Annotated in this window: 53 protein-coding genes and 1 pseudogene (2 of these 54 cut by a window edge); 23 read left to right on the top strand and 31 right to left on the bottom strand. The window is 31.4% G+C overall.

Annotated features, from left to right (window positions below):
• The 3 genes from J3477_RS13460 to J3477_RS13470 all read right to left on the bottom strand — a co-directional run.
• Positions 1-323, bottom strand: partial view of a tocopherol cyclase family protein gene (locus J3477_RS13460; protein ID WP_206870457.1) — the 5' end (the start) only. The gene continues 661 nt to the left of window position 1, outside the view; 323 of the gene's 984 nt are visible here — the first part of the coding sequence; its start codon is at positions 321-323; the stop codon falls past the left edge of the window.
• A gap of 164 nt (positions 324-487) precedes the next feature.
• The gene (locus tag J3477_RS13465; RefSeq protein ID WP_206870458.1) at positions 488-1,897 is read right to left on the bottom strand and encodes a L,D-transpeptidase family protein; all 1,410 of its coding nucleotides are present in this window, start codon (positions 1,895-1,897) and stop codon (positions 488-490) included.
• Positions 1,898-2,150: 253 nt separating this feature from the next.
• Positions 2,151-2,723, bottom strand: a complete 573-nt coding sequence (locus J3477_RS13470) for a TetR/AcrR family transcriptional regulator (protein WP_206870459.1) — start codon at positions 2,721-2,723, stop codon at positions 2,151-2,153.
• A gap of 180 nt (positions 2,724-2,903) precedes the next feature.
• On the opposite strand from J3477_RS13470, the gene J3477_RS13475 reads away from it, so the two are divergent.
• The 10 genes and pseudogenes from J3477_RS13475 to J3477_RS13520 all read left to right on the top strand — a co-directional run bounded on the left by J3477_RS13475 (position 2,904) and on the right by J3477_RS13520 (position 14,596).
• The gene (locus J3477_RS13475) at positions 2,904-3,539 is read left to right on the top strand and encodes a flavodoxin family protein (protein WP_206870460.1); all 636 of its coding nucleotides are present in this window, start codon (positions 2,904-2,906) and stop codon (positions 3,537-3,539) included.
• An 89-nt stretch (positions 3,540-3,628) separates the two neighbouring features.
• Positions 3,629-4,846: an MFS transporter gene (locus J3477_RS13480; RefSeq protein ID WP_206870461.1), complete on the top strand. Its 1,218-nt coding sequence runs from the start codon at positions 3,629-3,631 to the stop codon at positions 4,844-4,846.
• 336 nt (positions 4,847-5,182) lie between these two features.
• Positions 5,183-7,114 carry a U32 family peptidase gene (locus J3477_RS13485; protein ID WP_206870462.1) on the top strand — a complete coding sequence of 644 codons (1,932 nt, stop codon included), beginning with the start codon at positions 5,183-5,185 and terminating at the stop codon, positions 7,112-7,114.
• Between the two features lie 503 nt (positions 7,115-7,617).
• Complete coding sequence (locus J3477_RS13490; protein ID WP_206870463.1) at positions 7,618-8,901, top strand: aspartate aminotransferase family protein; 1,284 nt, start codon at positions 7,618-7,620, stop codon at positions 8,899-8,901.
• A gap of 46 nt (positions 8,902-8,947) precedes the next feature.
• Positions 8,948-10,396 (top strand): menaquinone biosynthesis decarboxylase, encoded by a 1,449-nt coding sequence (locus tag J3477_RS13495; protein WP_206870464.1) that lies wholly within the window; start codon positions 8,948-8,950, stop codon positions 10,394-10,396.
• Positions 10,383-11,252 carry a UbiA-like polyprenyltransferase gene (locus J3477_RS13500; RefSeq protein ID WP_206870465.1) on the top strand — a complete coding sequence of 290 codons (870 nt, stop codon included), beginning with the start codon at positions 10,383-10,385 and terminating at the stop codon, positions 11,250-11,252. The genes J3477_RS13495 and J3477_RS13500 overlap by 14 nt, the downstream gene beginning before the upstream one ends.
• A gap of 294 nt (positions 11,253-11,546) precedes the next feature.
• Positions 11,547-12,137: pseudogene (locus J3477_RS13505) on the top strand (UbiX family flavin prenyltransferase); the annotation flags it as partial.
• The gene (locus tag J3477_RS13510) at positions 12,130-13,083 is read left to right on the top strand and encodes an ABC transporter substrate-binding protein (RefSeq protein ID WP_206870467.1); all 954 of its coding nucleotides are present in this window, start codon (positions 12,130-12,132) and stop codon (positions 13,081-13,083) included. The pseudogene J3477_RS13505 and the gene J3477_RS13510, both read left to right, overlap by 8 nt.
• Positions 13,084-13,100: 17 nt before the next feature.
• Entirely contained in the window at positions 13,101-13,856 is a 756-nt protein-coding gene (locus tag J3477_RS13515) for an ABC transporter ATP-binding protein (protein ID WP_206870468.1), read from the top strand.
• A complete protein-coding gene (locus tag J3477_RS13520) occupies positions 13,853-14,596 on the top strand; it encodes an ABC transporter permease (protein WP_206870469.1) in 744 nt (247 codons plus the stop codon). Before J3477_RS13515 ends, J3477_RS13520 begins: the two co-directional genes overlap by 4 nt.
• 82 nt (positions 14,597-14,678) lie before the next feature.
• Here J3477_RS13520 and J3477_RS13525 read toward each other — a convergent pair whose 3' ends face one another.
• The 9 genes from J3477_RS13525 to J3477_RS13565 all read right to left on the bottom strand — a co-directional run bounded on the left by J3477_RS13525 (position 14,679) and on the right by J3477_RS13565 (position 21,470).
• On the bottom strand, positions 14,679-15,263 hold the full coding sequence (locus J3477_RS13525; protein ID WP_206870470.1) for an undecaprenyl-diphosphatase: 585 nt from the start codon (positions 15,261-15,263) through the stop codon (positions 14,679-14,681).
• Between the two features lie 16 nt (positions 15,264-15,279).
• On the bottom strand, positions 15,280-15,855 hold the full coding sequence (locus J3477_RS13530) for a phosphatase PAP2 family protein (protein ID WP_206870471.1): 576 nt from the start codon (positions 15,853-15,855) through the stop codon (positions 15,280-15,282).
• 296 nt (positions 15,856-16,151) lie between these two features.
• A complete protein-coding gene (locus J3477_RS13535) occupies positions 16,152-16,775 on the bottom strand; it encodes a DedA family protein (protein WP_206870472.1) in 624 nt (207 codons plus the stop codon).
• Positions 16,776-16,794: 19 nt separating this feature from the next.
• Positions 16,795-17,541 carry an ABC transporter permease gene (locus tag J3477_RS13540; RefSeq protein WP_206870473.1) on the bottom strand — a complete coding sequence of 249 codons (747 nt, stop codon included), beginning with the start codon at positions 17,539-17,541 and terminating at the stop codon, positions 16,795-16,797.
• Positions 17,534-18,265 (bottom strand): ABC transporter ATP-binding protein, encoded by a 732-nt coding sequence (locus J3477_RS13545; protein WP_206870474.1) that lies wholly within the window; start codon positions 18,263-18,265, stop codon positions 17,534-17,536. The genes J3477_RS13540 and J3477_RS13545 overlap by 8 nt, the downstream gene beginning before the upstream one ends.
• A 79-nt stretch (positions 18,266-18,344) precedes the next feature.
• The gene (locus J3477_RS13550; RefSeq protein ID WP_206870475.1) at positions 18,345-19,220 is read right to left on the bottom strand and encodes a hypothetical protein; all 876 of its coding nucleotides are present in this window, start codon (positions 19,218-19,220) and stop codon (positions 18,345-18,347) included.
• Between the two features lie 223 nt (positions 19,221-19,443).
• Positions 19,444-19,935 carry a 2'-5' RNA ligase family protein gene (locus J3477_RS13555; protein WP_206870476.1) on the bottom strand — a complete coding sequence of 164 codons (492 nt, stop codon included), beginning with the start codon at positions 19,933-19,935 and terminating at the stop codon, positions 19,444-19,446.
• A 117-nt stretch (positions 19,936-20,052) separates the two neighbouring features.
• Positions 20,053-20,700, bottom strand: a complete 648-nt coding sequence (locus J3477_RS13560) for a lactate utilization protein (protein WP_206870477.1) — start codon at positions 20,698-20,700, stop codon at positions 20,053-20,055.
• Between the two features lie 176 nt (positions 20,701-20,876).
• The gene (locus J3477_RS13565; RefSeq protein WP_206870478.1) at positions 20,877-21,470 is read right to left on the bottom strand and encodes a TetR/AcrR family transcriptional regulator; all 594 of its coding nucleotides are present in this window, start codon (positions 21,468-21,470) and stop codon (positions 20,877-20,879) included.
• Positions 21,471-21,737: 267 nt separating this feature from the next.
• Between J3477_RS13565 and J3477_RS13570 the strand changes: the two genes are divergently transcribed.
• Entirely contained in the window at positions 21,738-22,925 is a 1,188-nt protein-coding gene (locus tag J3477_RS13570; RefSeq protein ID WP_206870479.1) for a MerR family transcriptional regulator, read from the top strand.
• A gap of 94 nt (positions 22,926-23,019) precedes the next feature.
• Entirely contained in the window at positions 23,020-24,075 is a 1,056-nt protein-coding gene (gene rfbB, locus J3477_RS13575; protein WP_206870480.1) for a dTDP-glucose 4,6-dehydratase, read from the top strand.
• Between the two features lie 96 nt (positions 24,076-24,171).
• On the opposite strand, the gene J3477_RS13580 is transcribed toward rfbB, so the two are convergent.
• From J3477_RS13580 to J3477_RS13600, 6 genes are all read right to left on the bottom strand, one after another.
• Positions 24,172-25,080 carry a GNAT family N-acetyltransferase gene (locus tag J3477_RS13580; RefSeq protein WP_206870481.1) on the bottom strand — a complete coding sequence of 303 codons (909 nt, stop codon included), beginning with the start codon at positions 25,078-25,080 and terminating at the stop codon, positions 24,172-24,174.
• A gap of 122 nt (positions 25,081-25,202) precedes the next feature.
• The gene (locus tag J3477_RS13585) at positions 25,203-25,355 is read right to left on the bottom strand and encodes a PIN domain-containing protein (RefSeq protein WP_206870482.1); all 153 of its coding nucleotides are present in this window, start codon (positions 25,353-25,355) and stop codon (positions 25,203-25,205) included.
• 28 nt (positions 25,356-25,383) lie between these two features.
• A complete protein-coding gene (locus J3477_RS13590) occupies positions 25,384-26,259 on the bottom strand; it encodes an AraC family transcriptional regulator (protein ID WP_206870483.1) in 876 nt (291 codons plus the stop codon).
• Between the two features lie 279 nt (positions 26,260-26,538).
• Positions 26,539-27,387 carry a D-amino acid aminotransferase gene (locus J3477_RS13595; RefSeq protein WP_206870484.1) on the bottom strand — a complete coding sequence of 283 codons (849 nt, stop codon included), beginning with the start codon at positions 27,385-27,387 and terminating at the stop codon, positions 26,539-26,541.
• A 14-nt stretch (positions 27,388-27,401) separates the two neighbouring features.
• Positions 27,402-27,530: a hypothetical protein gene (locus J3477_RS26305; protein WP_284691996.1), complete on the bottom strand. Its 129-nt coding sequence runs from the start codon at positions 27,528-27,530 to the stop codon at positions 27,402-27,404.
• A gap of 37 nt (positions 27,531-27,567) precedes the next feature.
• Positions 27,568-28,383 carry a helix-turn-helix transcriptional regulator gene (locus J3477_RS13600; protein WP_228731277.1) on the bottom strand — a complete coding sequence of 272 codons (816 nt, stop codon included), beginning with the start codon at positions 28,381-28,383 and terminating at the stop codon, positions 27,568-27,570.
• Positions 28,384-28,532: 149 nt separating this feature from the next.
• Here J3477_RS13600 and J3477_RS13605 point away from each other — a divergent pair, with 149 nt between their 5' ends.
• Both J3477_RS13605 and J3477_RS13610 read left to right on the top strand, forming a co-directional pair.
• A complete protein-coding gene (locus J3477_RS13605; protein ID WP_206870486.1) occupies positions 28,533-29,723 on the top strand; it encodes an MFS transporter in 1,191 nt (396 codons plus the stop codon).
• 160 nt (positions 29,724-29,883) lie between these two features.
• On the top strand, positions 29,884-30,681 hold the full coding sequence (locus J3477_RS13610; protein WP_206870487.1) for a nitroreductase family protein: 798 nt from the start codon (positions 29,884-29,886) through the stop codon (positions 30,679-30,681).
• 128 nt (positions 30,682-30,809) lie between these two features.
• On the opposite strand, the gene J3477_RS13615 is transcribed toward J3477_RS13610, so the two are convergent.
• Both J3477_RS13615 and J3477_RS13620 read right to left on the bottom strand, forming a co-directional pair.
• Positions 30,810-31,304: a GNAT family N-acetyltransferase gene (locus J3477_RS13615; protein ID WP_206870488.1), complete on the bottom strand. Its 495-nt coding sequence runs from the start codon at positions 31,302-31,304 to the stop codon at positions 30,810-30,812.
• The gene (locus tag J3477_RS13620; protein ID WP_206870489.1) at positions 31,297-31,767 is read right to left on the bottom strand and encodes a MarR family winged helix-turn-helix transcriptional regulator; all 471 of its coding nucleotides are present in this window, start codon (positions 31,765-31,767) and stop codon (positions 31,297-31,299) included. Before J3477_RS13620 ends, J3477_RS13615 begins: the two co-directional genes overlap by 8 nt.
• A gap of 384 nt (positions 31,768-32,151) precedes the next feature.
• Between J3477_RS13620 and J3477_RS13625 the strand changes: the two genes are divergently transcribed.
• The gene (locus J3477_RS13625; protein ID WP_206870490.1) at positions 32,152-32,631 is read left to right on the top strand and encodes an S-ribosylhomocysteine lyase; all 480 of its coding nucleotides are present in this window, start codon (positions 32,152-32,154) and stop codon (positions 32,629-32,631) included.
• Between the two features lie 82 nt (positions 32,632-32,713).
• Here J3477_RS13625 and J3477_RS13630 read toward each other — a convergent pair whose 3' ends face one another.
• Positions 32,714-33,262: a hypothetical protein gene (locus tag J3477_RS13630; RefSeq protein ID WP_206870491.1), complete on the bottom strand. Its 549-nt coding sequence runs from the start codon at positions 33,260-33,262 to the stop codon at positions 32,714-32,716.
• Between the two features lie 447 nt (positions 33,263-33,709).
• Here J3477_RS13630 and J3477_RS13635 point away from each other — a divergent pair, with 447 nt between their 5' ends.
• The 3 genes from J3477_RS13635 (at position 33,710) to J3477_RS13645 (ending at position 37,436) form a co-directional block, all read left to right on the top strand.
• A complete protein-coding gene (locus J3477_RS13635; RefSeq protein ID WP_206870492.1) occupies positions 33,710-34,087 on the top strand; it encodes a BlaI/MecI/CopY family transcriptional regulator in 378 nt (125 codons plus the stop codon).
• Between the two features lie 8 nt (positions 34,088-34,095).
• The gene (locus tag J3477_RS13640) at positions 34,096-35,847 is read left to right on the top strand and encodes a M56 family metallopeptidase (RefSeq protein WP_206870493.1); all 1,752 of its coding nucleotides are present in this window, start codon (positions 34,096-34,098) and stop codon (positions 35,845-35,847) included.
• Positions 35,848-36,044: 197 nt separating this feature from the next.
• Positions 36,045-37,436 carry an aldehyde dehydrogenase gene (locus J3477_RS13645; protein WP_206870494.1) on the top strand — a complete coding sequence of 464 codons (1,392 nt, stop codon included), beginning with the start codon at positions 36,045-36,047 and terminating at the stop codon, positions 37,434-37,436.
• Positions 37,437-37,623: 187 nt separating this feature from the next.
• Here the strand turns inward: J3477_RS13645 and J3477_RS13650 are convergent, their stop codons facing one another.
• The 3 genes from J3477_RS13650 to J3477_RS13660 all read right to left on the bottom strand — a co-directional run bounded on the left by J3477_RS13650 (position 37,624) and on the right by J3477_RS13660 (position 41,864).
• Positions 37,624-39,258 carry a cellulase family glycosylhydrolase gene (locus J3477_RS13650; RefSeq protein ID WP_206870495.1) on the bottom strand — a complete coding sequence of 545 codons (1,635 nt, stop codon included), beginning with the start codon at positions 39,256-39,258 and terminating at the stop codon, positions 37,624-37,626.
• Between the two features lie 549 nt (positions 39,259-39,807).
• Positions 39,808-41,292: a DUF4179 domain-containing protein gene (locus J3477_RS13655; RefSeq protein ID WP_206870496.1), complete on the bottom strand. Its 1,485-nt coding sequence runs from the start codon at positions 41,290-41,292 to the stop codon at positions 39,808-39,810.
• Positions 41,292-41,864 carry an RNA polymerase sigma factor gene (locus tag J3477_RS13660; protein ID WP_206870497.1) on the bottom strand — a complete coding sequence of 191 codons (573 nt, stop codon included), beginning with the start codon at positions 41,862-41,864 and terminating at the stop codon, positions 41,292-41,294. The genes J3477_RS13655 and J3477_RS13660 overlap by 1 nt, the downstream gene beginning before the upstream one ends.
• 369 nt (positions 41,865-42,233) lie before the next feature.
• On the opposite strand from J3477_RS13660, the gene J3477_RS13665 reads away from it, so the two are divergent.
• On the top strand, positions 42,234-43,046 hold the full coding sequence (locus J3477_RS13665) for an alpha/beta fold hydrolase (RefSeq protein ID WP_206870498.1): 813 nt from the start codon (positions 42,234-42,236) through the stop codon (positions 43,044-43,046).
• An 88-nt stretch (positions 43,047-43,134) separates the two neighbouring features.
• On the opposite strand, the gene J3477_RS13670 is transcribed toward J3477_RS13665, so the two are convergent.
• From J3477_RS13670 to J3477_RS13680, 3 genes are all read right to left on the bottom strand, one after another.
• Positions 43,135-45,012 (bottom strand): beta-glucoside-specific PTS transporter subunit IIABC, encoded by a 1,878-nt coding sequence (locus tag J3477_RS13670; protein WP_206870499.1) that lies wholly within the window; start codon positions 45,010-45,012, stop codon positions 43,135-43,137.
• Positions 45,013-45,128: 116 nt separating this feature from the next.
• Entirely contained in the window at positions 45,129-45,971 is an 843-nt protein-coding gene (gene licT, locus J3477_RS13675; protein WP_206870500.1) for a BglG family transcription antiterminator LicT, read from the bottom strand.
• Between the two features lie 372 nt (positions 45,972-46,343).
• Positions 46,344-46,946 (bottom strand): TetR/AcrR family transcriptional regulator, encoded by a 603-nt coding sequence (locus tag J3477_RS13680; RefSeq protein ID WP_206870501.1) that lies wholly within the window; start codon positions 46,944-46,946, stop codon positions 46,344-46,346.
• A gap of 210 nt (positions 46,947-47,156) precedes the next feature.
• Between J3477_RS13680 and J3477_RS13685 the strand changes: the two genes are divergently transcribed.
• The 3 genes from J3477_RS13685 to J3477_RS13695 all read left to right on the top strand — a co-directional run bounded on the left by J3477_RS13685 (position 47,157) and on the right by J3477_RS13695 (position 49,855).
• A complete protein-coding gene (locus tag J3477_RS13685; protein ID WP_206870502.1) occupies positions 47,157-48,047 on the top strand; it encodes a multicopper oxidase family protein in 891 nt (296 codons plus the stop codon).
• A 225-nt stretch (positions 48,048-48,272) separates the two neighbouring features.
• Positions 48,273-49,439 (top strand): serine hydrolase domain-containing protein, encoded by a 1,167-nt coding sequence (locus J3477_RS13690; protein ID WP_206870503.1) that lies wholly within the window; start codon positions 48,273-48,275, stop codon positions 49,437-49,439.
• A gap of 146 nt (positions 49,440-49,585) precedes the next feature.
• Positions 49,586-49,855 carry a SemiSWEET transporter gene (locus J3477_RS13695; RefSeq protein ID WP_206870504.1) on the top strand — a complete coding sequence of 90 codons (270 nt, stop codon included), beginning with the start codon at positions 49,586-49,588 and terminating at the stop codon, positions 49,853-49,855.
• Between the two features lie 172 nt (positions 49,856-50,027).
• On the opposite strand, the gene J3477_RS13700 is transcribed toward J3477_RS13695, so the two are convergent.
• Positions 50,028-51,380: an MATE family efflux transporter gene (locus J3477_RS13700; protein ID WP_206870505.1), complete on the bottom strand. Its 1,353-nt coding sequence runs from the start codon at positions 51,378-51,380 to the stop codon at positions 50,028-50,030.
• A 374-nt stretch (positions 51,381-51,754) separates the two neighbouring features.
• Complete coding sequence (locus J3477_RS13705) at positions 51,755-54,307, bottom strand: galactose-binding domain-containing protein (RefSeq protein ID WP_206870506.1); 2,553 nt, start codon at positions 54,305-54,307, stop codon at positions 51,755-51,757.
• A 551-nt stretch (positions 54,308-54,858) separates the two neighbouring features.
• Here J3477_RS13705 and J3477_RS13710 point away from each other — a divergent pair.
• Positions 54,859-55,935: a GGDEF domain-containing protein gene (locus J3477_RS13710; protein ID WP_206870507.1), complete on the top strand. Its 1,077-nt coding sequence runs from the start codon at positions 54,859-54,861 to the stop codon at positions 55,933-55,935.
• 147 nt (positions 55,936-56,082) lie between these two features.
• Here J3477_RS13710 and J3477_RS13715 read toward each other — a convergent pair whose 3' ends face one another.
• Together J3477_RS13715 and J3477_RS13720 are read right to left on the bottom strand one after the other, a co-directional pair.
• Entirely contained in the window at positions 56,083-56,862 is a 780-nt protein-coding gene (locus J3477_RS13715) for a YhfC family intramembrane metalloprotease (RefSeq protein WP_206870508.1), read from the bottom strand.
• 27 nt (positions 56,863-56,889) lie between these two features.
• A protein-coding gene (locus tag J3477_RS13720) for a DUF1648 domain-containing protein (RefSeq protein WP_206870509.1) crosses the window boundary here: on the bottom strand, positions 56,890-57,671 show its 3' portion. 349 nt of this gene lie beyond the right edge of the window; only the last 782 of its 1,131 coding nucleotides appear in the window; the start codon falls outside the window, past its right edge — the gene reads right to left on this strand; the stop codon is at positions 56,890-56,892.

Below are 57,671 nucleotides of genomic sequence, written 5' to 3' on the forward strand. Positions count from 1 at the left end.
AATATCCTTTCATACTGCTGATTTATATTTAGATTAATCCCATTAAGTGAAAAAGAACTCTCCCCCACCTGAAAATTGAACTGTGATGTACTAGCATTAAATTGATTTTCACTAAATCTTAAATATTTAAAATTTTTCTCATTTCCTTTAAGCACCTGGATAAAGCTATGTGATTTCCCTTCCTTACCTAAGAATACCCCTGGTATGAAGCAATATGTATCCCCCGTACGTGGCTGTACAAGTTTAAAATACCAGCCTTCAAAAAAATTATACCTTTCATTCTTTCCATGATATATATCTGGATTTCTAATTAGCTTAATCAAAAAAACACCTCTTTTTATATTCATAGCAATACACATAGTTTTGCCTATCAGACCTTAAAGCCTTAATAATAGCCATGTTGTAATTCTAATGCTATATAATATTATTTAATAAAAGAGGTGTTATTATGTGTGTTTTTATATTTTATATACAGTAAAGAAAATCACTATTCCTCATAACAAATTATAGGAGTCCCTGGTTCTATATTTTCAAATATGGTTTTAGCTAAATATAGTGGACAATTAACGCATCCGTGAGTTCCATTACTCTTATATATATCACCACCAAAGGAATATCTCCAGCTAGCATCATGCAGTCCTATATTTCCGTTAAAAGGCATCCAATATGTCACATCGGATTCATAATCTTCTCCTCTTAAAGTTGAACCTTTTTGTTTATAGTTAAGCATATAGATTCCAAGCTTAGTGGAGTTTCCCCTATTTGGATTGCCTGTTACTACATCACCTTGAGTTACAAGCTTTCCATCTTTATAAAACCATAGATGTTGCTGTGTTATATTAATCTCTACATAAGTATTACCTATATCGTTTTCCCCTCTAGTTACACCCTTCTGAGCATATATAGGTTCTCTTTCAAGTGTTCTTCCAAGCTTTAGAGTTTCTAATAATTTTTTAACTTCATCATCTCTATTAATCTTCCAGCCATAGAATCCGCCACTAACCTCTAAAGTCTTTCCAACAGATGTTTTAAACTTTCTTGCAATGCCTATAGTATCGTATTTTTTGCTTAATGCATTCACATATTCTTTAACTGCGTTTTCGTTTACTACTACCTCAAGCTTATCATCAACACTAAGCCACTTATTAATTGTGTCGCTATCTAATACTTCGTTTTTATCTCCAAACAAATAAATAATTTTTGATAATATATATTTATTCAGCAATTTTTGGGTCTTAGGGGTTATATCTGAATTTAAAGTATACTTTGGATTGTCGTAGCAAAGATTTTCATTCAAGTCCAATGTCGTTTGTCCTCTTAATATACTCTGCTCTATGGCCTTTTCTAAATTAGCCTTATTAATCTTATTTCCATATACTTCTTTTACAACCTCATATGAACTATTTGTATATACAAAGCTTACATTTTTAGGTTCAATAATTTCTTTATTTAAACAACCTAATTGATTAATTTTATTCTGTAAATTAATCTTGTTGTAAGCAAACAGATCCTCTACATAACAGCTTTGCTTTTTAAATAATGAAAGTCCCCACTTAAATGTATTTATATCTTTACATACCTCAAAATAGCTATTTTTATCATTATACTTAAGCTCTATAGCCTGTCCAGCAATTTCTTCCTTTACTCCATCTCTCTCAATTAATATTAGGTTATATCCATTAACACCATTCTTTATTATCTCTTGTACTTCTTTATGAGATTTTAATGATACATCAATTCCATTAATTTCTGTATTAAAAAAGAAATGACTAGCAAAGTATATTGCTCCCACTAAATATACCAATACAAATGCTGATATTACAATAATAAGATTTCCTACAACCTTACTTTCAAATAGCTTTTTTATATTTAAATTTTTAAAATCAATTTTATTCATACCATTTTATACCCTTCATAAAATACATTTTAAACATTAATAATTTATAATATGTTTGTCCCTAAGTAGTTATGACCTTTATAAGCATAAGCTCTATATAATTATTTCCCAATTTTACTCATCTGATTGATACTTACTTAACATAGCATTTAAATATGCTAAAAAAAGCTGCTACGCTAATTTATTAGCGCACCAGCCTCATCAACTATTTTCTTAACCGCAAATATCCCCTTTATAGAAGGATATTAAAGCTTTATTTTATTCCTTGAAACACATAATTTATAACCTGCTTTATGAACTCCTCGTCCACCGGATCCCCAGTTATCAATAATCTATAGAATAAAGGTCCAAAAATCAAATCCATAGTTAATTCTATATCCAAATCTTTTTTTAATTCTCCTCTTAAAATTCCACGTTCTAATATAAATCGTGAATCAAGTCTACGAGGCTTAAAATATACTTTGCGATAAGTATCAGCAAGCTTATGATCATATTGCCCTTCTGCTATTATCTCATTAATCACTTTTCCTTCTTTACTGGTTAAAAACTTAGCTAAATTATTTAATTGAATTATCATATCTTCAATAGTTGATCCAGTATCAGGTATCTGAAGTCTCACAACAGCAGCATCAAAAAAAGCATCCATAACAACAGCCGCCTTGTTAGCCCACCATTTGTAAATAGTAGCTTTACTAACCCCTGCTCTTTCAGCGATTTTTTCAATTGTAACCGATCCAAATCCATTCTCTAGCAATAAATCATATGCAGCAGAAAGGATTGCTTCCTTAGTTTTTTCACTACGTGGACGTCCTAACTTTTTCTCCATGTATAATTCCCTCCATTATATCTAAAAGTATAACAATACATTTTATAAACTATACGTATATTATACTATATATTTTTTTTAATTAAACATAAAAAAGTATTTACAATACTGAACGTTTAGTATATTATATATTTATAAACTAAACGTTCAGTATATTAAATATATGAGGAGGAATATTAAATGAAAGTTATAATGTTCAATGGAAGTCCAAATAAAGAAGGTAATACTTATCATGCTTTAAAGATAGTTACTAATGAATTAGAAAGAGAAGGAATAGAAACAGAAATAATTCATGTAGGTAATAAGACAATCAGAGGTTGTATTGCTTGCGGATATTGCACAAAAAATAAGAATGGAAAATGTGTTATCGCTAACGATCCTGTTAATGAATGGATTGAGAAGATGAAGGATGCAGATGGCGTAATATTAGGATCACCTGTACACTATTCAGCAATAGCTGGTACAATGAAGTCATTTTTAGATAGAGCTTTTCGTGTAGCTGAAGCAAATGATAGTATGTTAAGATTAAAAGTTGGAGCTGCAGTTGTGGCAGTAAGACGTGCAGGAGGCATTCCAACCTTTGATCAATTAAATAATTATATCAATCATTCAGAAATGGTTATTCCTACTTCAAACTATTGGAATGTTATCAATGGAAGATTACCTGGTGAGGTATTGCAGGATGAAGAAGGAACTCAAATTATGAGAGTATTAGGAAAAAACATGGCTTGGCTTATTAAACTTATTGAGCATGGAAAAGAAGCTATCCAAAAGCCAGATCTAGAAGAAAAGATTTTTACCAATTTCATCAAATAAACAAATACTAATAATGAGAGGCTTTTATCGCTTTTAATTTAAAGAATTTATTGCAAGTTATTATTATAATATAAGGAAGTGATTTATAAATGTATCAATCAAATAACTCTCTTATAAAAACAAGTTCATCAATAGATAACCTTAATGTTAAACCTATATTAACTAATACACTAATCATAGTTATGTCAATAGCATGCGGACTTACTGTAGCAAATTTATATTATATCCAGCCTCTATTAGCGGATATAGCTAAAACTTTTCATGTGAATCAATTAAGCATAGGATATGCAGCTACACTAACACAAATAGGCTATGCAATCGGAATGATATTTATATTGCCCTTAGGGGATATAAAAGAAAAAAGAAATTTAATAGTTATAATGCTTTTATTCTCAATTATATCTCTTATGAGTATGTTCTTCTCTGGAAATATATATTTTCTTATAATTTCTTCTTTCGCAGTAGGATTTACTTCTATTATTCCTCAACTTATTATCCCTTTAGCAGCTCAGTTATCAAATCCTGAGCATAGAGGGCAAAACATCGGAAAAATAATGAGTGGTTTATTAATCGGAATCCTACTTTCTCGTACTGTTAGCGGTATCTTAGGAGGATACTTAGGATGGAGAATGGTTTATTTAATAGCCTCTATTATGATGTTTCTCCTAATGCTTATTCTTAGAAGGTTAATCCCATTATGCAAACCTACTTCAGATATTAAATATCTTGAGCTTTTAAAATCAATGGTCCACTTAATAAAAACAGAGCCAGTTTTAAGAGAATCCTCTATCAATGGTGCCTTAATGTTTGCAGCTTTTAGTGCTTTTTGGACCTCTCTTATATTTCTGCTTGAAAGTTCTCACTACAATTTGGGAGCTGAAGCTGCAGGTATTTTGGGCTTAGTTGGTATTAGCGGTGCTCTCGCTGCCCCTATAGTTGGAAAAATAGCTGATAAAAGAGGTTCAAGATTTGCAATCGGAATATGTATAGTCATAGTTATACTTTCTTACGGATTATTCTATTTATTTGGATTTAAAATGTGGGGACTCATTTTAGGAATTATTCTTCTAGATTTAGGAGTACAGTCCTGTAATGTTTCTAATCAAGCTAGAGTACATGCTTTAAATGAAGAAACTCGTAACAGACTTAACACTATTTACATGGTTAGCTTTTTTCTCGGAGGCGCACTGGGGTCTTTTCTAGGTTCCTATAGCTATTCTCATTTTGGCTGGTATGGAGTGTGTACTTTTGGGATGATAACTCAAATACTAGCACTTGTTATTCATAATATGAAAAAAAACAAATAATCTATGTTTGCGCTGAAATTCAACAGAATCAAACTGATAGAAATCCTTTAGAAGTGTCTTATTATTAATTAAATATATTCTGTGCTAAAATTAGTCATATCATTAATATAAAATAAAAGTGCGGGACTTACATTTGATAATGTAAGTTCTGCATTTTTTATTCCCGACACCCTATAATTACCTAAATTTATGCAACCGAAAGTTTCTTTTTGATAAAACCTTTCAACTAGACTTGTAGTTTCCTACAATTTTAATGTACTATAATATATGTATTAATATTCATATAGGATTTATAATAAAACTCTGTCTTATATGTAACGCATTTCAGGAGGAAATATGGCAAGATATTTTAATAATAAAAAAATAGAACTACTAGCCCCTTCAGGAACTATGGAAACTTTTAAAAAGATGGTACAAGCAAATTGCGATGCAATTTATCTTGGAGGCAAATCTTTAAATATGAGAATGATGAGAAAAGGTTTTAATTTTTCTGATGAAGAAATAATAGAAGCCTTAAAAATGGCACATGCTGTTAATAAGAAAGTTTATATTACAGTAAATAATATGATTAATGATAGTGAAATTGATGAAGCAATTGAGTATCTACGTTTCTTAAACGATGTTCCTGTTGATGGAATTATAGTTCAAGACCTTGGAATTCTGCAAATTTGCACGGAACATAACTTTAATAACTTCGAGATTCATTCTTCTGTAATGATGAATGTGCACAATATTGATTTTGTAAAAGCATTGCAAGAATTTGGAGTAACAAGAGTTGTATTATCCAGAGAAATGGATTTGAAAACCGCTAAGCATTTGCAGAATCAAACTAATATCGAAACTGAATACTTTGTTCATGGAGATATGTGTGCTGCAAACGGTGGAAACTGCTACTACAGTTCTATAGTTTTTGGCAACAGTTCTAACCGTGGTAGATGCTTTAAGCCTTGCAGATGGCCTTATGTTATAAAAAAGGATGGTTCTTTGTTTAACACTGAATTCCCTCTTGCTGCAAAGGATATGTATATGTATGAACATATTCCTGAGCTTATTGAAGCCTCAATTACATCCTTTAAAATCGAAGGACGTATGAGAGATACTGATTTTATAGTTGATTTAGTAAATGCATATGGAGATGCAATTGATAGATACATAGAAAATCCCTTAAGCTTTAATCGTAAAGAACAAGCTGCTGAATTATTTGAAGGAAGAAAGCGTGATTTTACCACTGCTTATGCTTTTGGCAGACCAGGTTTAGACTTTATAAACACACGTTATGAAGGAACAGGTAAATTCTATTCCACAGGTAAAGTTTTTTCTGTACCAACTGAAGAACCAGAAATTACTGAGAAATCTATAAGTGAACTTCAAGAAGATTTAAATAATTACAATAACAAAGTAGCTTATAAAAACAAGTTATCTGTTAAGGTAAATAATTATGCTCAAGCAAAGCTTTCTATTGAGCTAGGAGTAGATAGAATCTATTTGCCATGCGAGGTTTTACTACCTGATCAATTTATAAGCTTAACTCAACTACAGGACTTAGTTGATATAAAAAACAAAACTGAAATTTATCTAGATTTACCACAAATGATGAATGAACTTCAATTTGATATGCTAGATCATTATTTAGAAAAAAATGGGCATTTATTCGATGGATTGCTCGTATCGAATTTAGGAGCTATCAATAAATATGGACATAAGTATCCTTTAATCACAAACTATAACTTAAATATTTATAATGAAAAAGCATCAAAATTCTATAGAAATCTTGGTGTTAATGAAACTACTGTATCTTTAGAGATAAAAAATAATGAACTTGCGAAGTTTATAAGTTTGTCAGAGTCACCACTTGAATTAATAGCACATGGTCCATTAAGAGTTATGTATTTAGATCACAATCTTTATGAAAATATTGACACCTTAAAACCTATAGAAAAATGTGATAATAAATATGTAGAAAATAATGTATTAGTTTTGATGACAGATAAAGGTGAAAACCCAGTTTATATAGATCAAAATGAAAAAAATCATTTGTTTACATCTAAGGAGTTTTGTTTACTTCCTATACTTGAAGACTTAAGTTTTGAAAAGCCAATAAATTTACGTATTGAAGGACAAACTTATACTTTAGATGATTTGAAAACTATTATTGAGGTTTATCAGACTGCTATATCAGATAAATCTAAATGCAAAGAGTTATACTCACAATTAAAACCAGCAAGAGCAGGCTTTACATTAGGGGCGTTATCATTTATATCTATATAGTTTTAGCCATGGAATATGACAAGATCATATTAATTCTTTGCGTAAGCTCATTTAAGCGTCGTATGATTAACCAATTAATTTCACACGGTGCTTTAACAGTTCAAAGTTTTAAACTTTGGTATATACCAATTTTGTTTATTTTTAATTATAGCTTTGTACCAGCATAAATTTTATATTGAGCTTTATAAAGAGTTTCTATATCGAAACTTAATTTATACTTGTTCGAAAATCCCGGCTTCTGGGGATTTTAGGACATGTATAAATTAATAGTTGAGTTAGGAACTCTATATATCCATACAGTGTTAATTACTAATTTATACTTGCACTAAAATTACTATATACTGTAAATTTAGAACAAGTATATAGATGAACCACTTCATAATTAAATTTATATTTTCAAATTCTCCTCTCAGAACCAAAAGGAGTTTTGAAAATAGATTACGGATTGAAGTGTTTCATCTTTATAAATTACTTTAATTCAATCTAAAGGAGTGAACTAGAATATGAATTATATAGGTCCTGATAATATATTATCCAAGAGAAAAGCTTATTTTTACCCGGCAACTGCTCACTTTTACCAAAGACCACCTCAAATAGTTTCGGGGTCAATGCAATATCTTTTTGATCATGAAAATAAGAGATATGTTGATTTTTTTGCTGGAGTATCAGTTATGAACTGTGGTCACTCGAATCCAGATATTCTTAAGGATACTATTGAACAGCTTAATAAAGTTCAGCATACAACCACACTATATTTAACTCAACCTATGGTGGAACTTGCTGAAAAACTGTCTGAAATACTTCCTGGGGATATCAAAAGAACCTTCTTCTGTGTTACTGGTTCTGAGGCAAATGAAGGTGCTATGGCCCTTGCAAGACTACACACTAAAAAAACTAAATTTATTGCTCTAAATGGTGGACTTCATGGAAGAACTCACTTAACTTTAAGTGTTACAGGTATACCAATGTGGAGATTAGATGATAATTTAGTTAATGATAGTGTTTTTTTCATTGAAAGACCATACTCTAAAGAAAGCTCTTATCAAGAGGCAATGGAAAGCTCTTTGCTTCAACTTGAAGCCGTTTTAAAAGAACATGGTAACGATATATGTGCAATGATATTAGAACCTCTTCAAGGCAATGGTGGAATAATAATGTACCCAATAGATTATCTGAAGAAAGTACAATCACTGCTTCATTCACATAATGTATTGCTTATTTGCGATGAAGTCCAAACTGGCTATGGAAGAACAGGTAAAATGTTCTGCGTAGAGCATTACGATGTAGTTCCTGACATTATAGTCACTGCTAAGGCACTTGGTAACGGAATTCCTATCTCCACTTTTTCAACAACAGAAGAGATAGCAAAATCCTTTAATAGGCCTTCAGCATCTACTTTTGGAGGTAATCCAGTGGCTGCTCAAACTGCATTAAGCGTATTAGCTTATATTGAGAAAAACAACTTAGTACAAAAATCAATGGAATTAGGGGCTTGTTTAAAAGAGAAATTAAAGGAGCTTTCTTCTCCTTTTATAGATGAAGTTAGAGGCGCTGGACTAATGGTTGGTATACAAATTAAAGCTCCAAGTAATAAAGTAAACTCTGCTGAAATTACAGATATTATTTTGGAAGAGATGAAAGATCATGGTTTCTTAATTGGAAAAAATGGCTTGAATAGAGATGTGTTAGCTTTCCAGCCTCCCCTAGTTATTACAAAGGAAGATATTAATTCTATGGTTGAAAGCCTAGATAAGGTTTTGAAAAAAATTCAACCGCAATATACTTAAATATTAATACCTTAAACTTAAAAACTTTTACAAAAGGAGAAAACTTATGGCTTATAAAGATTTACAAGATTTTATTAAACATTTAGATGAAAAAGGCATGCTAAAAAGAGTAAAAACTGAAGTTGATTCAGATCTTGAGATAACTGAAATAACTGATAGAGTATCCAAAAAATATGGTCCTGCTCTTTTATTTGAAAATGTTAAAGATTCTAAATATCCAGTTCTTATTAACGCGATGGGAACTTATGAAAGAATGAGTATGTCTCTAGGCGTTGAAAAACTCGATGATATAGGAAATGACATAGAAGAGTTTATAGATATGTCTAATTATCTTGGGCTAATGAAAAAAATAAAATCTCTTCCAAGACTTACGAGAATGGCAACTGTATTCCCTATAAAATTGCCTACTAAGGGCTCTTGCCAAGAAGTTATAGAACATGATCCTGATCTATCAACACTTCCAATATTAAAGTGCTGGCCAGGAGATGGAGGAAGATTTATAACCCTTCCACTTGTTATGACAAAAGACCCTGAAACAGGAATTCAAAACACAGGAATGTACAGACTCCAAGTTTATGATAAAAACTCAACAGGTATGCACTGGCATTTACATAAAGATGGCAGAGAAATTTATGAAAAGTATAAGACTTTGGGCGGTAAGATGCCTGTATCTGTAGCTCTTGGATGTGATCCAGCAATCACTTACTCTGCCACTGCTCCACTTCCAAAAAGCATTGATGAGATGATGTTTGCAGGATTTTTAAGAAAAGCTCCAGTTAAACTTGTTAAATCTATAACTAATGATATATATGTTCCCGCAGATGCTGAATTTATTATAGAAGGCTATGTTGATGTTAACGAAGAGTTAAAACTTGAAGGACCTTTTGGTGACCATACAGGATATTATTCTCTTGCTGATTACTACCCTGTATTCCATGTAACTTGTATAACACATAAAAAGAATGCTGTATATCCTGCTACTGTAGTAGGTAAGCCACCTATGGAAGACTGCTATATGGGGAAAGCTACGGAAAGAATTTTCTTACCTTTACTAAAGATGCAGTACCCTGAAATAATTGATTTTAACTTTCCACTTGAAGGAGTTTTTCATAACTGCGTGATAGTTTCCATTAAGAAGCGTTACCCTGGCCACGCTAAAAAGATAATGAACTCACTTTGGGGCATAGGTCAAATGATGTATACAAAAATGATAATTGTTGTTGATGAAAATGTAAGCCCACAGGATATATCTACTGTAGCCTGGAAGGTATTTAATAATATTGATGCAAAAAGAGATGTTGTAATATCAGAAGGACCTCTAGATGCGCTAGATCATGCATCTGATCTACCTCATTACGGACACAGAATGGGTATTGATGCAACTAAAAAATGGCCAAGTGAAGGTCATAGCAGAGAATGGCCTGACGATATTGAAATGTCTGATGATGTAAAAGATCTTGTTTCAAGGAGATGGGCTGAATATGATATTGAATAAAGCATTAGAAAAGATTCATGACTATGGCATACTAGTTATGTTTTCACACACAATTTTTTCTTTATCTTTTGCACTTATTTCTATGCTATTGGCTAGTAACGGACTTCCTTCTCCTTACAAGATATTTTGGATACTACTTGCCTTTATGGGTGCAAGAACTGGAGCAAATGCTATCAATAGAGTTATTGATGCTGAAATAGACGCTAAAAACCCAAGAACAGCTACAAGACAGTTACCACAAGGTTTAATGAAAAAGAAGGAAGTAATATTATTTGTTGTAGGATGCTTCTTATTAATGGTTATCTCTGCAGCAATGCTAAATCCATTGTGCTTAATTCTATCACCAATAGCATTATTTTTAATGGTTATTTACTCCTATACAAAGCGTTTTACTTGGGCCTGTCACTTGGTTTTAGGAATCACCTCAGCAGCAGCACCTGTAGGAGCTTGGCTTGCAATAACAGGAAAAATTTCTTGGCTGCCTCTTTTTATGGGAGCAGCTAACACCCTATGGGTTGCAGGCTTCGATATAATATACGGAGCACAGGATTATGATTTTGATACGGCTAATGGAATACATTCAATACCTGCAAGATTTGGAGTAAGAAATGCTCTGCATATATCTACTCTCTTTCACGGTATAACCTTATGCTTATTAGTTATAGTGGGAATTTTAAGTAGTCAATTAGGATTTATCTACTACATTGGACTTGCAATTATATCTATTTTGTTCATCGCTGAACATAAGATGGTTTCGCCGAATAATTTAACCAATGTGAAAATAGCTTCATATGGCATAAATCAGATAATCAGCATTACATTTTTAATATGCGGAGTTATTGATGCGCTTATATAACAATTAGGCTATGTTAATGTACTGTGTTGAAAATGCTGTGTCACTCTTCCGATACTTAGATGAGCATTGCAAAGAATTAATATGATTTTCTCCTATGAAATACCTAAAACTGTATAAACTCACTACGTTCGGACAAATACAGTTTCTTAACGCTATTTCATCTGCGAAAATCATTTAATTCTAATAGCTCGCTCATAATAGTATGTCCATAGTGCCCCATCATTTTCAACGGTATTCTTAAATAAAAACCTAAAATATATATTTGAAAAAAAATAAAATGTACAAAGGAGCTTACATATGAAAAAAATTGTTGTTGGAATAACAGGAGCCAGTGGAAGTATATATGCGATAAGATTAATTGAAGAGCTTTTAAAAAAAGAAATCTTTGTACACATAATCTGTACTGATAATGGCAAAAAGGTTATGAAATACGAAACTTCCATTAATCTTGACGAATGGTTCATAGGTTTGAAAGAAAAGTATGAGCATGTGAAGCTTGAAGATATAAACAACCTATTTTCCGGAGTTGCTAGTGGCTCTTATAAATTTGATGCTATGATTATACTTCCTTGCTCCATGGGAACTTTATCAGAAATCAGCATGGGCCTAGCTAAGAATTTATTATGCAGAGCTGCGGATGTTTCTTTAAAGGAAAATAGAAAACTTATTATAGTTCCTAGAGAAACACCATTGAATGCAATACATCTAGAAAATATGCTAAAGCTTTCTAGGCTTGGAGTTACTATTCTACCAGCTGTACCAGGCTTTTATCATAAGCCTCAAAGCATGGATGATTTAATTAACTTTGTAGTCGGAAAGATTTTAGATTCTCTATCTATAGAAAATATATTATTTGAAAAATGGGAGGACCACAAAAATGACTAAACTAAAAAAACTACTAGCTATTATAACAGCTTCTGCTTTAACTCTATCCTTAGCAGCTTGCTCGCCTGTAAAAGAGGCAGCTCCTACAGCTTCTAAACAAGCTTTAAATTTTGGAGCAATGTCTTCTGTAGATGCTGCCGTACTTGTAATAGGTAATGAAAAAGGATTTTTCAAAAAGGAAGGTGTAGAAGTTAACCTACAAACCTTCAAAAATTCAAAAGATAGGGACGCAGCATTTCAAGCTGGAAACTTAGATGGAGTTATTTGTGATGAAATAGCAATATCTCTTTATCAAAATGCTAATTTCGACGTAAAGATAACAGGCGTTACAAATGGTGATTTTATGCTTATAGCAAGCTCAAAATCAGGAATAAAATCAGTAAATGATCTTAAGGGCAAAAGTGTAGCAATCTCTGAAAAGACTTCCATAGAGTACTCTCTAGATAAAATATTAGAAAAAAATTCAATAGATCCTAAAGATGTAAAAAAATCTATAGTTCCTGCTATACCTACAAGACTTGAAATGCTTAGAAACGCTAATGTTGATGCAGCTCTTCTTCCAGAGCCTTTTGCTTCACTTGCTTTAAAAGATGGCGGAATCCTTCTTGGAAGTGCTAGTGGTATCAATGTTTACTCTTCAGTAACAGCTTTTACACAAAAAGCAATTGATTCTAAGAGTTCAGAAATTAAAGCATTTTACAAAGCTTACAATGATGCTGTAGATTACTTGAACAGCACACCAGTTTCAGAATATGAAGATATCATCATAAAATCCGTTGGTTATCCAGCTGATATGAAGGGCAAGCTTAACTTACCTAAATTTAGAAAAAATGCTTTACCTAAGGAAGCTGATGTTCAATCAGTTATTGATTGGACTGTAAAAAATGGACTTGTTAAAAAGACTTTAACCCCTAAAGATGTAATGAATGATATAGGAATTAAATAATTTTACGGAGGCCTCCTATGTTAGATATAAATAATCTTTCAGTAAGTTATAAATCTCAGAACAATTTAGTAACAGCTCTTGGTTCTGTCAGCATAGAAATCGCCCCTGGAGACATATATGCGGTTATTGGTCCCTCAGGCTGTGGCAAATCTACTTTACTTAATGTACTAAGCGGAATAATAAAGGATTATCAAGGTGAAGTAAATCTAAATGGTGAAGAACTGTCTCCAAAAAAACATAATATTGGCTTTATACCTCAAAACTTTGGACTTCTTCCTTGGAAAAATGTTCAGAAAAATTGCACCTTGGCTCTAAAGATAAAAGGTAAAGTCATAGATTCTTCCATTAATGAAAGAATTGATTATATCCAAAATAAATTAGATATTTATTCCTTAAGGAACAGATATCCAAACGAGCTCAGTGGAGGTCAGAAGCAAAGAGTTGCTATAGCTAGAGCCTTTATCATGAACCCTGATTTACTATTAATGGACGAACCTTTCTCTGCCTTAGATGCATTAACAAGAGAAGAAGCACAGGAGCTTTTCATTGATATGTGGAATCAGTATAAAACAACTACCATATTTGTTACTCATAGCATTGAAGAGGCTATCTATATGGGAAAAAAGATTGTAATTATGTCACACTGTCCTGGTACCATAGTTAAAATAATAGATAATCCTTTATTTAATACTGAAAATTTAAGAGAAAATGAAGAATATCTAAAATTATCTTCATATCTTAGAACTATAATAAAAAAAGGATGGAAAATATGAAAGCATTAAAGAAACTTAAGCTATTTGTCCAAGGCTTTGTGCTATTTAATCTTCTGTGGTACCTTCTTGCTAGCGTAATTCATATGAGGGTACTTCCAAAGCCTACTGATATATATCTTAACATTGGCAGTATATTCAGCGAAAAGCTTTATATACATGTTTTAGTCAGTCTATACAGGGTTGGATATGGCCTCTGCATATCCTTATTTATAGGCATTTTAATTGGTCTCCTTATGGCCTACTCAAGTGTGTGGAATAAAATATTAAATCCACTGGTTTACTTTACTTATCCAATTCCAAAAACAGCACTACTTCCAGTAGTAATGCTGCTATTTGGCCTAGGGGATTTATCAAAGATATTTATTATTGTGTTGATACTTGTATTTCAGATTATTGTAGCAGTTAGGGATTCAGTTCTGAACATTCCATCAGAAACCTATAACCCCTTAAGAAGTCTTGGGGCTTCAAAGCTTCAAATATTCACGCATATAACCTTACCAGCAATTTTGCCAGAATTGCTTACCAGTGTACGACTTTCAATAGGCACTGCACTATCTATTTTATTTTTTGCCGAAGGTTATGGAACTCAATATGGTATGGGATATTATATATTAGATGCATGGAGCAGAATTGACTATAACGAAATGTATGCAGGAATCATAATATTAAGTCTATTAGGCTTTTGTCTATTCATTTTAATAGATCTCTTTGAAGAAACTGTGTGTAGCTGGAAGGCATGATTTTATAGATAAACTCAAAAAATAGTAGCTCCATTATAAATGGATTAGCTACTATTTTTCTATAATTTCCGTAGTATTATTACTATATATTATATATTTTGTCGAACCCTAATTTGTGTACTATCTTTTTCTCCACTAGATCATATAAATTATTAACTTTATCTCTTAATTTTAAATCATAAATATGTCCTGTTACAGCAACAATAATGTATGCGCCAATAATATCTAAAGGATAGTGATGCCCTACATATATTCTAGAGAACCCTACTATTAATGAAAGCAGCATTAATACAATACTAAGAAGTTTATTGTAGATTCTAAGTCCTAATGCTATGCTCATTGTTCCTGTGGCATGGTCACTTGGAAAAGATGCATCTGATGTATGCGGAAATAATAAATTCACTTTATTATTAACAAAAGGTCTATTAACGTAATATATATTTCCAATTATAAAACTAATTATTAAATTAATTAATGTAATAAGGAAAGTATTAAAGGCAATTTTTCTATACTCATCTTTTTTATGTATAATTCCTATGAAGAATACTATTGCAGTTATTGCCATAAAAACATAAGGTACATCCTTTGAAAAGAAGATCATTATTTTATCTATAACTACGTTTTTATATGCTAAATTGTTTATTAATCTAAAAAAATCCATATTCATTTTTAATTATTCCCTTCTATATTAAACTTTGTATAAATCCAGATACATTAGAAAAATCAACTTCATTTAATATAACAAATACTAATTTGCAACATAATGTTCCAATTATAATTCCAGCTATGACATCAGTCGGATAATGAACATATAAATATATCCTTGATAATGCAATCAAAAATGCAATTCCAATGAATAGCAATTTATACTCACTAAAATATGTTGATAACACTTCTGCGACAGCAAAAGAAGATAAAGTATGGCCTGATGGAAAAGAATAAGAATCCGGTCTAGCTATCAGCATATTTATATTTTTGTAAAAATTACATGGTCTAATACGTTTTACTATGTGTTTTACTAATCCTTCTCCAATAATTGTACTTATAATTAATGTTAGTATCACTGTATCTCCAATTATTGTGTAATCCTTATTTAAAATTAAAGCTAAAGCTATAACAACCCAAATGGCACCTAAATTTCCCATACTAGTTATTAAAGTCATTACTCTATCTAAATATTTGTTTTGTAAGTATTTTTTTACTGATAACAAAACATAATTATCAAAAACATTTATTCTTTTCAAAATGTTTAAATACATATAATCGCCTCATTCCACTTATGGCTGAATATCGAAATCATAATCTGTAAAGTAATTCTTATGATGTGAAATTGATTAATAACATATTTTAATATTATCCTTTTAATATTAAAACAATCTAAGAATAACATTAAATTTAGATTAGAATTAGAATTTTAGCTCTATAAAAAAGTAAAAACCCTTAGAATCCAACTAGTAGACTCTTAGGGTAACAGAATTAAATTTATATTTTATACCTTTTCTAACTAGATAACTTGTATCTTAATTTACAAAAGAGCTTTTAAGAAATCAATTTATTAACTCTCTTCAAGAGCTTTTTTTCTTTTCTTAATGAAAACATAACCTATTCCCACAATTACAGCCGCCACAACAATATAATCTGCAAAATGAAGTAACGAACGGATTTTAGTCCAGTTTTCTCCCATTGCAAAGCCAGCATATCCAAGTAATATGCTCCAAATCAATGATCCTAGGAAGGTATACGCAACAAATTTTTTAAAATTCATCTTACTTATTCCCGCTGGCAATGATATAAATGTCCTTATTATCGGAAGTAATCTTGAGAAAAAAGCTATTTTGTCTCCATACTTCTCAAAATATCTATCACTCATTTCAAGATGAGCCTTTGACAATCTTAATTTTTCAGCATACTTTTCAACTAATGGTCTTCCCCCTTTAGCTGCTATATAATACATAACAACTGATCCGAAGGTTCCACCTAAAGTACCAATCAATATAACCAAGATAAGATTTAATCTCTGTCCATTATAAGCGGATGATGCCAAATATCCCCCAAAAGGTAAAATTGCTTCACTTGGGATAGGGATACATGCACTTTCTAATGCCATCAATGAGAATACACCAAAATATCCTAGTTTTCCCAAAACAAAAATTGCCCAGTTTACTATCGCTTCTACCATTTCTAACTCCTTCTAATTTCTAAAATTCTTTTTTGTCAAATAAATAAAATCCAAAAGTAAAAAATATTATTCCGTATGCAACTAGCATAAACAACAAATTTATATGAGTTAAAAGCTTTGATCCACCAGTAGACCACTGTGTATACCAGTTCAAATAAGTTGTGAAAATAGAGTTGTTAAAGCCCTTAATAAATATTGCTAATACTTTAATACCAATAAAAGTTAGAATACAGCTAATAAGTGCGCCATTGCTACTTTTAAAAAATTGAACAAGACAAGAAGCAAAAGTCACTAATACTAATGCAGGTACTATATCTATAATATAGCTGAATATTATATGTAGCACATTACCTAAACTACTAAATCTAAATACAGCTACCGCCAATAATGTTACAAATAAAACTGCAACTAAGTTTATAGCTACAAATACAGCAATAGCAATATTTTTGGAAAGGAATATCTTAAATCTGCTAATTGGCCTAGTGAGAACTAATTTCATAGTTTTGTCTGCAGTTTCACCTGAAAAAACTTCTGCTGCCAGCATAAAAATGAATAAAGGAATAAATGCATTTGTAATAACACTTAAAATTATCAAGGGGAAGCTTTCAACAGTCAATGATATAAATACTAATTTTGATTGAATTGACGAGATAAAGAAAGCTGACAAAAAACTGATTAATGCAGTAGCAATTAAAAATATCACAGTTCTCTTTTTTAAAAAAAGCTTCTGAATTTCATTAATTATATTTGCTCCTATATTACTCATCTTTATCCCTCCCATTAACTACATTCATATAAAAATCTTCTAGATTTTTATATTTTTCTTTTATATCTTTCATTGAAACTCCATTATTTATAAGCTCCCCATTATGAATTATAGCTACTCTATCACACATAAGCTGTACTTCATGAATTAAATGACTTGAAATAAAAAATGTCATATTTTTTTCTTTAGCAAGTTCTATTATCATGTTCCTCATTTGAACTGTTCCTTCTATATCAAGGCCGTTTGTAGGTTCATCCAATATAACTAAATCAGGTTCAGATAAAAGCGCCATGGCTAGAGACAATCTTTGTTTCATTCCTAATGAAAACTTACTAACTTTTTCATTTTTATGCTCTTTAAGTTTGACTACTTCAAGAATGTTATCAATATCTGTTTCCTTTATACCACCATAAAATCTTCCTATTATTTTTAAATTGTTATATGCAGACATATATTCATAGGCATCAGCTGTTTCAATTATTGAGCCAACTGCTTTTAAGGCTTCTTCAAACTGATTTTTTAGGTCGAAGCCCATTATTTTGACTTCTCCACTTTGAAAATTATTTAATCCAACAATTGACTTCATTACTGTTGTTTTACCAGCTCCATTTGGACCAAGAAACCCAAATATTTCTCCTTTAGCCACTTGGAAGCTAATGTTTTTTACACCTCTGCCATTGTTATAGATTTTGGTTAAGCCACTTACTTCTAAAACCTTCTCCATATATTTCTCCTTCAACAAACAGTTATGTGAAAGATTGAGTTCCATAGAGGTTCTCAATCTCTCGTATTTAATTTATTTTTTAATCTTCTCTAAACTTATTTTCCATAGTCTTAACTTGCTTGCCAGTTAAATCTACTTTATCCGGAGTAGTGCTATTTATTTTTGAAAGTTGCATATTAGCGTTAATTTCAATAGTATGAACTTTTCCAGCTGCATCTTTTCCTGAGATAACAATCTTAGCAGTTTGGTCTGCAATTGTATCATTCTTACTAATATCAGCCGTAGAATCAACACTTACTACCTTTACATCACTTTGAAGCTGTGGAAGTACGTTTTTAAGATTCTTCATGTCAGCTTTTTCATTTTTGTCTGCAAATTCATTATTATCCTTTGCCATAGCAATTGAGGCTAATGCATTTACCAATGGAGTCACTTGACTATCATTCAATTGTATCGTAACCTTTTTTGTCCCATCCCCATTGTCACTTGCAGTTACTCCATCCTTCATGCTTCCTACAAGAGTATCAATTATTACCCCTACTCCCTGTACTACCTGAGGATTTTCAGTTTTATCTTTCTTCTCGAATTTTTTATTTCCAGTACTTGAAACTAGGTAATCATTGCTATCACTTGACTTTTGTACACGCTTTCCGTCTTGTAGGTAATTACTAATAGTTTTAGTAGTGCTTCCTATTTTTATTGTAGTGATGCTACTCATTGCATTAGCTCCTTGATTTTGTTTCAAGTTTTCAGTTAAATCCGCAAGAGTAGTTCCATTATCAGTTATTGAAACCTTTAGAGTAGCTGTTTCATTTTTCAAGTTTTTAGTACCCATAACAGCTCCTTTATATGTTTCATAACCTGACAATTGTGATGCATTTACAAAAGCTGTTCCAAGTAGTAAACTACCTCCTAATGCCAAACTAGTTAGCATTGCAATATTTTTCTTTTTCATATTGTCAAACCTCCATCATCTATATATATTTAAAAAGTTTTTCAACTCTTTACCAAATTTAAAATGCAAGCATTTCTACATTAATCATTGTGTACAATGTAGATTAAATTCAGATTAAAATAATCTTACATTTTTATTAAATTATTTTTTATCTTTAGTTTACAAAATGAAAAGAGGTAAAAGAACTTATTTCTTTTACCTCTTTGTTAATACTATTGATGTTTTAAGATGTTTTAAGATTTTCTTTTAAAATTAAACGAGTTGGCCAAAACTCATATAAACTGATAGACTCTACTCTACCCACAAAACTTTTAAACTTCTCAGCTACCAAAGGTAATGCTTTATGGACAATTTCATGATCATCAATTAATAGTGTTGTGTGGGCTGTCCACTCATTGTCATCACTGAAAAGCTTCTGCAAATTTAAAAGGTCGTAATTGACTAAAGGTGCTATAAATAACACATCAAGTCCAAACAATCCAATATTATTTAATCTTATATCAAAACCTTCAAAATCCTTACATACAACCTTTACTTTTTCTCTAAGCATTTCCTCTTCAGATAGTTTAAATGTTCCAAGGGTCATGTGATAAGGGACATCCGCTGTTTGTCGTCCTACAAACCCATTTTCAAGTAAGACTTGTTGAATATCTCTTAACTTTTGCTGCGTTTCTTCGTCATATTGAGCCAGAATACATAAAATCTTCTCTTCCATAACAGCTACTTTCTCTTTCATTATTTTCATATATTACCAATAATTATATTTTTAGGTATACTCATTGTCAATATTTATTCTTATTTTTAAGAAAGAAAACCGCCATCCATCACTTAATTAAAATCCACCATTTTCTCCTACAACAACTACGGTGATATCACTCATACCTGGCTTTTTTCTCATTACAGAATAAGTTCTACAAATTCTATTTTTCACTTGGCAGTTTACACAGGAACCTATTTTTGTGCATGCATTTTCGGTGCCAATTCTAACATTATTCATAGGTGCTGCTGTAGTTTTCAATCTTTCGAAAGCTGTTACTTCATCTTTGCACACTTTGTCTACACTTACTACAATTATTACTTTCTTAGGACCAAAATTCATAGCTGCAATTCTATTTCCCCAAGCATCCACATTTACTAGTATCCCATCTAAGGTAATAGCATTACTGCTACAAAGATACAAATCACTTAGCATTTCTTTTTTGGCTATTTCTACTCTTTCTTCTAATGTTAGGTCTGGAACACCATGATCTAATACTTCTGCTCCAAGTGCCTTAGCTTTAGCTTGAATCCCCATATTATATATGGTCATTGATCCTGGGAAACCTACTGTTGTTTCTGGTGTTACCTGTTTCATAATGTAATCAGAAGCTTCCTCCATAGTCGATACATATAAAGCCTCAAAATCATTCTTTATTAATGAAGCTACTACCTTTTGCCCAATAGTTTCCTTATGCCAATTTTTTATTTCACTTGTATTCATTATTACTCCTCCCACATTCTTCATATAGATGAACCACTTCATAATTAAATTTATATTTTTCATCATTTCTTGAATTGAACGTTCATTCTAATAAGTTTATTTAAAATTCTAAAATAAAGGAGACTAGAGGTTTTAAGAATTTAATTTTTCTAAGTCTCCTAGATTTCTGATGGAATTTATAAGTTGCTTTCAACCTTAAGTGCAGCATTCCAACAGGCATTAATAGCAGTTTGAACAACCTTATCTGTAAGTTCAGTGCTTCCTTGAAAATATGATTTTAATAAGTAAACCATAGATCCATAATGCATTTGAACCATCAATTTAGGGTTAAATTCAATAAATATTTTTTGCTCCATAGCTTTAGAATAAAGTTTTGCAGCTTCTGTGCACCAAACTGATTCATATATTTCTTTTTTCGCCTCTTCAGTAATATACGGTGAAAATGAATACTGTTCAATAACTTGAAAAGCCTTTGAATATTTTATTCCAAATTGTATAAAGTTTTTCCAAATTAGCTGAAAACTATCCCTAAGTGATTCTTTTGAAGAAAAACCTTTTAATACTTGCTCAGAATGAAATCTAACCATTCCTTTATAAAGTTCATTTATAATAGCCTCTTTGCTATCAAAATAATGATATATGCTTCCAGTTGATATCCCTGACTCTTTAGAAATAAGAGACATAGATGTAGCTTGCAACTCTTTTTCACTCAATAGTCGTAGTGTTGTCTCTAAAACAGCCGCTTCTACTTTATTATAATTCTCAAACATAAGCTTCCTCCATATTAGAATCTCATATATAAATCCTAGACCGAATGTTCATTCTAATTATATTCAAAATAATTTTTACTGTCAATATTGTTTTTATTATATATTTATTCTTTCTTATAAGTTCCTTTGTTATCTAATGTTTTTAAATTTTTTCATATTATCTAAGTTATAAAAAATTTTCACTCAAAATAATAGGTTAACATAAAAATTAAACTATTGACCCTTACCTAAGGTAACCGCTTATAATTAAGTTGGGTGATAAATATTATGAGAGATAAACATTTTTACACAGCAGGTGAATTTGCTAAAAAGGCAGGAGTCACCATAAGAACTATAAGATTTTATGATAACAAAGGACTATTGAAGCCATCAAGCTTAAGTGAAGCTGGATATAGGCTATACACTGATGAAGATTTTGCAAAGCTTCAAGTAATATTAACCTTAAAATACTTAGGTTTTTCCTTAGAGGATATTGCTGCTTTAGTTATTACAGATTCTTCAGAGATTGGTAGTTTAAAAAATTCACTAGATTTACAGCTAGAAATGGTAAGAAATAAAATCAACCATCTGGAGCTTATAGAAAAATCAATTATCGAGGCAAAAAAGGTTGTTGAAGAAGATGATCCTGATTGGAGTAAGATAGTTGACATCATACACGTTACAAATATGGAGAAGGATTTATCAACCCAATATAAGGATTCTAGAAACTTAAAAGTAAGAATAAATCTTCATGATAAGTTTAGTATAAATGAATATGGTTGGTTCAAATGGATATTTGATAAAATAGGTGTTTCTGAGAAAGATAAAGTTCTTGAGATAGGTTGTGGCGATGGGCAGCTTTGGAAAAAGTCTCAGGACAAAATTCCTGATAACTCAGAAATAATATTATCCGACATTTCCCATGGAATGCTTAATGATAGTAAAGAAAATCTTAGAGACTTAAAAGCTAAGCTTAAGTTTCATATTGTAGATTGTGTTAACTTACCCTATGAAGATGAAAGTTTTGATAAGATAGTGGCAAATCATATGATTTTTTATGTTAAGGATAGAAACCAGGCTTTTTCAGAGATAAAAAGAGTATTAAAAAAAGATGGATGCTTTTATTGCAGCACATATGGGTTAAAGCATATGAAAGAGATTGAAACTCTTACAAAAAGCTTTGATAGCAGGATATCTTTATCTGAAGTGCATTTGGAAGAGATCTTTGGCTTAGAAAATGGAGAAGCTCAGCTTATAAATTACTTTCCTAGTATGGAGAAACTTATCTATGAAGATAAATTAATTATAAATCAATACAAGCCATTATTGGATTATATATTATCTTGTCACGGAAATCAGCATGAGATACTAGCTGGAAGATATGATGAGTTTGATAAATATGTTAAAGCAAAGGTTGAAAAGACAGGAATATTTAAAGTATCAAAATACGCTGGGATATTTGTATGCCAAAAGTAATATCAAAGTATTTTTAGATTAGGCTTATATTAATTCCGAAAAATTTTATCCGGATAACTTTTTAAATAGATATATTGAGAGGAGAAAACTTATTATGAAAACTTATTTAGTAACAGGAGGAGCTGGATTTATAGGTTCAAACTTCGTTCTTTACATGCTCAAAAAATATAATGATATAACAATTATTAATTTAGATAAACTAACTTATGCTGGCAATCTTGAAAACCTAAAGGACGTTCAAGAAAATCCTAATCATAAATTTGTTCAAGGAGATATTTGCGATAAGGAGTTCGTTACATCACTTTTTGAAAAATATGATATAGATTATGTTGTTAACTTTGCAGCTGAGTCACATGTTGATAGAAGCATAAAAGAACCAGAAATTTTTGCAGAGACTAATGTTTTAGGGACAGTAAATCTACTAAACTGCGCTAAAACTGCATGGGAAAGAGAAAATGGATGGAAGGAAGGAGTAAGATATCATCAAGTATCTACTGATGAGGTATACGGTTCACTTGGAGAAACAGGTTACTTCATGGAAACAACTCCACTTGATCCTCACAGTCCATATTCATCAAGTAAGGCTGGAGCTGACTTTATGGTTAAAGCTTATTTTGATACTTACAATATGCCTGTGACTATAACAAGATGCTCGAATAACTACGGACCATACCACTTCCCAGAAAAATTAATACCACTACTTATTAACAACTGTTTAAACCATAAGGATTTACCTGTTTATGGTGATGGCCTTAATATAAGAGATTGGCTTTATGTAGAAGATCATTGTAAGGCTATAGATATGGTTATTAAAAACGGAAGAATCGGCGAAGTGTATAATGTTGGTGGGCATAATGAAAGAACTAACATACAAATAGTCAAAACTGTCATATCCTATATAAATGAAAATCTTGATAACACTATAACAGAAGGCCTAATAAAATATGTAGAAGACAGAAAAGGTCATGATAGAAGATACGGTATAGCTCCAGATAAGATAAAAGAAGATTTAGGATGGTATCCTGAGACTGCTTTTGAAGTTGGTATCGTTAAGACTATTCAGTGGTATTTAGCCAATAGACAATGGATAGAAAATGTTACTTCCGGTGACTATAAACATTATTATGACCGTATGTATAACAATAAATAAAATAGTCTAACATACAATTATTTGAGCAGCCATAGATTTAATTAAAGTAAATCTATAGCTGCTCCTCCATAAGAACTATTATTTATCGTAAAACCTTTAAACATCATATCCAAATTCTATATTAACTGAATGCATTCTATAACCTAAGGACTTGTACAAATTGATGGCCGGTTTATTATCACCATCAGCACAGAGGGTAGCCATGGTTTTTCCATTTTCTTTAAGGTACTTTAAAGCTTCTGTTATAAAAGCTTTAGCCACACCCTTTCTTCTCCACTCAGGCAAAACAAATATATTTTCTGTTGCGCTTCTTTCCTCTTCTATTACGTAAGTCATTACCCCTCCTAAGAACTCATTTCCTGAAAATGCAGCAAAAGTTGCCCATTCAGGTGAGTACCTCATCCAACTTACTGTATCAAAGTTCCAAGCAGCTCCATCATTACATTTTACATCAGTTTGCACATAGTATTTTACCTCTTCATCTGTTTCCATCTTCCAATTAACTATTTTAAAATCAGAGCTCATATGACATTCCTCTATTTCTTCTGATAAATCACGTTTCATCACTAAGGAATTTCTATATGCAACGAACCCTTTCGAAATATAAAAGTTCATCTCTTCATTGCTTTCCGAGGAAATATATTTTATCACTCTAACTTTTTTTTCTGGATAGTTCTTTTTTATTTCTTTAGCTCTAGTAAATAAAGCATCAATTAAAGAAGAACATACATCACTCCGAACTTCATAAGCTGAATTCATTCTTATATTTACACATAATCTATAGATATAGTCAGCCTCTTGACAGTTGTTATCTATATTAGTCCAAGATATATGAGGTTCTAAATCCCCTACTCCTAAAATTTCGTTCCTTGAATTTACTGCACAGAATATATTCTCAGCTTTCATGTCTCCTTTATAAAGATATGCAAGTTCTGCTATCTTATCAAAGCAACCAATTTTCTCAGCATCTTCACTACAGTAATTTCTTATAATATAATCTCTCATGGTACACCTTTCCTTCATCTGGCTATAATATAATTTTTTTGTTCTCTAATGATCCTTAGCCTACATTCATTAATCACAGCTAAGCCATTTTATAGCTGTGCCTTTTAACTTTAAAATTCAAATTATTTATTTCCACAAATCTTACAAACTTTTATAGTTCCATTATCAGTAACTTTATCCCAAAGAAGCTTAACTCCACCTCTTTTACAAACAGGGCAAGTTCCTCTCCAATTAAGAATTTTTTTGATACCTCTACCTCTCTTGTTTTTTGCCATTACATTTCCCCCCTTTCTACAAAACAATTTATTCTTTTCTTTTTACAGGAATCCATACTTCACATGTATATTTTTCATAGTAATCATCATCCCAAAAGTGCTTTTCTATGCAAGGGCCTTCTATTTGTTCAAAACCTGATGAAGGAAACCATTCTGAATATATGCGTCTCCATACATCATGTATGACAAGATTTTGCGGTATTATTCCTTTACCTTCAAATACGACCCAGGTACACGCTGGTATGTCCAATATTTCATATTCCATAGCCGTGTATGTTTCAGGAACCTCCCATCCCATCATAAATCTTCTACTGCCATCATCTTTGAAATCATAATGAATTCCATAAAGCATATGCATTCTATTAAACCCAAGAAGTTCATTAATTTTAAGATGTGTTCCATCTTCCCAAATTCTATCGCAAAATTCTGGAATCTCTCTGAACAAGGCATCGTTTACAGTACTTGTTAAAAAATCCACCCCAAAAACTTTAAACTTATCTCTATTAACTATTCTATAATTAATTTCACTCTCTCCTTTAATTGATATTTGAAATGAGAGCTTTGGAAACGCCTTGAGTCTTACATTCCCTTTCTTTATCTTTGAAGGTGTTACTCCATGTACTCTTTGAAAAGCCTTAGTAAAGGCATCAGGACTTTCATAGCCATATTTAATGGCCAAGTCAATAATCTTTACGTCCTTAGAAGATAATTCTTCACCTGCAAGAGTAAGTCTGCGATTTCTAATGTATTCTGCTAAAGTAAACCCTGTTAATGCATAAAACATTCTCTGAAAATGATAACGTGATGTAAAAGCAGACTTTGCTACTTCATCAACCTCAATAGTCTCAGTCAAGTTATCCTCTATATATTCTATTGCATTGTTAAGGCATTTAATTATTTCCAAATTCTTTACCTCCATTTAATTATATAATCTATAAAAATCCTTTACCCGACTTTTTGTGCTCTTATTTGTCCAAGTATAATATTTACAATTATATCATTTTATTGCTAAGTCACCCTATAATCTCTATAACTAGTTTCTATTAAATCTCAAATAATCGTAAAAATAATAAAGTGAGAGCCTTCTTTTGTTAGATAGCTCTCACTTTATTCTATATAAGACTATATATATTTAAAACCGTGTAATATAAGCTTAACTCTTTTTGCTTAATGCATCCTACTTTTATCCTTCTTTTGTCTCCACAAAAAACTCTTCAAGTAATGCTGCCTGCAATTTTAAGACTATATCTGAAGCCTTTCCACCTACTGTAACCCCGTCTATTTCACAAGCACTCATGCAAAACTGCCCTGAGCTTGTGACTATAACTTCATCTGCTTCCATTAGTTCCGTTACAGTAAAAGGAGTTTCGTCTACAGGTATATTAAAGATTTCGCACATCTTTATTATGTGTGCCCTTGCTATACCTGGCAAAATCAAATTATCTGTTGGTGCTGTTTTAAAAACACCATTTTTTATTATCGAAACATTGCTATGAGCACATTCTGTCACTCTATCTCCTCTATGGAATATAGCTTCATCACAACCTGCCTCCTCAGTTTTCTGTGCTGCTATGACATTTGGTAATAGATTTAAAGTCTTAATATTACAATGTAAGAATCTAGTATCTTCTAGAGTAATTAGTTTTACTTTCTTTGACATATCCTTAATAGTACGTGGAGTTAGAAGTATCCAAACATTTGCATTTACTTCATCTCCAAGAAAAGCATGATTACGCATACCAGTTCCTCTTGTAACCTGCCAATATACAAATTGTTCTCCTGAGTCTACTTTTTTAACCATCTCTTGCAGCAAATTTTTAAATTCATCCTTCGTATAAGGAATTTTAATAGAAATAAGCTCTGCACTATTAAAAAATCTATCAATATGCTCATCTAATGCAAATATCTTATGATTTCTACTATATGTAGCATCATATACGCCATCACCAAAATAACATACACGGTCATTCATTGGTATACTCATGTTCTCAATTAAATCATATTTCCCATTATAAAACCCTAAATTCTCCATAAATCTCTCTCCCTTTATTTAAACCAGCTTTTGCGATTTGTATAAAATTTATTTACTTCCACTATCATAACACTTATTGCTGATGCTTTTATTCTAGCATTAGATTTTAAATACTCCAATATTTTATGATGCATATAATCCATAAACTCTCACTCCATAACAAACTTTAAAAATTGTTATTTATAACGATATAAGTTGTTGCAACTTAGTCCTTGTCTCATCATCTACAGGCATTTGTATAGTAACACTTGCTCCTTCTATATCAGTGGATTTAAATGAAATGTAACTTAAATATAAATTTCCCACTATAGGATGGTGAAGAAGCTTCTGACCTTCTGGAGTTCCCATAATGCCCTGATTACTCCACCACTCATTGAAGAGAGGATTTTTAGCATCCAATTCATTAATAATCTCATTTATCTTACTATCATTTTCATAGTAGCTGTAATTTGCTCTTAGTTGTTCAACACGTAGCTTGGAATGCCCCTCCCAATTATCTAATAATTTCTTCATAGAATCATCATTAAAGGATCTCCAAACAGAGTTTCTTTCTTTTTCACTCATTTCCTCATAATTGCCGTAAACTTTTAAAGCTGCTTTATTCCAACCAATTATTGTCAATTTGCTATCAGTAACATAAGCTATATTAGGATTTTGATTATCTAGAAATTTTTGCAAGGTATCCGATATGTTTATAGAAGTATACTCTTCAATCGGCATCTTTTTTTCGGACAGGTTGAATAAATATCTCTTTTCTTCAGTATTTAACTGTAACACCTTGCTTAGTGCAAGTAACACATCTACTGATGGATTAACGTCTTGTCCTTGCTCAATGCGAACATACCAGTCAATACTTACTCCCGCTAAATCAGCAACTTCCTCTCTCTTCAGCCCTTCAACTCTTCTTCTTTTTTCGGATTTTAATCCAAATTGTTCAGGCCTCAAGGTTGATCTTTTCTTCTTTAAAAACAATCCAAGTTCTTTGTTCTTATCCATCATTATCTCCCCTATTTATTATTAACTATTAATGATGATTGTGTTAGGTTTAAAGCTAGTATTAATTATCATAGGATAACCTGGGTTCTATTTAAAATAATGCTTTAATTATACACTATCTTTATAGTTTCTAGAAAGGAAGATGTAAAATGAATAAAGATGCGAATGCAAAAAATTTCTCAGGAAAATTATTAATAGTGCTCACAATTATATGTTCAATTGTAGTAGCTAATCTTTATTATGATCAAGTTTTATTATCTAGTATTTCCAATTATTTTTCAGTGCCTATTTCATCATCTGGTATGCTTATTACAGCAATACAGGCTGGTTATACAGTAGGATTATTATTTATTGTTCCATTAGGAGATAGGTATAGCAGAAGACTGCTTATCATATTAAGTATAGTTTGTTCCTCAATATTATTACATCTAATGACTTTAGTTCCTACATTTAATTTAATAGTAGTTATAGGATTTCTAATGGGACTTTTTAGTGTTTCAGCACAACTTATAATCCCGTTTGTTTCCTCAAATATTTCTTCTGAAAGAAGAGGTGTGATTGTTGGTCACTTGCTAACTGGAGTATTTCTCGGAGTGCTATTAGGCAGAATGTTTGGAGGAGTTATGGGCCAGTTATTAGGTTGGAAAGCAGTTCACGAAACTGCTGCAATTGTCTTATTAGTCTTTGCAGTATATTTATTCTATGTACTTCCAAAAGATAATGTAGAAAAAGAAAATTCATATAAAAATATAATATTCTCTCTACCTCCATTACTAAAAAAAGAAAAGGTATTAAGGGAAACTATAGTATTTGGTGCTGCAGCCTTTTGTGCCTTCAATATTTTCTGGGTCTCACTTTCTCTTATTTTAGAAAGTTATCCATATAATTATGGCAGCGCCATGGTTGGAATATTCGGCTTTTTGGGTATAGCAGGTGCATTAGCTGCTGGTTTTACAGGAAAACTTTCTAATAGTAAAAAAGTAAGTTTATGGAATATATTTGCTCTAGCTATTATGTTTGTATCTTTTTTAGTCCTTGGTATAGGCTGGTCAAAATTTATAATTCTCGTTATTGTAACCTTTACTTTAGATGTTGGTTCAAGAATGAATATGTCTTTAAACCAAGGTCGAATTTACAAGCTTAATCCTCAAAATCATAGCAGATTGAATTCACTTTATATGGTTGGTTACTACTTAGGTGGATCTCTTGGCTCCTTGATAAGTACTAATGTATATCATCAATTTGGTGCTATTGGAATCATGATTGCAAGCTGCACGGTGCTATTTCTAGCATATGCTTATTATTTAATTAGTAATAAACTTAAGAAAATTATCCTATGATTATTTATCCTATGATAATTTAGCATCTGTTTAATATGACAATGTAATTCTATAATGATTATATAAAATTACATTCAATTAATTCGATAAATCTACTCTTTAATATAAAAAATCTTATTCTAAAATTATACATCATACTAGACAATAAAGGAGAGTAAAAATGAATTTAACAACTGTAAATCGAGAAAAATGTATTAAATGTGGACTTTGCGTAAATGAATGTCCTGAACAGGTATTTAGACTCGGGAAAAATGGCCCTGAAGAAGTTTGTCCTGAAAATTGTATTGCCTGCGGTCATTGTGTAGCCGTTTGTCCAAGGGAAGCTATGGACAACATAAAAGCTCCGCTCTCAAATCAAGCCAGCTCAAAAAACTTCCCTAAATTGAGTCCTGAAGAAGCAGAGAACTTTATTCGCTCAAGACGTGCTATTCGTTCCTATAAGCCAACCCCTGTTCCAAGAGAAAAATTAATAGATCTTGTTAATATCGCGCATTACGCTCCTAGTGGACATAACTTGCAAGGCATATCCTATTTTATAATTGACGATCGAAACCTCCTTGATAAAGCGGTTAAATTTGTAATTGAAGAATTTGAAAAAGCAAGTTTATCAAGTGAATTTACAAAACCTTATCGTGAGAAAGGCATGGATACTATATTGAGAGGTGCCCCTAGCCTCATCTTAGCAATTTCTGATTCAGATTTTCCAAGAGGAAGGGAAAATTCTATTTTTTCATTAACATATTTAGAGCTTTATGCACCAACACTAGGATTGGGTTCATGCTGGGCTGGAATGTTTGAAAGAATTGTTATGAAGGATAATTGTCCATTATTTGAATTATTTAGTATTCCTAAAAACAAAAAAGTAACAGGTGCTGTTATGGTAGGATACCCTAAATATACTTATCCAAGGTTAGTGGACAAAAGCCCATTAGAATTCACTTTTACAAATGAGCACTAATATAAATGAATAGTTTAAATATAAAATTCAGTCCATGTTTCAACAATAATCTTAAACCTAATAAAAATTTATATTTTCAAAACTCCTTACATATCCAAAAGGAGTTTTGAAAATATCTAAATAAGGAATTATAATACCTTATCATAGCAATAAAATATACCTTCGTGACCTAATAAGTTAATCTTTCCCTTAAACCCATATCCACACTTTGTTAAAAGCCCTTGAGCTTTTTTGTTTAATGAATTTGTATCAGTTCTTATATAATTTATATCATTTTCAGCACAGATATCATCAACATAATTTATAAGTTTAACACCTACACCTTTTCCTTTAAAAGAGTTATTAACTGCAAGCCTATGTATTGTTAGTGCATCTCTTTCTGTTGACCAATTTACATCTTTATATTCCTCTGGTTCTTCTTTGTTAATGCATATAAGTCCAGCAATAATCCCATCCATATCATAAACAAAGAGAGTTTCTTCTTTAATATCATTAATAAAATCTTCTTTTCTTGGATAATCTTCATCCCATTGAAAATTGCCGTAGGAGTGCATATCCAACTTTGAACCTTCAACAATGTACACAATTTGCTCTAAATCTGAAAGTATAGCATTTCTAATCATTTTCATGTCCTCCTAATATCATTTTTGAAGCTTTCCACTCTGCCTCAATATTTTTACTCATTTTCATTATCAGTTCGATGACAATTGATTTATCATCTTCACTGAAATCTTTAAAACAAGTTTCTATATTTTTATTTTCCTGATCTATTATATAGTCATATGATTCTAACCCCTTTTTAGTAGGATACAAACGAATGACACGCTTATCATTTAAATCCTTCTTTCTCTCGATATACCCTTCCGCTTCTAACTTTTGAATAGCTTTAGTAGTAGAAGTCTTATCAATTTTTAAAAGCACTGTTAAGTCTATAAAATTAATTCCTGGATGCTCACATATTCTTGTTAAGTATATAAATTGTCCCTTTTGCAGATTTAACTCTTTAAACTTATTATCAGATATAGAATGAATACTACGAGACAATGTACCAATTTCTCTAAGAACCTCACTGTTTAGTCTATTCACAAAAATCACTCCTTATAATAGTTGAACTTTCAACTATTATATTATAAATTAGTTGAAAGTTCAACTATAAAACATACAAATAAACTATTTCAGTATTAGTGGTATATTAACTGAACTTTCAAAATTACTAATACTTCTCATGTAAAGTTTCTCTAAATCTGATTCTCCACAACCAACACTATAGCTTGACTACATAATGCCAAAATGATAAAATTTAATAAACTTATTGGAATACTTTGATATACTTTTGAATATCTTATTATATACATCATATTTACGACTAAAAATCATACTTATATAGATGATATGCAAAGATTTTGATGATAAAATTAAAGAAAAGTATTATAATTATTATACTTTTTAAATTAATAGGAGTGATTATAAATGGAGAAGATCGCGAGCTTTACAGTAAATCATTTGGACTTACTTCCAGGTGTATATGTATCAAGAAAAGATAATTTTAAAGATGTAGTTCTTACAACCTTTGATATAAGAATGACTAGACCTAACCTAGAACCTGTTATGAACACTGCAGAAATGCATGCATTTGAACATTTAGGTGCTACTTTCTTAAGAAATCATAAGACTTATGCTTCAAAGACTGTTTACTTTGGACCAATGGGCTGCAGAACTGGTTTCTATATAATACTTGAAGGTGATTACGAGTCAAAAGATATTGTTGGTTTACTAAAAGAAATGTATCAATTTGTTGCTGACTTTGAAGGGGATATTCCCGGTGCATCAGCTAGAGATTGCGGAAACTATTTAGATATGAATCTTCCAATGGCTAAATATCTAGCAAATAAATTCTTAAAAGAAGTTCTAGACGTTATAACTGAAAAGAACTTAGTATATCCACAATAATTTAAATACCTAGTGTTTAGATACTTAAAGAGTCCCTATGGTATATACTTATATCATACGGACTCTTTAGCTTTATATATAATTATTCTGTTTTAGAAAGCATCTTTGCATAGTTATTAATTGAATGTGAATACACCTTCCATTGATTGTCTTCAAACACAAGCCCTACATAACCTTTTTCTGTATCCTCTTCCTTCTTCTGATCCTTGTCGTATGTGGCTTCTACTGTTGCTGTATAATTAAATCCAAACTTACCTGCTTTCTTGTCCTCAAAGGTCTTCTCAAAATCAATTTTTGTAGCCTTTAAGCTGCATTTATTCGCTGAACTAAATTTTAGATTTCTACCATACCACCTATCAGCCATAAGTGATTCCAGTGCTTTTTTAGTTGTCACAGTATAAAATTTTTCATGTGCTTTAGTAATAGTATCGATAGAGTTCATAGCCTCAGTTGAACTATTTGAATCTTTTACTTCATAAAGCTCATTCAAAAACTTTTCTGCTGTTGCTTGTGCCGTACCTTCAGAAGCTTTAGCCTCTTCTGTTTTCTTAGCCCCATTTGAACATCCCGTAGCAATAAATAAGCAAATTATTATTGCTGAAATAATAATTAATCCAAACCTTTTTTTCAATGTAATCTCTCCCCCAATATTTTTTTAACAACTATTTTATTTTTACATAATCTTTATGGGGATTATAGCATTTATTACCATATAATCCTATATTTATATCCACATACATATTCTTTTTTAAATTGCATAAAAGCTGAATAGCCTTGATTATTGTTATATATATCAATTTCTTTTACATTTTCTCATGATTTCAATTTTTATTATTTTAGATAAACTACTTCATGTTTTGATCCTAAGGATTTAAGTACTTTATCTATATAGGATTCCTAACCCAACTATTAAGTTATACGTGCCCGATAATCCCCAGAAGCCTGGATTATCGAACAAGTATAACTTAAGTTTCGATATAGAAATCCTTTAGCATCAAACCTTGCAAATCTTCTGTTGACAAATCCATCCTACAGTTGTAGGATAAAGTTAGGATTACAAATGTAGGAGGAGTAAAAAATGAGTAAACTGCCTAAAATATCTGATTCTGAGTGGGAAGTAATGGAAATCATCTGGTCAAAGAATGTCTGCACTTCTTCTGAAATTGTTGATGCTTTAAAATACAACAGTGAATGGAGTCCTAAAACTATCCACACTCTTATAACCAGACTGGTAAAAAAAGGTGCTGTAGATGTGGATAAAACTTCAACAACTTACAAATACAGTCCTATTGTATCAGAGAAAGACTTAAAGAATCAGGAAACTAAAACCTTCGTTCAAAAACTCTATGGTGGTTCCCTTAAATTATTAGTTTCTAATTTTATAAAAGATGAACACTTAACTAGCGATGAAATTCACGAGCTTAAAAAGATTCTAGATGAAAAAATTGATAAGTAGGTGAACTTATGGATTTACTAAACAGGATATTTACATCTATTGTATATCTATCTTTAATGGCTAGTGCTGCAGTAGTTATAATATCAGCAATAAAACTTGTATTTAAGAATAAGTTCAGCGGAGCTTGGCATTATTATATATGGCTAATCGTAGTAGTTCGTCTTATGTTGCCATATTCAATAAATAGTAATATGAGCTTGTTTAATTATATAAATACTGGATTTGAAAGTAGCTTTAATACGAATATTTCTAGCATTATAGAAGAAAATAATATAAGCAAGGAAGCAATTCCCCCTAATAAATCAAACTCTACTAAGCAAAATGTAGTACCAAACATTATTAATTATAAAGAAGATAAATTATCTACTAATACTTCTTTCACTGGATCTAGCAACTTATTTCAATATATAAGTTATAGATACCATTTTGCAATTATATGGCTAGTTGGTATGACTTTGTTAACTCTTTATTTACTATCTTCTTTTATAGTGTTCAGATTTAATATAAATTCTAAGGAAACTAATATTGCTAAAGATCTATATCCTTTACTGGAAAGCTGCAAAGAAAAGGTTGGTATAAGACGTAAAGTTAAAATACTATATAGTAATGAAATAAATAGTCCTTGTGTCTTTGGAATACTTGCACCTAAAATACTGATACCTAAAACTTTATTAAATGAATTAAATTCTGCAGATTTAGAATATATACTACTGCATGAACTTTCTCATCTTAAAAGAAAAGATTTGTTGCTCAATTGGATAATGACAACTTTACAGATCATTCATTGGTTTAATCCGATTATATGGTTAGCCTTTAGTAAAGCCAGAAAAGACTGTGAACTAAGTTGCGACAGCTTCGTTCTTGGAAAAATATCTTCAAGTGCATACAAAGAATATGGTGAGACGCTAATTAAAATTGCAGCTTCCTACTCTAAATATAAATGGACACCAGGTGTCACTTCAATAGTAAGCACAAGAGAAATAAAAAGGAGAATAATTATGATTACTAAATTCAAAAAGCAAAGCATAGCTTGGTCAATAATCGCTTTATCTTTGACTCTATTAGTAGGTTGTGGAAGCCTAACAAATCCGAAAAATAATGAAGCGACTAATAACAACAGCGCTGTTACAGATAATACCTCTCAAAGTGCTGATAACAATAATTCTAACAACTCAAATGTAAGTGTACCTAATACTTCAGATAATAATGCAACTAATAATAGTTCCTCTAACACTTCTAATACTAGTACAAATTCAAATAGCACACCATCTTCACAAGGTCAGTCAACTACCTCAAATAAAAGCACTGAACTTTTGAAAAACATCTACAATCTTGCTAAACAAGGTAAAGTTCCTGATTGTGAGTTTGCAAGTAAGGACACTTTATTTGGAGATGTAGCAACTAAATGGGGTGATCCTGAAAAAATTGATTATGTTGGAGGAGGTAAAACTTCTGCTCGTTATGCCCTTTACAATAAGAAAGGCTTTCATTTTGGAATTAATAAAGGAGATCAAGTTTTTGATGTGCGTTCCTTTAAGAGTTATCTAAAGGATATAAAATATAATGATGTAGAAAAAACTTTAGGAAAACCAGCTGTAATTAATAAAACTACTACTGAGCATATAATTATATATAACGTAAATAAAACTTATCAGCTGATGCTTATCTTTCCTAAGCCAACTGATGCCAATAAAAACCCTTCACTTGATCATATTTCAGTATATGATCCTGCTGATGCAGTAAATAATATGGCTGGTTAAATAGACCACTAAATAAATGAGTCACTTTAAGATAAGCTCTTATCTTAAAGTGGCTCGCTTTTTATAATTCATAACAAATCAAATTTAATTGTATAAAATATTTTTATAGCATATTGACTATTTTATATGTAAAATAAGAATATTAATTCAAAAGTAGCTTTACTTTTATAGATATTGTATATTTGAGGTGATTTAAATTGGATATTATAGATAATGAAAAAGTTATAGAAATACTAAAAGATCATAAGGAGTATTTTCATACTGGAAAAACTAAAGATATAGACTTCAGAATTGATTCCTTGAAGAAGCTAAAGACTTCTATTAAAAATCACGAAAAAGAAATCCTCAATGCTCTTTATAGAGATTTAGGAAAGAGTGAGTTTGAAGCTTATAGTACCGAGATTGGATTTACATTAGACAGTATAGGCAATTTTGTTAAAAAACTAAAAAAATGGTCCAAAGCAAAAACAGTTAGAACTCCTATACATCAAGTCCCATCAAAAAGCTATATAGTTAATGAACCTTACGGTACAGTGCTTATCATTGGGCCTTTTAATTATCCTTTCCAACTTTTAATTGAGCCTCTAATTGGCGCTATAGCCGCAGGAAATTGTGTGGTATTGAAACCATCGGAGAGTACACCTACAGTTTCAGCTTTGGTAAAAAAAATAATTGAAGAAACCTTTGATTCTAGTTATATAAGAGTTATAGAAGGAGAAAGAGAAACAACTTCTGCTCTTATAAATTCACCCTTTGACTATATATTCTTTACAGGAAGTGTACCTGTAGGAAAAATAGTAATGGAGGCAGCAGCTAAGAACCTAGTTCCAGTTACCTTAGAGCTTGGAGGCAAAAGCCCTGTTATAGTTGATAAAACTGCAAATATAGCTATTGCAGCTAAAAGAATATTATGGGGAAAGCTCATCAATGCTGGCCAAACCTGCATCGCACCTGATTATGTGTTAGTACATAAAAACATTAAGGATGAATTTATAAAAAAATTGAAGGAGACAGTGGTAAGCTTTTACGGTGCTGACGCTTCAAAGAGTATTGATTACGGAAGAATAGTAAACGAAAGACAACTTAACCGTCTAGCCACTATAATAGAAAAAGACAGGTCAAAAATTATTTATGGAGGCAATTACAACCTAAGTACTTTATATATTGAACCAACCATAATAGACAATGTAAACTGGCAAGATGCAGTAATGGAAGATGAAATATTTGGCCCTATACTTCCTTTGCTTGAATATGAAGATATAAATGCTGCTATCAGACTTATTAATGAGCATCCTAAACCACTAGCTTTTTACCTCTTCACAGAAGACAAAACTGTAGAAAATCTAGCTTTAAACAGTATTTCCTTTGGTGGAGGTTGCGTAAATGATACTATATCCCATGTGGCAAGTTCACAGCTGCCTTTTGGAGGAGTAGGTAACTCTGGAATAGGTGCTTATCACGGTAGATATAGCTTTGAGATATTCTCACATAGAAAGAGTATCATTAAGAAAAGTACTAAAGTAGATATAAAATTAATATTTCCACCTTACGGAAACAGAGTCAACTTAGTAAGAAAGATATTTAAATAATATAATGAAATTTAACTTATACAATTAGAAAATGGTATTTTGACTACTTGGTAGTATATTTATAATGTAATTTCTAAAGGGTTGGTTTAGAAAATTCACTATATACTATCATAATAACTCAAAATACCATTTTTGAATTTTGGTTTCCGTATTTATCTATTGAATCTGGCTTGTATTAAATATAAGTTTATTGTTGTGTAAGATTAAATGCTTCCCATGCACCACCAACTGCTGTTTTAGTTGCATATAGTACACCGTTGTTGTTTAAATCTGCAGTTACATAAAGGTTGTTTGCCATAGCTTGAAGAGCTACTGTTCCATCTGCTTGTGATACTTTCTTAAATTTCTCCCACTGTTGGATTGAAGTACTTCTTGCTATAAGTTTATTTCCGTTATTAAGATCTGCAGTAACGTATTTTCCATTTGCTTTAGATTGGAAAGATATAGTTCCATCTCCATTGTCTATTACTTTAAATAGTTCCCAGTCTCCTGCTGTATCTCTATTAGCTATCAATGGATCGTTTCCATAATTATCAGCACTGATTACTTTTCCGTTAGCTCTTGCTGTTAAGTATGAATATTGAGAAGTTACTGGTGCTGTAGATGTATATTTCTTAACTAAGTTTTGGAAAGATGTATTTGGTAAGAAGTTTGCAGTATTGAATTTTTGCCACTTAGAAGCTATAGTAGCAGCACTATCATTATTTATATCTGGAACTGCATTAGTGTTGTATTTATAGAAGCCCCAATGGTTGCTACCATTAGTAATCTTATATGTCCAGTTTGTCCATGATGCATTTATAGAATTCATTTGTGATAAGAACTTTTCCCATAAATCATCAAAATCGAATACACAGAATTCCCCAGCATAAACTGGTATATTCCAAGAAGCTTGATGATCCTTCATTCCTTGAACTGCTGAATCTATTAAACCATTTTGAGCATTCCAATCTGTTGGTTGACTATTAGCCATAGCATAATAATGCATTTCATAAACTACATTTGTCCATCCATAAACTGATGGAGCATATAGTTGGTTCCAATCCCAAGCACCTTCCATATATATCATGTGATCAGGATCTATAGCACGGATTGCTTGATAAAGTCTGTTATATAATCCATTTAGTTGATCTCTTCCAACTCTGTCTGGTTCATTTAATAAGTCATAACCAGCTACTGTTGGATTGCCCTTGTAACGATTAGCTATGCCTTGCCATAAAGTTACTGTTCTATCCTGGTATTGAGTGTTCTTCCAAAGTTGTGGATCTGAATTTGCCTCTCCACAGTTATCAAAAGTGTTTTGTCCTCCAAAAGTTCCGTGAAGATCAAGCAACACATATATTCCTCTAGTTGAACATTCATTTACAAGCCAATCTAGCTTACTCCATGGATCTGACTTCCAATTACCATACTTGTCCATCAAATCAAGGTAGTATATCGGAACACGAACAAAATTCATGCCCATATTCTTTATGTTATCTAAGTCACCAGTATTTAACCATGCATTTTGATAAGTATTAATTAAGCTTTCTTTAGTAGCTTCACCAAATCTGTTTGTCAAAGTTTCACGTAATGTCCATTCATCTGTAACGCCTATTGGAGACATCCAACCTTCTTGTAATAGCCATCCGCCTAGATTTGTACCACGAAGATTTACTATTGAGCCTGTTCCCTTGTTATCTCTTATTACTGTTCCGCTAGTCTTTAAGAAACCTGTACTTCCGATAGTAGCAGCCTTTGTTTTTACTGTTGAAGTAACCATAGTTCCTAAAAGCATCAAGGCAGCAATTGCAACTGATAATCCCTTACTTTTTCTTAACATATTAATTTACCTCCCGTTATTCAAATAATTATTTAGGGTTATCTAAAAATTGTTTACAAATGTCGTCTTCTCTTGATGTTATTCAAAGTTATCATTCAAATCAAAATCCTTGTGACTTATTTAGCATAATCCCCTCCCTTATAACAAACATACTCGTTTTTTCATTGCACAAAAAGCTTTTCGGTAACACATATTTTTTATTATAGTTTCATATGTATAAATTTTAATATTTCCCCATTTATTAATCAAGTATCCAAAATTATAAAATGGGGTTAATTTTTCGATTTTTTTCAATGTGATTAATATACTTACTTTAAATTTTTATAATTACTGAAAGAAATTTAACAATACAGTACATATTTTTGTCGAAGTATTGAATTTATTATTAGTTCTGTCTTCTACTCTAAATATAGTATCGTTGGTTGAATTATTTACGTTGTTCATAAAAGGTCGCCGAAATATTCTTCTTAAGTGAGCCATTTTGAACATTTTTCTTTACATTAAAAAAGCTACGGAAACTTCAATTTCCATAGCTTTTTTAAATTATATTTACTTACTTAAATCTAATATCATTTGCCTATCCTTCATAAAGAAACCATCTTCATACTTATTATAGACTAAATAATATTCTTCATCTTTATTAAGATTAAATTCATAGTCTAAAGTATTGTTTATATTGCTAGCTTTCTGATAATAATCCCATGAAGCAACATTTCTTATTTTGAAAGCTGTACTATCAAATAAATCATTATTGGATTGATACTTTTTCATTGATTTTGGAATTATAACGAAAGGTTCTAATGCTCTTCTCGCTATAAAATCTCCTTTGAAAGTTACATTTATTTTTAATTTATTATCTTGCTGCTTTATAGAATTTATAGTAAAGTTCATATCTTTACCTTGTTTTAACTCTAGTGGTGTCTTTATTTCTTTTAAACTTATAAATTGATCATCTTTATATACTATATTGTTCCTAGTATTCAACTTTAAGTTTATTGGTGTTATAATAATTTTTTTTGGTATTTCTTTTACCGGATTAAAGGTCCAAACTTCTTTTCCATTATCTGCTCTTCCACCTGTCATCCCTAAAGCATTACCTTTTTCATCACATATATATAATCCTCTAAAACTAATTTCTTCGTCAATCTGCTCAAGCTTTTCTTTTAGTGTGCCATCCTTTAATGATGTATAATAGTCTGCATTAAATTTTGTATCATAATTTGCCAAAATCTTAGTCTCTACCGGTGTAAATACCACTCTATCTATAGAAAAATTATATCCATCTATATTAGTTTTATAATTTACATCAAATATCTTAGAATTAGCTTTTAACAACTCTTTTGAAACCTTAAAGTTGAAATCCCAATTTCCTTCAGCAAATTTATAATTTTGCGTATGGATTTCGTTTATACACCAGTCTATATTAACAACATCATCTAACTTTAAATCAGAGATATCATAACTTGTTATTACTGCATATTTTTCTAGTTTATCATCTTCCTTAGATATCTTGGTTTCATCACCACCTATTCTTTCAGAATAAGTCTTTTCTAATATCTCCTTTCCATTTATCTTTAGACTATTCTTTCTAAGCTGTACTCCCCATTGAAGCTTCTTATCACTAGTCACTGTATAAATAAATTTCAAGCTGGATTCATCATATATAACTCCTTGCAGAGCTACCTCTATACCATCATAGGTTTTGCTCATATTTATTTCAGTAGCATTGGTAATGTAGTTATCATTAAATGAGTAAATATTTTTAAGATGCTGAGAAAGCTCCTTTAAAGGAGGTATATTATCAGCTAATGCTGGTGTAACCACAACTGTTGTCAAAACTAAAAATGCTAAGGATGCTGCGATGATTGCATTTCTTTTCTTATTCGTTTTTCTTTTCTTTATTTCATCTATCTTATCAGTCTTAATAATCTCATATGCTTTACCTAACTTTATATTAATTGAGTCTGGAATTTTTAATTCTTCTTCTTTGCTAAGCTCTTTTTCCATAATTCTATTAAATAATTTTTCTTCCATTACTCCTGTACCTCCTTTAATAACTGAAATAGCTTATTTCTGGCCCTTGATAGTCTAGACTTAACTGTACCTTCTGAAATATCAAGACACTTGGATATTTCCTTAACACTTAAGTCTTCATAATAATAAAGAAGTATTGGTTCTCTAAATTTAAGTTCTAACTTCTTCACCGCCTGCAGCACAGGTTGTTTATCAAAATTATAATCATCTATATAGCTCTCTTCTTTATGAAATACTTTATCTAAGAACAGAACCTTTTTTCTGCTTCTCAATATGTTATTACATTCATTAACCATTATCTTTATAAGCCAAGTCTTAAAGCTATGAAGATTTTTGAGATTCTTCAAGCTTTTATAAGCTTTGAGCACAGTTTCTTGCATAGCATCACCGATATCATCATCACTATCCAAAATCGTTCTTCCCATTCTATATAGATCTACTTTATATTTTTCCATGATGCTTATAAAAGCCTCTTTGTCTCCTTCTTTAGCTAATATTACATTGTTTTCAATATCTGATTGATAATCGTCATCCGGTTCAAACATCCCATCACTTACCTCTTCAAAATACATATAAATTCTCCTCTTTATTTTTGAATGAGCATTTGTATAATACTGTGGATGTACCCCTTCGTAATAAAACTTATTATTTTAAAATTCTCTCACCAGAAACCGTGAGAGTTTTTAAAATAGATTTCGGTTCGAAGCGGTACATCTAAAAAGCGCTTTTTAATTTAATACACATCTATAAGACGTTCGATTTAGACTTTAGGTTCCCAAAAATAAATTTTTTTTGCGAAAACTCATTAATGCATCGGATGTATAACCACTTAATTTCAACACGGTGCTTTAACATCTAAAATATATTTTCTATTATTTGGTACAAATATCCTTGTATTAGAATAGTGTATAATGAAATAATTCTATTTTGGAGAGATTATATTGGGATATTACGTTAAGACAGATGATGATGTAAAGATATATGTAGAAGATATTAATACAAAGGGTGATAAAACTATATTATTTATTCATGGATGGCCAGCAAATCATAATTTGTTTGAATATCAATTTGATGAATTACCTAAGCTTGGATATAGATGTATAGGCATTGACATAAGAGGCTTCGGACAATCAGATAAGCCTGCTGAAGGCTATGACTACGATCGATTAGCTGATGATGTTAGATGTGTTGTTAATGCCATAAAGCTAAAGGACTTTACCCTTGGAGGTCATTCTGTAGGGGGAGCAATAGCTATTAAATACATGTGTCGCCATAAAGGTTATGGCGTATCTAAGCTTGCTCTATTTGCAGCAGCAGCGCCTAGCTTAACTAGAAGACCTGAATTCCCTGCTGGCGTTAGTAAAGAAGATGTAACAGATCTTATTGACCAAACATATGTAGATAGACCAAAAATGCTCGGAACCTTTGGTGAAATGTTCTTTTTCCAAAACATAACTAAGCCATTTTCCCAGTGGTTCTTCAACCTTGGGCTAGCGGCCTCTGGAATAGCTACAGCAGCAGTTGCTACTTCCTTTAGGGATGAAGAGTTATTTTCTGATATAAAAAAAATTGAAGTACCAACTCTAATTCTCCATGGAATCCATGATAAGGTTTGTCTTTTCCCTCTTGCGGTTGCATTAAACCAAGGAATCAAAGATTCTAAACTAGTACCTTTTGAAAATAGCGGACATGGTCTATTTTATGAAGAAAAAGATAAATTTAATAAAGAATTAGTAAATTTCATAGAAGATTAAAATAAAAATGCCAGTTCAAAAGCAAAGCTTTCAATACTGGCATTTTTATTTATAGTAAAATTTCATCAAAATATAATATGCAGATAAATTATAATATAGTTAAAAGATCATCTCCATGCTCAACAGTAACATTATCAGTCTTAAGTACTTCTAGATATTTATGAGAGTTTGTTACTATTACGGGAGTAACTACATCATAACCTTCTCTTTTTATTGAATCATAATCAAAACTTATAAGCTTATCACCAGCTTCTATTATATCTCCTGTACTTGCAAAAGCTTCAAAATACTTGCCCTCTAAATGTACAGTATCAATGCCAATATGTATCAATATCTCAATCCCTTCATCAGAGGTTATGGATATTGCATGCTTTGTAGGGAATAGCATCGTTATTCTGCCGTTTACAGGAGAATAAACTATCCCTTCAACTGGATTAATTGCTATACCTTTGCCCATAATCTCATCTGCAAAGGTGTCATCATTGACTTTTGATAAGTCTATAACTTCTCCTTTAATAGGGCTTTTTACAGATATCTTTCTAGTTAATGAATCCTGATTCTTTACTACTGGCTTTTCTTGTTCATGTGTATCTACACTTTCACATCTTACCTTTTCTTGCTGCTGTATTTCTTCAAAGCCCATTACTAAAGTTAATACAAAAGCTACTACAAATGCGATTATACATACTATTATTGCATTGATAAAGTTAGCTCTTGTTCCTAAGAAAACCGGTATTGCAGCAAGGCCTGGCGATGCAAGAGTGTACGACTTTAATCCTGTTACTGCCGCATAAAATCCTCCACAAGCGCCTCCTATTAACACTGCTACAAAAGGCCTCTTATATCTTAAGTTGACTCCATACATAGCTGGTTCTGTTATTCCAAAAACTGCAGTAATTCCAGATGAACTTGCCAACTGCTTAAGTTCTTTATTTTTTGTCTTTATAGCTACAGCTAGAGCTGCGCCTCCTTGAGCAATATTTGAAGCGAGCATAGCTGGCACTATAAGGGATTCAAACCCAAATTTATTTATTGCTTCCATAGCTATAGGAACTACACTATAGTGCATTCCAGTCATAACCAAAAGCGGCATAGTTCCTGACAATAAAGTCAAAACCAGCCAGCCTGCTTTAGCATTAGAATAATTTATAACATTACTTAATAAATCACCTATTACTGTTCCTAACGGCCCTATGACAATCAATGCTAGCGGAGCTGAAACTAATAAAACTAACAATGGCTTAGTAAAAAATTTAATAGACTTTGGTGAAACTCTATCAGCAATTTTCTCGATATAAGACATCACCCAAACTATTAAAATAATAGGTATTACTGAAGATGAGTATTTTGCTAAAGTAATAGGAATACCTAAAAAACTTACATCCTTTCCTGCTTGAACTAAAGCAGAAAAATCTGGATGTAAAAGTACTGCTCCTAAACTCATCGCTAAAAAAGGATTACATTTAAACTTAATTGCTGAGGTATATGCTAAAAATATAGGTAGAAAATAAAAACCAGCATCACCTATAAAATTTAAAACATAATAGGTTTCACTTGATTTAGATAATATATTAAAAGCGGTAAGTAAAGCCAACACTGCCTTCAACATACCAGCTCCAGTTATTGCAGGTAATATCGGAGTAAATACTCCTGAAATAGTATCTAATATGGCAGTGCCTGGAGATCTTATTTCTTTATCTTCACTTAAATCTTCTTCAGCAAAATTTCCTATCTTCCTTATTTCATTGCATATACGTGCTACATCTGTTCCAATTATTATCTGATACTGTCCACCTTTATTTACCGCTCCCATAATCTCCTTATTTGTGTTTATGCCTTCTATATCAACATTTTTAATATTTTTTAGCTTAAATCTCAATCTGGTAGCACAATTAGTTACACTTTTTACGTTTGATATACCACCAACCTTTTCTAATATATCTTTTGCAAACTCATTATAATTCATTGTTTTTTCCTTTCTTACAACTTCCATCAAATATTAAAGTAAAGACCTAAACTAATTATAGTAAAGTTATATTTCACTATAATTAACTTAGGCCTAGCTCACTTAATACTTGATTGTTACTTTCCTTCTCTTTGAGTTACTCTGTTTATATGTAGCATAAAATAAAGCATTTCATCGTTTGTAATAAGTACGTCAAATTTCTTCTTTATATAATTCCTAACCTTTAGAGCACATTCATGGGCTTCAGGATATTTCTCTTTTATCTGTTCATATAAAAAGTCTTCATCACTTCCTGAAAGCTCTTTCGCTAAAAGTCTTTTTGCAAAATATCTTATATGTGTAACAAATCTGCTATAATTTAAACTTGACTCATCTATAGTTAAATTATAGTGGAATTTAACTATTTTAAGTACGTCTTCAACCATTTCTGTAACTATGATAGTCTGTTTAATATCTTCTCCACCTTGTTGTGCATTTACAAAATGTAATGCTATAAATCCAGCCTCATCCTCAGGAAGTAATATACCTTCATAATATTGTATAAGCTTTAATGATTTCAATGCTGCTGCAAATTCTTTCTTATAAAACTTTTTGATTTCCCAAAGTAGAGCATTCTTCATATTTATGCCTTGCTTATTTCTACTTAAGGCATAATTAATATGGTCTGCTAAAGCAATATAAATACTCTCATTAAGATTTACTCCTAAATCTGTTTGTGCTTCCTCAATTATTTTATTAGTCAATTCAAGATGATTTACAGGAACTTCTTTAATTAATTCTATAAATTTATTAGAGAGTTCAGGTGAATTAAGAACAAAGGTCTTTTCTACTTTTTCCAAGCCTATATCATCACCAGGTTTCTTCTGAAATGCTACGCCACGTCCTAAAAGCACCATTTCTAGCAGATTTTCATCCTCAGCTAACAAAATATTATTGTTAAATACCTTCTTTACTTTCATCCCTAGCCCCCTTTTCTTTTTGTACATCGTATCACATTTTTATTTGTAAAATAAAAAACCTAAATTAATATAAAAACGCAAAGCCACCTTGTGTTTTTATATTAATTTAGGTCTTGCCTGCTAACCAGTTACAATCCTATTAAATCATATTACATTGAAATTATATTATAGCTTGTAAACCTTGTCAATATATTACTTTTTCACGCTAATATATATTTTCAATAATATAGTTAATATAATACACAAAGACAGTTCATTTGTTCATATTATCACATGCGCTCTAGCTTTAATCATTAATTTATAAGTACCTATATTCTTCAAATATCAATATTTTCAAATATATATAAATTAAACTCTCAAATACGAACCTTATTATTTACTCTTTTTAATCAAGCTTGTGCCTAACATTTTATCAACAAGCTCCAAGTAATCCCCTTCATACTGTATACTATTGTTACAAATCAGCAAAGCAATACCATGAACCATACTCCACATAGCCAATATTGCTCCAATTTGCTGTTCTTTATCAAACCCATTTTCAGCAAGATATTTTTGTGCAACATTTTTGAACACTTCAAAAGAAGTTTCTTCATGTCCTATAAACTCATTGTTCTCAATTATAATACCCTTATCATTATTAGAGAGAAACATGAATTTTAGATATTCGGGGTTTTCTACCATAAACTGCACATAAGCCTTTCCAATCTCTATAACTTGAATTTTAGGCTCAGCTTCACTGTAACTTACTGCTTCCTTAAGTTTCAAATTAAAGCTATTCCATACTTGATCGTTTATAGCTTCTATTAGCTCATCTTTATCCTTGAAATGTTTATAAGGTGCTGCATGACTTACTCCACACATGGCAGCAACTTTTCTTAAGGAAAATTCCTTTATTCCAACTTCATTAAGAAGTAATAATCCATTTTTTATAAGGGCTTCTTTTAGATCCTTATGATGATATGTTTCTTTATTCATTATTTCCTCCCAGCTCTTGAAGTATGTGCTTTCAAAAACATGCTAACCTTTTGATAATTTTATTATATTCCAATCTGATCAACATATTGTAAGTATATCATTTGATGTTTTCATTGTAAACTTACAATCCTATAGATAAATTACAAGTAACACCAGTGAATCCTTTCTTATATAATACAGTGAATAAGTAATATTAAAGGATGTCTTACTTTGGTTATCACTCCAGATATAAATGTATTACCTTGTATAGTAAAAAATGGAATCAAGTATTTTGAGTTAATTGCTGAACCAGTTAAACAAGAGTTGCTTGCTAATCTTTTTATTAATGCATGGGGATATAATGGAAGTACTCCTGGACCTACCATTTTAGTTTATCCAGGTGACACAGTTAACATCAGAGTTTATAATACTCTCCCAGAACCAACCAGCGTTCATTGGCATGGCCTAGATGTCCCTAACAATATGGATGGAGTCCCTGATGTTGAGCCAACTCCAAAAATACAGCCTGGTAGCTATTTTGATTATAGATTTAAGATAGTTAATCCTCCTGGAACTCACATGTATCATACTCATGTGAACACCAGTCGCCAGGAAATGATGGGATTATGTGGGGGGTTCATAATTTTAGACCCTAAGCAAAAGTCCAATATAGACTATGATTATTTTATTATGCTTCAAGAGTTTCACTTAATTGGCCTTGGAATAGGTGAAATTAGACCAGGTATATATGATATTGACCCCATGTCTCATGAATTCAATTTTTTTACAATGAACGGTCGTTCCTTCCCTTTTACAACATCAATGAGTACAAGTTTAAACAGCATAGTTCGAATAAGACTTGGAAATATTTCTATGAACGCTCATCCAATACATCTTCACGGCCATCAATTTTTAGTTATCGCATCTGATGGCAATAGTATGAGTTATAATAATTATCTCTTAAAAAATACAATCAATGTTGCAACTGGCGAAACATGGGATGTAATGTTTAAGTCTGATAACCCTGGTATTTGGCCATTCCACTGTCACATTGCCCACCACATGTCTAATAATATGACAGAACCAACTGGTGGAATGTTTACCACAATTAAATATGAATAGAAACTATCAAAGCGGACTTTGACCACTTAATTTATTATTTCACCAAACTAAAATAAAGTTAGAACTAATTAATAATCTAACTTTATTTTTTATTTTAAAATACTTTTTGTCAGCGATATTTTTGTATCATTTTACAAAGTTTTAAAATAATTTAATGAAACATTGATAGCTGTAAACGTTAATACTATAATTTCCATATATAGATTTTTAAAAGGAGATTTTTATATGAGTCAATTCGAAAAGCTTACTCCACTATTAAAAAGTTTTATAGAAAAAGGTCCTGCCGGATGTTCCTTGTCAGTGTTTCAAAACAGAAGTCAGAAATATAGCAATTTTGTAGGATTTTCAGATTTAGAAAATAAAACACCTATAACAGAAGATAGTATATACAGAATTTACTCAATGACAAAAGTTGTTACCTGTGTTGCTGCACTTATTTTATATGAAAAAGGTCTTTTTCTTCTTAATGATCCCATAGAAGAATATCTTCCTGAGTTCAAAAATTCTTTAGTACATAGATATACTCCATATGGAGCTTTATATACTTCACTTGCATCAAAACCAATAACCATAAAAGATCTTTTTACTATGTCTTCTGGCTTAACTTATGCAGGAGATAACATAGAAACTGCACGCTACATTTCAAAAATAGAAAAGGGGTTCGCTCATAAATCTTCTTTTGGCGAAAAATATACTATTAGAGATTTTTCAAAAGCAATTGCAACCGTACCACTAGCTTTTGATCCTGGAACCCATTGGCAATATGGTTATAGCCATGATATTCTTGGTGCCTTAATAGAAGTTGTATCAAACAAAAGTTTAAGTCAATTTTTTAAGGATGAAATCTTCGATCCTCTAGAAATGAAAGATACTTTTTTTAGGATTCCAGAAGATAAACTTCATAGATTATGTAATCTTTACAACCGTTCTGAAGATGGAATATTAACCAAAATCACAAATATGGATGCAAATTATAAACCTGACGCTATTTTTGAAAGTGGTGGTGCAGGTCTATTGTCTACTCTCAGCGACTACAGCCGTTTTGCTCAGATGCTTGCCAATGAAGGTGAGTTAAATGGTGTTAAAATACTTAGTGCTAAAACCGTTGAACTTATGTCTATAAATCATCTCAGCCAAGAACAACTATTAGATTTTGATTGGCCTTATCAATCTGGTTATGGGTATGGCCTTGGAGTAAGAGTAATGATAGACAAAGCAAAAGCTGGTTCAAACAGTTCCTTAGGAGAATTTGGTTGGTGCGGGATGGCCGGTACTTGGGTCATGATAGACCCTAAAGAAAAACTCTCAGCTGTTTACATGCAGCAGATGTTCCCTAACTTCGAAGCATACCATCAACCAAGACTTAGGAATGTTATATACGGTTCACTCTAATCAGTGTCATCTATTAATTTATCTATACATCATAACTGCACCAATACAGTAACGAACTTTAACAATTGAAATGTCCTTATTTATATAATAAACTTAGCTTGTAAACTATCATAATAAATAAAGTTTATATATCGAAGGAGGGCATGATGTTTTTTAAAGTTATAAGTATAATAGCAGCAATTTTAACAACCGTTTCCTTTGTTCCTCAAGCAGTAAAGACAATTAAAACAAAAGATACTTCAGGCATATCTTTCGTTATGTATCTTCTTTTTACAGTTGGTGTATTTTGTTGGTTAATCTATGGTACATACATAAAAGATATTGCTATAATATCAGCAAATGCAGTAACCTTGATTTTAGCATCAATTATATTAAAATGTAAATTTGATAATGTTCGAAAATTTAATGAAAGTTAATATTTTGATTTCCCTTTATTTAAATATATAATGAAAATAAGAAGATAGCTAAACTGACCTTTAGCTATTTTTTTATGATGTTATGCAAAGAAATCACCGAAGAAAATTTCAGTGATTTCTTATTTATCTATCCAATATAATTATTGATGATTCTTAATAATATTTAAATAACTTACGCTGAAGTTACCTCAACCTTTCTTTGAATTACTACTCGATTTTTCCACTTTCCTCTTACAAATCTAATGAAATATAATATTCCCCTAACTACCCAATCTATAAACATTCCCATCCATACACCTGCAAGTCCAAAGTGTAAGGTTACTCCTATAAAGTATCCCATAGTAACCCTAAAAACCCACATACCTATAAATGAAGTAACCATTGTATATTTACCATCTCCTGCACCTTTTAATCCGGATGGTAATACAAAAGCAATTGCCCAAACTGGAGTAAATATAGAATATAGTCTGCACACATTCGCACTCAGATTAACTATTTCTTGATCAGTCGTATAAAGTGAAGGAAGTATTCTTGAAAAAGGTAAAACTGCCAGTGCCATAATTATTAAAGCAACAGTTGCAAGTTTAGTTATATAAGCTAGAGTTTTTTCAGCTTCCTTACTATCCCCTCTTCCCATGTATTGACCTACTAATGCTGTAGCAGTAACGCATAAAGCATTTCCAGGTATGTTAATCATCCCACCTATAGAGTTAGTTATAGAATTGGCTGCTATAGCTGCAGTTCCCATGTTAACAATATATATTTGAGTTATTAGCTTGCCTCCGTTAAATACCAAAGACTCAACACTAGCAGGAAGTCCTACAGAAAATATTGGAGCAAGCAGGCCTTTATCAGGTTTGAATTTTTTTATTTCTGTTAACTTAATTATCTTTGATCCTCTTAGTAAAACACTTAATACAAGCAATGCACCAATTATTCTAGCCAATGCTATACCTATTGCAGCTCCTGTAACCCCTAATTTTACAATATTTATAAATGCAAAAGTAAAAGTTACATTCATAATATTCATAAAAATAGTTATTTTCATAGGTGTTTTGGTATCTCCTGCTCCTCTAAGGATACCATTACAGATTAGATCTATGGTTATAAATGGATAAGTTAAAAGGGTTATAGATAAGTACTTATCCGTTGAGTTCATAACCTCATAGTCTACAGATCCAAAAAGAAGCTTTATTAGCGGTTCTTTCAATATAAACATTAAAAGTGTAATTATTAGTGTTATAAATACCCCAGAATACAGTGCTTGCTTCATTGATGCATTTGCTTTTTTAACATTTCCTTGACCTATGAATTGAGCTACTACAACCATTCCACCAATTGCCAGTGCTGAAAAAAAAGCTATAAAGATATTATTTACTGAATCTACCATACCAATTGCTGAAACAGCTTCTTTTCCTATATGACCTGCCATCATAGTGTTTACCATTCCCATAGACATTACAAACAATTGCTCTGCAAGAATTGGCAGCGTCATAGTGATGATATTTTTACGGATAAACTTCATTTTACCACCTACGTATAAGACTACTGTACGAAATATAGACAATAAATACTTATACTTATTTATAAGACTCTACTTATAAATATTTATTACCCAATCGCCAAGTTCCTATTACGCCTTTCTTAATAGTATTATAACTCTTACTGTCAAGATAAGAATACTTTTCATATTACTTTTTATTAAAACTGTATTAGAGCAGTTTTAATACTTTCTTATACACAAACTTAATTCATACTTACTGAAAAGTTATAGCCTTAAGGTATTTAACCTATACATTAATTGTTGAGCTAAAGCTTCCCAACAAATAAAGTGACCTGATTTTATTAAAATCAAGTCACTTTATCCTCATATTTATCTTTTTACACTAAAACTTTCAATTACCACCCACTATTTCCTGTTCCTTTACTCAATGTAAAAGTTCCTGTAGCATCATTCTTCAACGGAGATCCTGCCGAGCTAGCTACAGATACATTACTAAGAGTTGCAGAACCTTTTGTTCCAGCTTTAACCCATATTCCATCTGTACCAGAACCATTAATTTTTATATTACTTAATGTTGCATTATTTATTGGTGCTGGATTTGGATAGTTATAAGTTTCACTTTGGAATACTAAACCTGCGTAGGTTGAATCATTTATATCTATATTATTTATATTTATACCATTCAAAGGTGAATCAACAGCATAAATCCATAACGCTCCAAATTGGATTCCCCCCCAGAAAGCTCCGCCACAGCGAGTCAATGTAACTCTTTGTACTGTTGTAGTCCCACTAAATGGTACTGGTTTAAAGCATGAACTTATATTTACGCCTGCATAAGTTAAAGTATCTGCTGCTGTACAGTCTTCGATTGTGTTATTTGCGCCACCATAAATTGCATAAGCATTTGCTCTCCAAGTCAATTGCACTGAGCAATGTTTTATTATATTATTTTGGCATGGTGCACTGCTCATATCAGTTGCTGACCAAATTGCAAAAGAATCATCACCTGTCGTTCTAGCAGTACAATTTTCAACTGTAGAATTATTTGTGCTATTGCATAAATTAATTCCATCTGCAAAAGTATCTCTTATTCTCCAACCATAAATATGGATTCCACTTGCTGTATTTGGTGATCCACACCAGAAACCACAGTTCGCATGTTCAATCCATATATTTCCGAACTCTGCTCCTGTTCCAGGAGTATTACAAAAAGCTTTTCCACCTGTATCACGAATAGTACCTTCTCCAAATAAAGCTAGATCATATACTTTGAAATTATTAGCGCCATTTAAATTAAACCCTAAATTGCCCCAATCAGTTTGTTCTGTACTAGGACAATAAAGCTTAGAGTACCACATACCTGCTCCTTGAATTGTGATATTAGATTGAGCAATTATCTTATTTGTTTGATAAAAAGTACCTTCTGGAATCCAAACTCCAGTACCTTTTCCTTGAGCGACTGCATTCATACATTGTACTATCGCATTTGAACAATCTTGGGTGCTTCCAGCAACAGCACCATAATCTGCTATTGAAAGGTATCCAGCAGGCTTTGTCTTTGGAGCTACTTGCTCTAAGTCAATAAAATCTATTCCATAGTATGCTGCTGTATCTCCTGAATCTACTTGAAGCCTCACCTTTGCTCCTTGAGGTATATCACCAGTTAAAGCTTGAGCTTCATCATATATACGTCTTGGTGTACCACTACTTGGATTATTGTTTGGTTGACCTTCATCTCCATAAAGCCAGCTATTTTTAGAAGTTAGATTTATCTTTTGTCTGAATGACCCATTCACATAAAGACTTATTGTTGCATTTGTTCCACCACCAGTTGTTGAGTCTGGTATACAATTTCTTACAACAATTGAATTAGCTTGTTTTGTTGTAGTCCATTCAACATATTTTCCTTGACCTACAAGCTTTACAGCCTTACGACCTGAAGCTTCTCCGGCAAGATCTCCTACATTTCTATTAGGTCCTACTACTGTTCCGTTCGTAACACCATTTTCAGCTTCGTATTCAATCCAAGGAATTTGAGCCCCACGATCTGTTGAAACTTGACCAATTGTTAAACTGCTATTTAGGGTATTATTACTTTCATTTGATTCTGCTATAAGATTTACATCATCTATATAAGCTTGTACTGTATGCGTTCCATTAGTGGCTGTCCAAGATATTTTCCCACCATTAGGACCATTATTGCAAGTTAAAGTAGCAGTTCCTCCTGCCGGTATTGATGCCGTATAATTATCACACCAATTAACTTGAACCCCATCTACAAGTATGCTAAGCCCATGCTTAACACCTGCTGGAGTTGCTGCTGTCCCTTGGTTCTTAATTACTGCACTAAAGGTAACTTCATTTCCAGTAGAAGGATTTGCTGGATTCCAGGTTATATTAGTTACAACTAAATCAGGAGTTCCTGTTGTAGCGCCTGCACCATATACTTCAAATTCAGCTACTTGTCCTCCTGTTGCTCCAGAATTAACTGTAATACTAACTCTTACATATCTTGCTGTTGTACTAGAAAAGGTGATTGTAGCAGTATTGCCAGATGCAGGATCAAATGTATATACAACTGATGCAACTGCAGTAGAATAACTACTATTATCAGTACTAGTAAGAACTGATAAGGTTTGAGTTCTTTTCCCCCAATCTGTTGATGGATTAAGCTTAAGCACTATTTTATTGACACTTTGTGCACTTCCAAGATCTACTGTAAGTGCGTTTGGATACGAACCAGAGGCCCCCTCCCAATAAGTTCCCGTATTACCATCATTCGCATTAGAAGCAATATAATTTTGTGTGTAATTATTTGCTACTATTGTTTTTCCAAGCGCTAAATTTCCAGTATCAGCGTGAACCTCCACTGAATGTAGTACTATTTGAGTTAGCAACATCACTAGCGCTATAAAGCAGCAGCTAACCCTTTTTAAATCTTTTCTCATTTACTTCCCCCCATTCTTAAATTTTCACAATAATGACTCATACTTGTAAGAACTATTTTATATTTCCTCACATCCACAAACATTTAATAGCTCTTTCTTTCGTATCTTATTTATTCTTTGGTTTTCCAAAGATTATTTTTTTCTTACTCTAAAATTTAGTTATCTACAGATTTTCTTTTGTTATAACTATAAAGAATAAAAAAAGGATTTCACTTTTGTTAAGGATTTTCCGCCATAAAATATGCTTCAATACTTACATTTCAATTAACTTTAGTTGTAATTTTATGTTTATATTTCCACACATATTTCATTCTAGTATACTTTGCAATATATCAAAAGTGTATAACAATGCTAAAAGGTTTAAAAAAATGCTAATTTATAAAAGACAATATACTTTATCTGTTTTTCAAGCTCAGAATCACCTTCTAAATATCGCACTTCAATTTCAATAATTTTTATTATTTGACATTTATTTTTATTCGCACATATATATTAGGTAATATAAATATGTTATAATATGTCATATAACAACTATATAGGGGGTGAGCTATATGATTAGTTTACTGTTTGTAAATGCTACCATTCTTATTAGCTTTATTTTTCTAGGAAATCAGTTATTTCAAAATAAAAATATAAACTTAACAACTCATGTGTCCATAAAAGACAAGCTGTTGTTAGGCTTCATAACAGGTTTAGCAGGATGTGTATTAATCTTTTATAGCATTACTATATCAGATAGCATACACCTAGATTTTAGAATAATCGCTATGATCATCGCTTCAATTTATGGAGGTTTTTTATCTAACCTTGTAACTACAACCTTGATTGTTATATTTAGAATTGGTTATTATGGAGTAAATGAAGCTTCTATTATAGGCTCCTTAGGCTTAATTGTTTTGTTATTAGCGTATAGCATTATATGTAGCTTTAAGACAAAATTCAAAATGAAATTTATTCAAATGTTTTTGTTTAATTTACTATATGGTATCATAGTTTTTTCAATACTTATCTCAAAACACACGCTCCTTATAGAGGTATTGAAGAACTATATATTTGGTAACACAATTGTTTGTGCTTTGGTATATTACATTTTAAACTATATAAGAAGGCTTAATGATCTTAATCGAAAACTAAAATATGAATCTACTAAGGATTTTCTTACTGGTCTTAATAATGTAAGATCCTTTGACAATATGTTAAATATTCTATTGCATAACACTGTCGAAAAGAATGAACATTTATCAATACTTATGCTAGATATAGATTTTTTTAAAAAAGTAAATGATACCTATGGCCATTCATCTGGTGATTTGGTTTTGAAACAGTTTAGTGATATCCTAACCAATTCATGCAGAAGTTTCGATATAGTTTCTAGAAATGGTGGCGAAGAGTTCACCGCAATCTTATTAGATTGTAATTGTAAACATGCAACAGAAATTGCAGAACGTATCAGAAAGAATGTAGAAGAAGCTCTATTTACAATTGAAGGCAATAAACAAATTCATGTAACAGTTTCTATAGGAGTAGCTTCTTATCCTGATTCAGTACTTAATATTAATAATATTTTGCATTCAGCTGATGATGCTTTATATCTTGCAAAACGTACAGGTAGAAATAAAGTTTGCTAGATATAACAAAAAAGGACCATGCACATAAAGGAGCTTTCACCTTTGTTTGCATGGTCTATAATTTTATATTAGTATTATATTTAATTTACTTTAATCCTTTTAAATATATATAGCTTTAATTACAGCTAGGAACTCGTCCATAATATATTAATCATTGAGTTCCGCACTTTCAAACATTTTCTTACTTCTAACTATAAATACTAATCCAATTATCGCAAATATCCCTAGCAATACTTCTATAGCAGCAACACTAGTTATAATCTTCGATTGATATAAAGCTGGTGCAAGATCAACTAAAGCATGTAATAAAATAGCTATTAGAAGGTATATATTCTTTCTTTGTCTTATTCCATATAAAACTACGAAAGTAAGCGCTATTTGAATTATAAATGCAAATACTCTCTCAGCACCACCAAGTGCTACCCCTGAAACAGTTGCATTTACTACAGAGTTCTTTACTGTATCTACAATCGATGAACTCTGACCTTTTAGTAATACCCCTAGGGTACCTGAATTTACAGCAAGTGCTATCACTAATGAATTTACCATGCTCAATCCGCCTATCAATATTGCCTCTATTCCTCCATGGCCTATTGCATAGCCTATACCATCTTTCCACTTTCTATTTCTTTTAAGCAAAGTCTTAAACATTACGAATCTTCCAACTTCTTCAAAAACTCCAGCAGCAAGCGCTCCATAGAGACCAAAGCCTAATGTCCCAACTGTTAATATTTTTGAAGATATCACTGCCTTATGCATTAACTGTTCTAGTACTAGGCTAAATAACACAAAACCTAATATTCCTGTGAAAGTGGTTTTTATAGAAAAATGTTCTTTTACCTTAAAGAAAATCAATGTTCCTATTGGAACTACGAAACATAAAACCATAACAACAACTAAACATATAATCACACTATTACTTACCATTCTATTTACCCCTTACTTTAAAATTGATTAAGAAAATATTAAAGGAAATATAGACATTGCTAGTATCAAAATCAACAATCCCACTGAGATTACAATAGCAATTTTATTACCAAAATTTAAGGTCCAGCCAACTCCAAAGCGTTTTTCTACGAAAAGTGAAGGATCATTTGGGTTATAGTATATTGATCCAAGCTTCCAAAATATATCATCATCTATATTACTAACCGTATTATCTACCTCTTCATTAGTTGAAGTTTTTAAATTACTTCCTCCTTGGCCAAGTTTAAAGGTTAAAAATGTAGGTACAAAAATTATCAATACAAAGACAGCTATCAGCACTGGAGTTATCTTTCCTAAATTAACTGAAATTATATTTAATGAATTTAAATTAAATAATGTTATTAAACTAGAAAGCAATACAGTTAATGAAAATATCATGATTGAATTAAATCTCTTAAATTTATATAATTTTTGTGATGAAGACATAGGCTGAGCTGCATCAATTTTGTTTTTACTAATTGCAATAGAGTAGTTAACAAAGGCTAATATGCCTACTAATATTACTGTCATCATCCCATTTGTTATTACTGCCCCTACAGATTTCTCGATGAAGTTATCTGCTACTCCATATATATTCCAGTGGATTCCTATTTTAGAAGGAAGCTCATCATATTTCATCAATGGTAATATAAGATTAGAAATAGCTATTATTGCAGGTATAATAAACCAATATGATGATAGCACTGCAGTATTTCTCAACTTTCGTGACATTTCTGTATTTACATAAACCACCTGCTTTTTATTTGCTA

Origin of the sequence: Clostridium zeae (assembly GCF_017312485.1) — a bacterium.
Taxonomy (GTDB): Bacteria; Bacillota; Clostridia; order Clostridiales; family Clostridiaceae; genus Clostridium_AR; species Clostridium_AR zeae.

What these genes read in the sequence shown, in the direction of transcription:
- J3477_RS13465 (WP_206870458.1), bottom strand. Translation starts at nt 1,897, where the DNA reads ATGAATAAAATTGATTTTAAAAATTTAAATATAAAAAAGCTATTTGAA.
- J3477_RS13470 (WP_206870459.1), bottom strand. Translation starts at nt 2,723, where the DNA reads ATGGAGAAAAAGTTAGGACGTCCACGTAGTGAAAAAACTAAGGAAGCA.
- J3477_RS13475 (WP_206870460.1), top strand. Translation starts at nt 2,904, where the DNA reads ATGAAAGTTATAATGTTCAATGGAAGTCCAAATAAAGAAGGTAATACT.
- J3477_RS13480 (WP_206870461.1), top strand. Translation starts at nt 3,629, where the DNA reads ATGTATCAATCAAATAACTCTCTTATAAAAACAAGTTCATCAATAGAT.
- J3477_RS13485 (WP_206870462.1), top strand. Translation starts at nt 5,183, where the DNA reads ATGGCAAGATATTTTAATAATAAAAAAATAGAACTACTAGCCCCTTCA.
- J3477_RS13490 (WP_206870463.1), top strand. Translation starts at nt 7,618, where the DNA reads ATGAATTATATAGGTCCTGATAATATATTATCCAAGAGAAAAGCTTAT.
- J3477_RS13495 (WP_206870464.1), top strand. Translation starts at nt 8,948, where the DNA reads ATGGCTTATAAAGATTTACAAGATTTTATTAAACATTTAGATGAAAAA.
- J3477_RS13500 (WP_206870465.1), top strand. Translation starts at nt 10,383, where the DNA reads ATGATATTGAATAAAGCATTAGAAAAGATTCATGACTATGGCATACTA.
- J3477_RS13510 (WP_206870467.1), top strand. Translation starts at nt 12,130, where the DNA reads ATGACTAAACTAAAAAAACTACTAGCTATTATAACAGCTTCTGCTTTA.
- J3477_RS13515 (WP_206870468.1), top strand. Translation starts at nt 13,101, where the DNA reads ATGTTAGATATAAATAATCTTTCAGTAAGTTATAAATCTCAGAACAAT.
- J3477_RS13520 (WP_206870469.1), top strand. Translation starts at nt 13,853, where the DNA reads ATGAAAGCATTAAAGAAACTTAAGCTATTTGTCCAAGGCTTTGTGCTA.
- J3477_RS13525 (WP_206870470.1), bottom strand. Translation starts at nt 15,263, where the DNA reads ATGAATATGGATTTTTTTAGATTAATAAACAATTTAGCATATAAAAAC.
- J3477_RS13530 (WP_206870471.1), bottom strand. Translation starts at nt 15,855, where the DNA reads ATGTATTTAAACATTTTGAAAAGAATAAATGTTTTTGATAATTATGTT.
- J3477_RS13535 (WP_206870472.1), bottom strand. Translation starts at nt 16,775, where the DNA reads ATGGTAGAAGCGATAGTAAACTGGGCAATTTTTGTTTTGGGAAAACTA.
- J3477_RS13540 (WP_206870473.1), bottom strand. Translation starts at nt 17,541, where the DNA reads ATGAGTAATATAGGAGCAAATATAATTAATGAAATTCAGAAGCTTTTT.
- J3477_RS13545 (WP_206870474.1), bottom strand. Translation starts at nt 18,265, where the DNA reads ATGGAGAAGGTTTTAGAAGTAAGTGGCTTAACCAAAATCTATAACAAT.
- J3477_RS13550 (WP_206870475.1), bottom strand. Translation starts at nt 19,220, where the DNA reads ATGAAAAAGAAAAATATTGCAATGCTAACTAGTTTGGCATTAGGAGGT.
- J3477_RS13555 (WP_206870476.1), bottom strand. Translation starts at nt 19,935, where the DNA reads ATGGAAGAGAAGATTTTATGTATTCTGGCTCAATATGACGAAGAAACG.
- J3477_RS13560 (WP_206870477.1), bottom strand. Translation starts at nt 20,700, where the DNA reads ATGAATACAAGTGAAATAAAAAATTGGCATAAGGAAACTATTGGGCAA.
- J3477_RS13565 (WP_206870478.1), bottom strand. Translation starts at nt 21,470, where the DNA reads ATGTTTGAGAATTATAATAAAGTAGAAGCGGCTGTTTTAGAGACAACA.
- J3477_RS13570 (WP_206870479.1), top strand. Translation starts at nt 21,738, where the DNA reads ATGAGAGATAAACATTTTTACACAGCAGGTGAATTTGCTAAAAAGGCA.
- rfbB (WP_206870480.1), top strand. Translation starts at nt 23,020, where the DNA reads ATGAAAACTTATTTAGTAACAGGAGGAGCTGGATTTATAGGTTCAAAC.
- J3477_RS13580 (WP_206870481.1), bottom strand. Translation starts at nt 25,080, where the DNA reads ATGAGAGATTATATTATAAGAAATTACTGTAGTGAAGATGCTGAGAAA.
- J3477_RS13585 (WP_206870482.1), bottom strand. Translation starts at nt 25,355, where the DNA reads ATGGCAAAAAACAAGAGAGGTAGAGGTATCAAAAAAATTCTTAATTGG.
- J3477_RS13595 (WP_206870484.1), bottom strand. Translation starts at nt 27,387, where the DNA reads ATGGAGAATTTAGGGTTTTATAATGGGAAATATGATTTAATTGAGAAC.
- J3477_RS26305 (WP_284691996.1), bottom strand. Translation starts at nt 27,530, where the DNA reads ATGGATTATATGCATCATAAAATATTGGAGTATTTAAAATCTAATGCT.
- J3477_RS13600 (WP_228731277.1), bottom strand. Translation starts at nt 28,383, where the DNA reads ATGGATAAGAACAAAGAACTTGGATTGTTTTTAAAGAAGAAAAGATCA.
- J3477_RS13605 (WP_206870486.1), top strand. Translation starts at nt 28,533, where the DNA reads ATGAATAAAGATGCGAATGCAAAAAATTTCTCAGGAAAATTATTAATA.
- J3477_RS13610 (WP_206870487.1), top strand. Translation starts at nt 29,884, where the DNA reads ATGAATTTAACAACTGTAAATCGAGAAAAATGTATTAAATGTGGACTT.
- J3477_RS13615 (WP_206870488.1), bottom strand. Translation starts at nt 31,304, where the DNA reads ATGATTAGAAATGCTATACTTTCAGATTTAGAGCAAATTGTGTACATT.
- J3477_RS13625 (WP_206870490.1), top strand. Translation starts at nt 32,152, where the DNA reads ATGGAGAAGATCGCGAGCTTTACAGTAAATCATTTGGACTTACTTCCA.
- J3477_RS13635 (WP_206870492.1), top strand. Translation starts at nt 33,710, where the DNA reads ATGAGTAAACTGCCTAAAATATCTGATTCTGAGTGGGAAGTAATGGAA.
- J3477_RS13640 (WP_206870493.1), top strand. Translation starts at nt 34,096, where the DNA reads ATGGATTTACTAAACAGGATATTTACATCTATTGTATATCTATCTTTA.
- J3477_RS13650 (WP_206870495.1), bottom strand. Translation starts at nt 39,258, where the DNA reads ATGTTAAGAAAAAGTAAGGGATTATCAGTTGCAATTGCTGCCTTGATG.
- J3477_RS13655 (WP_206870496.1), bottom strand. Translation starts at nt 41,292, where the DNA reads ATGGAAGAAAAATTATTTAATAGAATTATGGAAAAAGAGCTTAGCAAA.
- J3477_RS13660 (WP_206870497.1), bottom strand. Translation starts at nt 41,864, where the DNA reads ATGTATTTTGAAGAGGTAAGTGATGGGATGTTTGAACCGGATGACGAT.
- J3477_RS13670 (WP_206870499.1), bottom strand. Translation starts at nt 45,012, where the DNA reads ATGAATTATAATGAGTTTGCAAAAGATATATTAGAAAAGGTTGGTGGT.
- licT (WP_206870500.1), bottom strand. Translation starts at nt 45,971, where the DNA reads ATGAAAGTAAAGAAGGTATTTAACAATAATATTTTGTTAGCTGAGGAT.
- J3477_RS13680 (WP_206870501.1), bottom strand. Translation starts at nt 46,946, where the DNA reads ATGAATAAAGAAACATATCATCATAAGGATCTAAAAGAAGCCCTTATA.
- J3477_RS13690 (WP_206870503.1), top strand. Translation starts at nt 48,273, where the DNA reads ATGAGTCAATTCGAAAAGCTTACTCCACTATTAAAAAGTTTTATAGAA.
- J3477_RS13695 (WP_206870504.1), top strand. Translation starts at nt 49,586, where the DNA reads ATGTTTTTTAAAGTTATAAGTATAATAGCAGCAATTTTAACAACCGTT.
- J3477_RS13700 (WP_206870505.1), bottom strand. Translation starts at nt 51,380, where the DNA reads ATGAAGTTTATCCGTAAAAATATCATCACTATGACGCTGCCAATTCTT.
- J3477_RS13705 (WP_206870506.1), bottom strand. Translation starts at nt 54,307, where the DNA reads ATGAGAAAAGATTTAAAAAGGGTTAGCTGCTGCTTTATAGCGCTAGTG.
- J3477_RS13710 (WP_206870507.1), top strand. Translation starts at nt 54,859, where the DNA reads ATGATTAGTTTACTGTTTGTAAATGCTACCATTCTTATTAGCTTTATT.
- J3477_RS13715 (WP_206870508.1), bottom strand. Translation starts at nt 56,862, where the DNA reads ATGGTAAGTAATAGTGTGATTATATGTTTAGTTGTTGTTATGGTTTTA.